A 57671-nucleotide genomic window follows, 5' to 3' on the forward strand; every position below is an offset into this window, starting at 1 on the left:
AATATGATGTTCCGCGAGCTTAGCAAGTATGAGGTTGGTACAAGACGATATGTTTTCAAGCACATGAACTTGTTTCGACCGGCATTAAATCTATTCTTTAGAAAAGATCCGCTGGTAAGGGCAACGTTAACGAATACGATTGCGATAACAAATATCTCCAATCCCGGCCGGGTTATTAATCAGATCCCTCAAAGCATTACGGTTACCTTAGACTGCCGTTTGCTTCCCGGAACTAACGAAGAAAAGTTTATACGATGGGTAAAAAGGCGCCTGGATGATGATGATATAGACATAAAATCATTAACCGTATTACAAAATGCCAAGTTCACCAATACCAATAATGCTTTTTACGAAAAGCTTGAAACAGCCATAACCTCCGTATATCCTAATTCAGTAACTATTCCTATTGTCTTTCCAGCCTCCAATGATAACAACTATTTCAGATTGAAGGGTATCCCGGCTTACGGAATCCTCCCTGCCCATTTAGATACAGAGCTTCTTAGTTCCTTACATAACATCAACGAGCGAATTCCTATAGAGGCTTTAGATAAGGGCATTGAAGTGTATACGGAATTTCTAAAAAGCGCCGTAGCTATGCCAGTAAATTTAACAGCAAGATAAATAACAGCGGGAAACACAAAAGAGGCCTCCTTAGGTCTTAAACACTCCAAGGTCTAAGGCAGCGTCGTTGCCACTCTGTTTATGGATCATTACCTTATCGATGCGTCTTTCATCCATATCCACTATCTCGAACACGAAGCCCTTCCATTCAATTTTCTCACCGGCAATTGGAATATGATTTAGATGTTGAAGGATTAATCCGGCCAGAGTTGAAAACCTGGTTTCATCCTCTTCCAAGGTGATATCCAAAAGGCGAAGCATTTCATAAAAGGAAAACTGGCCATCGGCCAACCACGAGTTTTCATCCCGTATGCTCATTTGATAACCCTCAGCAGAAGTAGTTGGAAGTCCTCCCACTAGTGCTGTGATCACATCGTCCATGGTGATCATGCCTTCTATAGATCCATATTCATCGATAACAATGGCGATATCTAATCCTGCACCGTTCAATTGCTCCAGTAGATTATAAACAGCCATGTGTTCGTGAACATAAAGAGGCTTCTTTATCAGTTTCTCGATAGAAACCATATTATTAATTTGCTCCTGAACAAAAATCTCTTTGATATCAATTACGCCTCGCAGGTTGTCGAGGCTCTTTTCCGCAACCGGATAAACAGAGTGATTGTAATCTCTTATCCTGCTCCTTATCGTGTCGAGGTTATCGTTAACATCGAACCATATAATATCGGTGCGGTGGGTCATCAGTTCTGAAACCTTTCTGTCGCCTAATGCAAATACCCTTTGCACAATTCTCTGCTCAATTTCCTGAATTTCTCCTCTTTGAGTGCTTTCCTCAATGATTGATGTAATTTCCTCTTCCGAGGCCACTTCTACACCATTATCGGCAATTCCAAAAATTCGCAGGAACACGTCGTTAGACTTAGATAGAAGCCAGATAAATGGCTTAGTGACTTTGGATATGATGATCATCGCTCCAGCAACCAGAGAAGATACTTTTTCGGGAAAGCTAAGTCCAATTCTCTTCGGTAACAGTTCACCGAAAAGTATAGAGAAGAAAGTGATAGTAATAACAACTACTAAAAGGGCGATGGTATCAGCGTAGGGTTTTAAGAATGCTACCCTGCTTATTGCCACTTCCGCATAGCTAGTTAAGTTTTCACCACTAAAAATACCGGTTAGAATGCCGATGATGGTGATCCCGATTTGTACAGTGGAGAGAAATGTATTCGGATTGCTCGCCAGATCTAAGGCCCGCCTAGCTCCGGCATCACCTCTTTTGGCCATGCTTTCAAGTTTGAATTTCTTTGCCGAGGCTAACGCAATCTCACTCATCGAGAAAATTCCGTTCAGTAAAATCAATACGATAATTATAAGTATTTCCATAGGTACCGATCCTAATACTCAATAAGGGTTAAGCGCACAGTTTGTTGTGAAAATGAGAGATTATCGCTTTCAATAATGGCCTTTCTCCTGATACAGGAATTTTTTATGCAGCTAAATGAGTTTCGATCATAGGCCTTAAATAACCTGATGTTGTGTAGTCGAATTGTGAACTCCGCGGTGTGTAACAAGGAGAGAGCCTTGTTCATTATATAGAAAACTAACTGCCTATCGTTATTGCTTTACTTCTTATTGTTGGCCCGTGGATATGGAAATCCATTGAAGCTCTGCTTTAGCAATTAATAATACTATAATCCAAACACAACAAGATAGTTTAATAAGGATGACTACCCCAGTTATGGGATTTAATAATCGGCTTGGAACTTTGTTCATAAAATATAGTATTCCAAGGGCGGAATTTCAGCAATAGGCCGGGTATTTTATTTCAAGGCTCTTACTACTTTTTCAAGACTCAACCCCTGGACAATTATTGAGAACAATACAACTATATAAGTTACAGACACTATCATGTCCCGCTGCATTCCCGAATTAAGTGAAAGCGCTAAGGCAATAGAGATTCCACCTCTTAGTCCTCCCCAGGTCATGATCAAAAAGGTTTTCTTAGGAAAGTCATATTTCAAACGAAAGAGAAAAGATGGAGTTACCAGCGATATAAACCGACTAACGATCACAACCAGGATTGCGATTAACCCAATATACAGAAAAGACATTTCGAATGGGATAACTAATAGTTCAAGCCCTATTAATACAAATAGAATGGCATTAAATATTTCGTCTACCATTTCCCAAAATTTATGAACATAGTCGCTCGTTTCTTCCGACATTGCTTCTATTGTGCCTTTGTTTCCTATAAATAAACCCGCTATTACCATAGCTAAAGGTCCCGAAAAATGAAACATTGGTGCAAGCGAGATTCCTCCCATTACCATAGCCAGTGTTATCAATACTTCGGTTTGGTAATGATCTATTTTTTTCAGCATAACAAATCCCAGATATCCCAATAATAATCCTAATGCTATCCCACCTAAAATCTCTTCTGCCAACAGCACAATGATCTCTGAAGTTGATACTTCTGCAAAGCCCTCGCTGGCTATGTTAAATAGTGTCAGAAATACCACAACACCAACTCCATCATTAAAAAGAGACTCGCCCGTTATCTTAGTTTCTATTGATTCTGAAATACCAGCCTTTTTTAAGATAGAGAGCACCGCTATCGGATCGGTAGGAGAAATGAGTGCACCAAACAAAAGGCAATAGATAAAGTCAACCGGTTGGTACAAGAATGGAAGAATGATATAGGTGGGTCCAGCAACTAAGAACGTAGATATCAATATGCCTGCCGTAGCGTAAGTAAGGATGGGCCATTTTGCTTTTCGGAGTCTTTTAATATCCGTATGTAATGCCCCTGCAAAAAGCAGAAACCCTAGCATAAAATCTAAAAGAAAATCTGAAAAGTCGATCTGAACCATCAGATTTTTCACAAAACCTCCAACGGGTGAAGTTGCTCCTGCAAACAATAGCAAAAGCGACAACAGGAGGGATAAAACCATCAATCCTATTGTGGAGGGTAGTTTCAAAAATCGTATATTGATATATGCTAATACTGCCGACAACGTAATTATTAACGATATCAGTTTAAGAGTATCCATAGGTTATGTTTAACAGTGTTTATGAGAAAACGCACAGCTTTTAATTGCCAGGTTACTCAATCCTTTTCAGTAGCTGCAAAAGTTATTAAAATAAATGGGCGGCCACCTTTTTGTCATGCCCATAGATGTCGTCCCTGAAATTCAATTTTCCTGTAACATCAACCCATGATGTAAAATAGCTGATTAGAACGGGCACCGGGTTGTTAAGTCCAACCCATTTTTCAGAACTAGCATGCATGGCGTCCTTGATATTTTTATCTGTCCAGGCCGATTGATCTTCTAACAGGTTCTTAGCCAAATCAAAGGGTTGAGCAACTCGTATACAACCATGGCTGAAAGCTCTTCTTGTTCGTTGAAACAGTCCTTTAGCTGGGGTATCATGTAGATAGATACTATACCTGTTTGGGAATATAAACTTTACTCTTCCAAGGGCGTTCTTCCTTCCAGGTTTCTGCCGGATAAGAGGCAAACCGTTTCTCTCTCCGGAGACTTCCATATTATGGCGGGCAAGGTAACCGGGGTTTCTTTCGACGGCAGGAAGAATTTCATTTCTTATAATGCTTCGCGGTATGTTCCAATAAGGACTAAAAACAACATGTTTTATTTGATCAGAGAAGACTACTGTCCGGTTAGCGGACTTCCCAACCACAACGTCCATACTTAAAACTTCATCGGTTCCCTCGTATACATGCAGTTTGAACTCTGGAATATTGACGACTACTCTTTTACCTTCGCCTTGTACAGGCATCCATCGCATTCGCTCCATATTAATTAACATGCGCTCAATCTTCTTTTCTAGAGGAATATTAAGGGTTCTGATTACGGCGGGACCAATAATCCCGTCATCGTCTAGCCCGTGTCTTCTTTGAAAACTAATCACTGCATCTTCGAAAACAGCATCATAAACATTCGACCTGTCAACAAACTCCAAATCCCCCAAAACAAAAAGACGCTCCTTTAACACAAAAATTACAGCGGCAGAATCGCCCGGCTTAAGCACCTTCTTATTTCCCAGGGAAATCTGTGGCCATTCGCGTTTCGCCAGGTTTTGAAAACGAAGTAACTTTTCCCTCATCAATAAATACTGAGGATTAACTGGCAGAAAACTTTCTGGTTCATTTCCACTATTTTCAACAAACTCATTCAGAGCTTTCAATGCGTTTACTTTTTTCCTGGGTATATGCCATTGCAGGCTCTTCGGGTTAACTTTGCCGGCGTAAGCACGCTCAATAAAATTGAGAAATAACCTGGTCAGCTGTAACTCCGTTAAGCTGAGTTCCTGATTATTCGCATTAAGCGAGCTGTTAAAAGACATCAAATAGTCTATCCGATCATGCAAAGCTGGCTGATAAAGGGAACTGTCGCCAGAATAGCTGACAAAATTTTCGTATAAGTTCCAAAAAGACTGGGTTTGCTCTGAAAGGCCCTCTTCGTTAAGCCAGGCATACTGGTAGTTCCTATTTGTATAAAACTGCCTGATATCAGCGGCTTTACTACTTGCTATTTGTTGTGCGCGAATAAAATCCTCAAGAACCTGATTATTAATGTGAAGCCCTGTTACAGGATCTATTGCTGTTATTGCAGTATCCTGCAACCCTGTTCCCAGGGATGTCTGGCCGTTACTGTTTGTTTTAAAGAATAAGAGGAGTAGAACAAATATTAAAAATGCGTTTCTCATAGCTTCTGAATAATAACTATCAGAATTGAAATGGGTTAATAAGTCTGATAGCCTTTAAATATGACGAATGAACATGGAGACAAATTGTCTGTATATTATACGCTTATTCCAGTTTTTTATTCTTGTTATCCGTCATCCTGGTTAAAATGCCAGCTACGTGCTTGAACGTTTCTACAATTTCAGCTCTCTGTTCAAGCATCGGTTTCTCAGATTTTATTGCTGATATTTTCTGATTTAACATCTCTAATTCTTCTTTCAATTCCGGAAACGATCACAAACTGCCTTATTCAATCCTTTTCACATTAGATAGGGGCGAATCCTTATTAAACAGGCTACCCTCCTTAATAACAGTAAATTGCCCGTTAGATTCCATAACAACGGCCTCTACGTTTTCAATAGATGTCACGCCGTTACTTATTAATATTGACCTAACCTCTGCTTCTGTTACTCTTTCCTTTTTTAAAGCCTCTCTAAGAAAACTTCCTTTATAAAATAGGAGGGTTGGTTCAGAACTGATCAATTTGGAGAACTTAGTTGATTTGACCGACAAGGTTGCCAGAACGTATTGTAGAGAAATTAAAAGAGCGAGGGCCAGTACACCATCGGCCAGTGCAACATCCTTGCTAAGCAAGACGGTGGCCAACGTAGAACCCAAGGCAACTGTCACAATAAAATCGAATTCCTTCATCTGTGATAGGGTCCTCTTTCCAGAGATCCGTAGCATAAATATTAACGCGAAGTATGCCAGTATCCCTACTGCCAAGGTTCTCCAGATACTTGTCCAGTTGTCAAAGAATATATTTTCCATAGTAAGGGCTAGCTGTGGGGTGTGGAAAAAAGACACGGGTGTTGTTAGATTACCCGTGTCCTTTTTGCTTATGCAGGAACCATATCTTTTTCTTCCCGCATCCAGAACCGGTGCTGGGCTATGGCATTCGAAAAAGTTTCCATAAAAGAACGGGTGTCTGTTGCACCACGAACAGAGAGAACTCCTTTGTCTTTCTTTAAAGTATTAGTTGAATCGGGAGCGCAAATTTCAACCCCGCTTATGCTTGATTCTGAGAGCAAGTTTACCCCTTCATCTAAGGCAGCAATAGGTTTGCAGTGTTTAAAGGCTTCATTAATAAAATGTAATGCATCACCTTGTTTTTTCAGCGAATCTACACTTGCTTGTCCTCCGGGAACAAAAACTGCATCGTACATTATGGAACCTGTGGTGATATAACTTTTGTCAACGTCAATTTCCTGCCCCTCCATGCTCTTTAACTTTCCTTTAAACATGGAAACAATAGTAACCTGAGCTCCTTTCTGGGTAAGCACTTCTTTCAAAGCACTCACTTGGCCAAAGTTAAAACCGTTATCTGCCAGCACTGCAACTTTTCTGCTTTTGATGCTATCTGATTTTTTGTTCTTTTCCATACTAACAGCTGCCGATTCCTCCACCGATTTTCCAGGTGTCACAGCATGTTCAACCTTATCCTTCAACAACTCGCCAGCATCCTGAACCTTGCTCACGAGGTCACCAGAAGGAGGTTCAATACCAATTCCCATAGCAGCCTGGCTGGCAAGTTCATGACTAATATTATTGAATATGTCATAGATCACTCTATGCCTTACCTCTTTCGAGTCAACCTTGCCAAGTTCAAAATGTGCCGCCTGGATAATGTGCTTTTTCTCGATCTGGGTCATGCTGTTCCAGAACATACGTGCTTGCGAGAAATGGTCATTGAAGCTTTCGCTTCTTTGCCTGATCTTTACGCCATCCACTTTTTCCTGGTAATGCACGTAGCCTCCCTCTTCTTCAGAAGCCATTTTAGGGTGGCCTCCTCCAAGAGAATTGGGGAAATAGTTAGCTTTACCCTTATTAATGGTTTGTTTCATAAAACCAGCTCCATGGAAGTTATGAACCGGACAAACCGGCCGGTTGATCGGAACTTCAGTAAAGTTCTTACTGCTAAAGCGATTGATCTGGGTGTCGAGGTAGGAGAACAATCTTCCTTGTAGCAGAGGATCATTCGTAAAGTCAATACCCGGCACTACATTACCTGGATGGAAAGCTACCTGTTCAGTCTCTGCAAAGAAGTTATCCGGATTACGGTTCAAAACCATTTTTCCTACTCGTTTCAAAGGCACAAGTTCTTCAGGTATTATTTTAGTTGCATCAAGCAGATCAAAATCGAACTTGTGTTCATCCTCTTCCTCCACGATCTGCACACCCAGTTCAAACTCTGGGTAATGACCCATCTCAATTGACTCCCACAGATCTCTCCGCAACCAGTCGGGATCCTTTCCCGCAAGCTTTTGGGCTTCATCCCATACAAGCGAATGAACTCCCAGTAGCGGACGCCAGTGAAATTTAACAAAACGTCCTTTACCTTGCGCATTAACAAAGCGAAACGTATGTACCCCAAATCCCTCCATCATACGGAAACTGCGCGGAATTGCCCTGTCTGAAAGAACCCAAAGCAACATGTGAGCACTTTCTGGCATCAATGAGGCAAAGTCCCAAAAGGTATCATGAGCGGCAGATGCCTGGGGCATCTCATTGTCTGGCATGGGCTTAATTGCATGTACAAGATCGATAAATTTAATTCCGTCCTGAATAAAAAATACAGGGATATTATTGCCAACCAGGTCATAATTTCCCTCTTCTGTATAAAATTTAGTAGCAAATCCCCTTACATCTCTAACAGTATCTGCTGAGCCGCGTGAACCTACTACTGTTGAAAATCGCACAAATACCGGAGTTCTGATATTGGGATCCTGAAGAAATTTGGCTTTAGTTAGTTCAGCCATTGATTCATACACCTGAAAGTACCCATGCGCTGCAGAACCTCTTGCATGAACAACCCGTTCAGGAATAGACTCGTGATCAAGGTGAGTGATCCTTTCGCGAAAAACAAAATCCTCCATTAAAGTAGGGCCTCTTGATCCGGCGGTAAGAGAATTATCAACGTCGCTCACTTTCACTCCTTGGTCGGTTGTCATGAATTGTCCAGAGGAATCTTCGCGGAAGTGTTCCAGTTGATTGTTTTTTGCCTGCTCATCCACTTTAGATGTCGAAGAGTTCTCCGCATTTTGGTCTTGTTTTTTTATTTCCATAGAATAACTGTTTATCTGTAAAAAGGTGGATTGAAGCCTTATGTTTACTAAAACAAGTATTAATATCAATCATTGGATATCCCGTCCGAATTATATAATAAAACAGAATATTGTTTATCAAGATATTTCAACCCGTTGTCCTGTTCTCATTGCCTGATAAATGGCTTGTAGAATTTTCACATCCTGCCGCCCCATTTCTCCCGGTACAGGAGTAGCGCGATTTTCTTTAACGGCTTTAGCGAAATCATCCATTTGGCGTGCCTGTTGATTCACCTGCTCAAATTCCATCTTACCCTTTGATGTTTCGCCTTTTATTCCCGAGTAGGGATAAGCCGGAGAGAGTTCAAACCAACCCTTTTCAGCATCAGCCCTCAGCAGGTTCATATCTTCTGAATAGCTTGTTTTACACTCGGCAATTATGTTGCCCGGAAATTCCATCTGCCAGCTCAGCGCTTCTTCCACTTCTTTGAATAGTTCAGGCTTAGTCTTCGGCATCTCCTTTGCCCTTACAGCTATTGGTTCCATCCCGGTGGTGTAGCGTACTCCCTGTACGCAATAAATCCCCACCTCCATCAGAGGCCCGCCGCCGGCTAGCTCCTTATCCAGTCGCCAGCCTTCAGTACTACCCGTACCGTTGTCTGCTCTTAGCTTCTTAATAGCGCCAAATACCTTTTCCTGCCCAAGCCGCATCATTTCCTTATTATGAGGCTCGAAGTGTAAGCGGTAACCGATCGACAACATTTTACCCACTTCTTTGCAGGCGGCTATCATCCGGTCGCATTCTTCAACAGTTATGGCCATTGGTTTCTCGCAGATTACATGTTTCCCTGCTTTTGCAGCTCTGATAGTATATTCGGCATGCAAGGCATTAGGCAGCACCACGTAGACAACATCTATATCAGGATTATCCTTTATGGTATCGAAGTTCTGGTAGTTATAGATGTTCTTATCAGGAATATTGTATTTCTTTTTCCATTTGTCCGCTTTATCCGGTGTTCCTGTTACAATTCCGGCAAGGTAACAATGTTGGGTCTCCTGAAGAGCCGGTGCCAGCTCTCCCTCCGAATATTGTCCCAATCCCACCAGTGCAATTCCAAGTTTGTCTTGTGCTTTTTGTTCTCCAGCTTGCTGTGTTCGTTTTTCATTCGTACTCCCAGAGCAGGCGAACAGCGAGCTTATACCCGAAGTGCCGAGGGCGGTAATTCCCAGGCCAAAAGTTAGCTTCCCTAAAAATCTGCGGCGGTTATAAGAATTGTTCATGGACTTTGGATTTTTTAATGGTTTTCAGATATCAGGATACCGACAAGGCTTTCGAAACTTGGTTCGCTTTCGCAGGTAATAAGTATTTCTCCATTTGAAAGATCCTTATAAACGCCTGTTGGTTTTTTATCTGTAGTTTTTAAGGCTTGAAATTTATCATTTACGGCCTTGCCGGAGAATTCATTCGGCGTTATGACCGAAATGCTAAATTTTTTCATATTCAGGCTTCTCTTTGTGCGACGATGTTTCTAACCTTCTAATACTGAAAGGGTTTTTAATTATTTTCATTTGTTAATGCACCAAACCTTTTCCAGTGCTGGCTTTAAAGAATATCCTTCTGCAGGAGACCTAAATATGAATAGCTGAATCTCGAGGAGGTGGAATAGGTATAGATGTATTAATTCCACTTCCAGAAGAAAACATTTTAATGAATTATAGTATTTTGCAAATGTTTTATGCATTCCTCAATCAAACAAGCAAATTTGATATTTGCAAAAGGCGAAATGGCCGACCGGATCAAAGAAAATGATTGGTCAGGAACTGCATTGGGTTCAATTGATCAATGGCCTACACCTTTAATCACTTCCGTTAATATAATGCTGGATTCGCGCTTCCCCATGTTTATTTGGTGGGGCCAGGATAAGATTCAGCTGTACAACGATGCTTATAAAGATATTTTGGGCGGTGCAAATGGCAGCAAGCACCCGGACGCACTAGGCCAAAAAGGAGAGGACTGCTGGCCGGAAGTTTGGTCTGTAATCAGTCCGATGATCGAAGGCGTGTTGGAAACGGGTAATAGTGTGTATCTTGAGGACCAGCTAATCCCCATCTATCGTAACGGAAAATTAGATAATATCTATTGGACGTTCTCTTATAGTCCAATTAGGGGAAATGATGGCAGGCCTGAAGGTATACTTGTTGTATGTACAGAAACCACACGCAATAACCAGCTGATCCAGGAGAACGAGCAACAGTTGCAACGGGTATTCGATCACATGGCCGAAGGGGTAGGGATAACCGATACTACTGGAAAGATAATTTATAGCAATCCGATGGCACATCAGATCCTGAGTACAGATAGTGCACGGTTTCCTGAACGGCGGAGCAATTCTCCAGAATGGTACAATGTGCATTTAGACGGCAGACCCATGGCCGATGATGAACATCCCACCATGGTAGCAATGGCTACAGGAAAGCCCGTGTTCAACTTTGAATTCGCAATTGAACGGCCTGGCTCTAGTCGAATGTATTTAACAATGAATGCTGCACCCATCACCGATGCCGAGGGAAATGTAACCGGTTCTGTAGGGATGTTTACAGACATTACGGAGCGAAAGCAAACGGAAGTAGCTTTACAGGCCACTAAGGATGCTCTAGAAAAGCAGAAACAATTATACGAGGCAATAACTTCTGGTACACCCGATCTGATGTACGTACTTGATCTCGACTATAAATTTATTTATGCCAATAAAGCCTTGTTGAATATGTGGGGTAAAACCTGGGAAACAGCAGTTGGAAAAGGCTTGCGCGAAAATGGCTATGAAGAATGGCATGCCAAGATGCATGAGCGGGAGATCGATCAGGTGAGAATTACCAAAAAACCTATTCGCGGAGAAGTATCGTTCCCACACGCAACATTAGGCAGGCGAATCTACGACTATATCCTTACACCACTATTTGATGAGAGTGGAGAAGTTATAGCAGTGCCAGGAACAACGAGAGACATTACAGATATCAAGAATGCAGAGGCAGCCATTGCAGAAAGCGAGGAACGTTTCCGCACCATGGCCGAAAGCTCAGGAATATTAATCGGTGTAGGCGATGAAACAAGTAATGTAACTTATTTCAACCAGGCATGGTCGAAGTTGACCGGCAAAACAACAGAGGAACTGCTGGCCTACGGCTGGTCAGAACTGATCCATCCCGAGGATAAAGATGCATATCTTAATCTATACCTTGATGCGGTTAAAAATCAGGCTCCTTACACAGGTGAATACAGAATACTGAGTGCAAGCGGCGAATACCGTTGGTTATATGCCTTTGCCACTCCTCGTTTTAAACCAGACGGGTCCTTTGCAGGCTTCATCGGTTCATTTATTGATATTACGGAGCGAAAGGAAGACGAGCAGCGCAAGAACGATTTCATAAGCATGGTTAGTCATGAATTAAAGACTCCGCTAACCTCTTTGAGCAGCTATATACAGATATTGGAAAGAAGGGCGAGGCAAAGGGGAGATGATCTGGCAGTTGGGATGTTAGGAAAAGCAACCAAGCAAGCAGGGAAGATGAAAACGCTCATCAACGGTTTTCTTAACGTATCGCGGTTGGAGTCCAGTAAGATACATATAGAACCACAACTGTTTGACCTGGCAGGATTGCTTAAAGACATCGAAGAAGAGATCATGGCCCAGGTGGATACCCACCACATTGTCTTTGCTCCCGTGGAAGAAACTCTGGTCAATGCAGACAAGGACAAGATCGGCCAGGTGATCACTAACCTGATCAGTAACGCCGTTAAATATTCGCCTTTCGAAAGCGCAATCAAAATTGCCTGTGTAACGAAACAGGGAAAAGCAATAATAAGCGTGCAGGATGAAGGCATGGGTATCAATCAGGAGGATCTGCCAAAGCTATTTGAACGTTACTACCGTGCAAAGAACACGAGTAACGGCAATATAGCCGGTTTCGGTATCGGACTTTACCTTTGCTGTGAGATCGTAAAACGTCACCAGGGAGAAATCTGGGCAGAAAGCGAATTGGGCAAAGGTTCAACCTTTTATTTTGAATTGCCTATACATACAAATAATCAATAAAAGGAGCGGAACCAAGCAGCTCCTCTTAAAAGGTAATACATCCGGGCATGCGAAGAATGAAAGGCTTTCGATACGCCCAACAAGACTAAGCTTTCCATCTTTTTTAGAATAATTGAATGAACCGATGAGCGAATGATAGATTGAATAAAACTAAATTCGGTTTATTACCACTCGCTCTTTGTTTCCTGCTCTGACCTCTTTTGCCATTAGCTTTGATTATTAAAGGATTTAAGGATGGGCTCCCCGTTTCCAGGAAGCCCAATTCCTTAGGCAGTTACTGCTATTCGGCCTCCGTAGTACGTACGTGTTACTTTTTGCCGTTGGCTGAAACGAGGAACAAAAGGTATCTACCTTCTGGTAAGGATACTTCTGGAAGCGTTAAATAAGGTTCTGGCAGTGAATGGTGCAATTGACTATTATCCCTTAGAGTAGCCGTATTGCTTTGCAGGATTTTTACATCTAATTAGACGATCTCGTTAATGTAAGGGCTCCAGGTTTAGGAAAGGGCAGGAAGCAGCTCTGCATTACACCGACTATTAATGGCCTTTTCTACACCGCCTTTGGGCCTTATTCTCTTAGGCTTTATAGTATTGCTTCGCTGTTTTACTGCTTTCTCAATTAATCTAAACCATGACTTTCTCATCCTGTTAAACCGTTACATCTAAAATGAAAAGTTATGGGATACCACGAATGGAAAACATGTATTGATGCTTGCCTTCAGTGCGCAGCCGTTTGTAATCATTGTGCAAGCTCATGCACAAGGGAAGACGATGTTAAAATGATGGCACGATGTATAGAACTGGATATGCAATGTTCAGCTATTTGTTATGCTTCTGCTCAACTGATGAGTATGGGAAGTCCACAGGCGAAAGAACTTTGCGCAATTTGTGCTGCTATTTGCGAAGCTTGTGGGGAGGAGTGTAGCAAGCACCAGATGGAGCATTGCCAGGAATGTGCCAGAATGTGCAAGGCATGTGCTGAGGAATGCAGAAAAATGGCTGCCTAAATTTCTAGTTCACCATCAATCCCCTGTAACAAGGGGAACCCTTTTTCTTGAGATTGCTCGAATATTCATTTTAAATAAAAAGGCTTTACACGACCATCAAAACCTGCACAAAAGCTGGATGAAGATTTGGAACATTTAGGATTACAAGTCTTCCTCAATTGAAAGATGAGTTTATGGAACTGTTCGATAAATTGGAAGTCTAAAGGAAATTTAGTGTGGCCAATTGAAACCTTAAAGTATTGTAGAAGTTATTTCTGAAAAAATCAACCTGAAGATGAAAAGCATTCCAATTTATCGAATTAACGCCATACTGATGATGATCATTTTTATTTCCGTTATCTTGTATTTTGGCAAGGCTTTTCTTATCCCGCTTTTTTTAAGCATATTATTGGTGATGTTATTGGTGCCACTTAGTAACCGCCTTGAAAAGTGGGGGATGAGTCGTATCTGGTCGAGTTTAATTGGGGTATTGGTTATTGTACTTTTTGTAGCACTTATTCTTGGTGTAATCGCAGCGCAGGGGGTAAGCTTATCCCAGGATTTGCCAAAGATGCAGGCCAAAGGCCAGGAAATGCTGCAGCAACTGCAAACCTGGATTGAAAGTAAGTACGGACTATCTCCACAAGAACAGCAATCATATCTGCAAAGGGGGATGAAGAAAGCCTCCTCCTCATCGTCGGGATCTTTCGGAAAGTCCTTTTTTTCCAGTCTCACCAGTATGCTTACAGGTTTTGTGTTGGTTTTACTTTATTCCTTCTTCCTTTTATGGAAACGCGATAAATATCAAGAGTTTTTCCTGAAGCTTGTAAATGAAGAAAGCCGATCGGAAACCAAAAAAGAGTTAGACGAAATCAGGAAGGTTGCTTCGCAGTACTTAATAGGGCGACTGATCTCAATGGCGTTTCTTGCTATATTTTATATGATCGGGTTTACTATTGTTGGTCTCCCCAATGGCCCTCTGGTTGCTCTTGTAGCCGTTATTCCAACAATAATTCCCTATGTAGGTTCTATAATTGGAGGTATTTTTCCCGTAGCTATGGCCTTGGTTGGAGGTTCTTCGGGTATCCTTCTTCCTGTGGTGATCATCCTGGTAGTCGCTCAAATTATTGATAACAATATCATAGAGCCATTGGTAGAGGGAGAGAGCCTTGATATAAGTCCATTTTCTACCATTGTTGCTATTGTGTTAGGGGAGATGGTTTGGGGTATCGCAGGAATGGTGTTGTTTATTCCGATGTTTGCGATCCTTAAAATTGTGTGCGATCATTTACCTGCGCTTCATCCGTTTAGCTTTTTGTTAGACAATGATATTGATGAACCCGGTTGGGTGCTTAAAATTAAGAACTTGTTTAAGAGCAAATGAGCAGGGAACTCTATTCAGCTTCCAGGTAGTTATCCAGCAAAACATGTATAATTACTGGTTTTTGCTAAAATAAAAGCAAGCCGGTAAGCTTAAGGTTTCGACAATATGGATGCGCAAAATTTTACCTGGATACCTGTAGGAACAACAATCCCCGAAGATCTTATTGATGTTCTTCTGTTTGATGAAAAAGATGGTCAGTGGATTGGATATTATTTTAGAGACACGGGCCATTTTATCCGAGCAGTGGATGGAGCAATATTAAAAAATATTAGTCATTGGATGCCTCTACCTGCTAATCCCCGTTGAGGTTTATTCTTGATGATGCTTAAGCAGTGGGAGGATATTGAATAACTGCACTATGGGACAGCCTACAATTTTCTATTAAACTAGTGTTAATAGGTGTTAAAACGTGATCTTTTTGTAACTAAAATCATGGTTAGTCGTATTTGTGAAATAGGTATGACAAGTTTGAAAAAAGTCCTGGTTATTGATGACGACCCATCTAGCCTTAAGCTTATTAAGAAATTGATGGAAAATGAAGGATTCGCAACGTTCCCATTTACCACTTGGAAATCAGATACCATCTCGAATATAATATCGATCTCTCCGGATGTAATTATACTTGATGAATATTTAGTGGGGGTGCGGGGAAGTGATCTTTGTACTATTCTAAAGTCTATAAATGAACTACGAACCACTCCCGTTATTCTAATTTCGGGTATTCAGAATCTGGAAAAGGTTGCTGAAGGTTGTAAAGCAAATGGTTACGTTCAAAAGCCTTTAAGCTTGGGTGACATAGAGGGGATAGTTAATTTAGTATCCAAAGCCGCATAATGAATAAACAATAGCGGGTTATGAATTAAAAGTTTCCGTGCTGTTAATCTGCCTGTTCATTTCTCGCACCGAAGAGTCTAAATCCTCCGCACACTTCTTAATCAAAGAATTAATCTCCCTGCAATCTTCATTGCAGTCTAGCTCCGCGGCAATATTTGCTAAACTAATAATTGAGGCTACAGGCTTCCTTAACTGATGAGAATTTAGCCAGGCAAGGTTTCTTAATGCTTCGTGTTGTTCCTGGATCTTCCGCTCCTTCTCTTTTCTTTCACTCACCACACTTTGAATAGAAATATACTCCACTATTTCACCATTGCTGTTATAAATTGCTGAAATACGCAATTCAACCCAGTAGGCAGAGCCATCTTTTCGGTAGTTTAATATCTCAAAACTTTTGTTGTCATCGGCTGCTAGTGAAGCCATTATCTGCTCCTGCGTATCCTTATTAGTTTCAGGTCCGTGCAACAAGTTCACATTTTTTCCTTTTATCTCATCCAGGTGATACCCTGTTTCTTTGGTAAAAGCATCATTAACCCAAATGATGTTAGCCATCGGATCAGTGATCATAACCATATTTTGAATCTTCCGGATGATCTCCGCTAACTGTTCTTTCTCCTTGAGGGTTACCTCCACTAGCAACATATTCTTCTCAAGCTCAGTGCGTAATTCTTTTTCACTATTGTAAGCGGTCTGTAACTCTTTTTCATAAACTTTATGACTGGTTATATCGTGAACTACTACCAACCGGCAATGCCTTCCCTTAAACAGAATCTCATTTGAAGTAATTGTTACATAAAGCAACTGGCCATCTTTTTTTTGATGAACCCAGGTTTTAGACTTTTTATATTCCCCTTCAAGTGAATTAATCGCGTGGTTAAAACGTTCCAGTTCTGCAGGAGGCCTAATATCTTTTAAAGTCATAGATAAAAAGTCAGCTTTGCTGTAGCCATAGGTTGCAATGGCAGCCTCATTAACGTCTAGAAACGCCAAACTATTTAAGTCATAGATCCACATAGGATCTGGATGCTTAGCAAATAACATTGGATAAAAAGACCTCAAAACGCTTATTCCACTTGTCCAACGTAACATTAACCCTATTGTTACTATCAAAAACCCTATTGCAAGTAAGTCAGAAAGGACAACGCTCGTGAAACTCCCCTGGCCGGTTGGATAAATAAAAAAATGAAAGAGAGAATCTGTAACGGTAACTAGAAGTCCCAGGAGGAAGACCGCAAATATCTTCTTTACTGTAATATTCATGAGCTTTAATAATGTTAGTTTTACGGTTTATAGGAGGTTACGTTTCATTATCTGCAATCTTTCCATGAGATAAAACCCTTTATAACGTGTTGAAGATAGTTAAAAGAACCTTAACGCTAAAAGGCTTTAAACTCTTTGAGCTTTTATTTCGGGCCTGAATTTCAAGCATAGCAAAAGAGTATCATCGAAAAGGGAGGAACCCCGCAGAAGCAGGATAAAAAAAATCTAATAATTGTGATTTTTGCTCAACCTCCTACACTAATTAAGCATGTCTAATAATTCGAGTGAAGCCAAGAAAAGGTTTATCGAAATCATTCGGGAGAATGAGGGTCTTATTTACAAGGTTGCCAAAATGTACTCCAATAGCCTCGAGGATGAGCAGGACCTTCGTCAGGATATCGTTTATCAGTTATGGAAAAGCTTTCCATCTTTTCGAGGTGAGTCGATGATCAGCACCTGGATGTACCGGATTGCTTTAAATACGGCCATTCGGTATTTGGACCAAGGCAAGAAGAAAGCGAATCAGGTTGAAATGGACGAGGCCTTCCTTAACAGACCTGACGTTGTCGATAATTCTAATGAGGACAGACACCAGGCACTCTTTGCGCAAATTAAGAAACTGAGCGATATTGAAAAGGCGATTATTTTCCTCTTTCTGGAAGGAAAAAGTTATGAGGAGATCGCTGCTGTGACAGGATTTACGGTAACAAATGTTGGCACCCGGTTAGGTCGGATCAAGCAAAAATTAATGGTACAAATAGAAAAAGCAGGATATGGATTTTGATGAACTAAAAAAGCAGTGGCTGGAGCTATCTGCAGATATGGATAAACAAGAAAAATTAACAGATTCTAAAATAATAGAGATGACTAAACAGAATTACAAAGATAAATTCAGGAAGATGAAGTTTTCAGAATTTACAGGAGCAGGAGTTTGCCTGGCTGCATTATTATTTATTGTTAACGGAATTGAAAAACTTGAGCCATGGTATCTGATAGTTTGTGGGATAGTTTCTGTATTAGTTCTCATCATACTGCCTGTAATATCTCTTATCGTGATGCTTAAAGTGGATTACATCGATGTCGAGAATAATAATTACAAGCAGGCCTTGTCAAATCACAGCATGAAAAAGATAAGTCTTATAAGACTGCAGAAAATTAGTTTGTGCCTTGGTGCAATGCTTTTTGTGGCTATCATACCCGTACTTGCTAAGTTGATGAACAATCAGGATTTGTTTAAGTCGGGCACACTATGGTATCTGTATGCAATTGCAGCCCCCTTCCTTTACTATTTTACGCGCTGGGTATTTAGTAAGTACAATAAATCCCTGGATAGGGCAGAGGGAATACTTAGAGAGCTGAACATGTAAAATGATCCGGGGGAGTATATACTTAAGCTAATTAACTCGAGGTTTAGAATGTCACATGACTTCCTAAACTAAACAATATTCTTGCATTTCTTCGGGCAAAAAGGTAGGTTCAAAAATGTTTGGCAATGCACCCCAGTTTTGGAAGTTTAGAAGTTGGATTTTTCACATGAAAAAGGAAAGATGTTACAGAATAAGGAATCAGTGATCCGGAATCCTTTTCAAACTCAAGTTTCGTCTGCTGTTTAGGGACAAGGGTATTTTCTCCGTACTTACAATGCTCATATCAAGCCCAAAGCCTTTATCAATAGACACACTAAACCTTCTTAGAAAATTATTGAAACGCATTAAAAGCCTGTTTTTAGCACTGAAGACAGAATAATTAGAAATGTCCTTTTCAAGGATTATAAATTTAAAATCCCCTGCAATCTTATATTTCTTCATGGTAGCATATTGACTTACAATATCTACCTCTTTTGCCATCACCAAATCTTCAACAGCTTTCCTGAATAATAAATTAATAGCAGGTGCCACCCTAAATCCCAAACGAAAGTCGATCCGGATGATCTTTCCCTTTTCAATATGTGTCACTTTATATTCTGAGGTATACGGCTCTCCCGTGACCGTTACATGAAGGAACCAGTAAACATCTGCCCGTTTCGGTTGCTTCTGAAGAATGGAATAAATGATAGATTGCTCTATTTCGTTGCTAAAATGGGAGTTGGTAAGATACACCAGCTGGGAAGCAAACTTTGGAATTGACTCATCATGGCTAAGGTCTTTAAAAATCTCTATATGTTTTTCGAGATCAACAAAGTTCACCTGGCTATTCCGAATTTTCCTGCCCTGATACCAAGTCCAGGAAGTCAGAAAAAGGATAGATCCCAGTAGTACTGTAAACCAGCCTCCGTGTGTTATTCGCGGAAGATTTCCGGCAAGGAACGTAAGTTCCACTATAGAATATACAACAGCGAAAATCGCAATTAAACAATAGGGGACATGCTTCTTTTTAAGGAAAACGCATACTAAAATAGTTGTCATCAGCATAGTAATGGTTATTGATAGCCCATAAGCATGCTCCATATTCTCTGATGTCTTGAACAAGGCTAGAACTATCATACAGCCGATAAACAAAATAAGGTTCATCGATGGAACATAGATTTGCCCCTTCTGAATGGACGGGTAATTGATTTTTACCTTCGGCCATAGGTTCAAGCGCACTGCTTCTGCAATAAGAGTAAAGGAGCCGGAAATAAGTGCCTGACTTGCAATGATAGCGGCAAGGGTAGCCATAGCAATGCCGTAAAATAAAAACCATTCGGGCATAATGCTATAGAACGGCACCTTACCATCCAAATACTGTCCCTTCTGACTTAACAACCACACACCCTGCCCACAATAGTTCAGCATTAAACACGACTTTACATATATCCAGCTAACACGGATGTTTGGCCGGCCGCAATGACCAAGGTCGGAATAAAGAGCCTCTGCCCCGGTTGTACAAAGAAACACACCACCTACTATGGCAAAAGCTTCAGGATGCGTACTTAGGATATGATAAGCATACCATGGATTGATACTCTTAATGATTTCCAGATGCCCCGCAATATGGATTATGCCTAAAACTGCAAGCATGGTGAACCAAACCCACATGACTGGCCCAAAAGCCTTTCCGATAAAATTTGTTCCAAACTGCTGAATAATAAAGATGGCCGTTAGTATAGCAAGAACGATTGGAAGCGTAGAAATATCAGGATACCGTATGGCCAATCCCTCTATTGCTGCAGAAACTGTAAAGGGCGGAGTAATGATACCATCGGCAAGTAATGCTGCTCCTCCAACCGTTGCCGGAATTATCGTCCATTTCGCTTTGTTCTTCACGAGGGAATACAAGGAGAAAATGCCCCCTTCTCCTTTGTTGTCCGCTTTTAAAGTTATAATTACATACTTTATAGTAGTGAGGAGAGTCATCGTCCAGAACACACAGGATAAACCACCTAATACCAAATCCTCAGTAATTAGCCTGGTTCCTATAATTGACTTAAATACATATAGAGGGGAGGTGCCGATATCCCCATAAATAATACCGAGGCTAATTAAAAGACCTACTCCCGAAAGCTTGTGTTCCTGATGCTTATGTTGTTCCATTTCTAAAGGCAATGGGCTTCTTGATGTTTCTGATCTATTTGTTAAATACTAAAAGAAAGTAGGTCTTCTTGCCCTTTTGCACTACCAGGAATTGATCCCTGATTAGCCTTTCACTTCTGATGTCTGCCTCTGAGCTCTCTATTTTTTCTTTGTTTATAGATAAGCCTCCGGCACTAATCAATTTTCGTAATTCAGTTTTGGAAGAAAAAACACCTGAATGATCGGTGAGCAAGGGAACGACTCCCATCCCTGGTTGCAAAACTTCTGTCTTCACATCGAACCGCGGAAGACCTTCGAATATGCTAACAATTTCGTTTGGCTCTAACTCCTTCATAAAGTCAATAGTTCCACTTCCAAAAAGAAAGTCCGAGGCTTTTATAGCCGTAATAAGTGCTTGTTTGCTATGTACCCTTTCGGTGATTTCGGCAGCGAGGGCTTTTTGCAAAATTCGTAGATGTGGAGCTGCCGCATGCTCCGCTTCCAGTTCTTCTATTTCTGTCCTTGATTTTACGGAGAAAACTTTTATCCAGTTTTTAGCATCAGAATCGGCAGTGTTTAGCCAGAACTGATAAAAATTGTAGGGTGAGGTTCTTTTAGGATCCAGCCAAACTGCACCACTTTCAGTCTTTCCAAACTTTGTACCATCCGCTTTTTTAATTAATTGAGTAGTTAAGCCAAAGGCAGTTCCCTGGCCTTTTCTTCTTATAATTTCGGTGCCTGTAACAATATTGCCCCACTGATCAGAGCCGCCCATCTGAATCTTGATATCCTTATTTTTCCAAAGCCAGTAAAAATCGTATCCCTGCAACAGCTGGTATGAGAATTCGGTGAAAGACAAACCAGAGCTTCCATCCAGCCGTTTTTTAACCGAATCTTTAGCCATCATGTAGTTGACGGTAATTAGTTTTCCAATGTCCCGGATAAAATCCAGGAAAGTAAATTCTTTAAACCAATCGTAGTTATTTACCATCTCGGCACTATTCTCACCGCAATCGAAATCAAGGAACTTCTCCAATTGCCCCTTAATTCCGGTCACATTTTTCTGAAGGGTTTCCTCATCCAGCAAATTGCGCTCCTGACTTTTAAAACTTGGGTCTCCAATCATCCCTGTAGCTCCTCCAACAAGGGCAAAAGGCTTATGACCTGCCCGTTGAAAATGAGTCAAAGTCATGATTTGGGTTAGGTGCCCAACGTGAAGGGAATCTGCAGTAGGGTCAAAACCGATATAACCGCTAACAATTTCTTTATTTAGTTCATCCTCAGCTCCAGGCATAATATCCTGAATCATCCCGCGCCAGCGTAATTCTTCTATAAAATTCATTTGAAATTCTGATTATTTATTTTGAGTATTTGGCAAAAAAGCCATTTCCGCATAAGTAAGACACACTTACGTATGGGATTAACAGAAATAAAAGGAGTTTTCTAAAGTAGCAGATAGGGCTGCTGAAAGAGATAGTTATTTCCAACGAGTATGAATAACACCAACAACCCGAATTTCTGGGAGAATCGGGCTCACATATATATAATCGATATGAAGAATGGGAGTTTCCACTATGGCAGCAAAACTAAGAAAATTTAGTTGAATAACCATTGTCAGGACAGACGAATTCCCCCTTTCTCTCTAAATTCTACTGGTGATAATCCTGTATGTTTTTTTATAAATCGTGCAAAATAATTAGGGTATTCAAAACCCAGAATGTAAGCTATTTCTGATACACTGTACGATGTATAGTTGAGGTACTTGCAAGCTTCACTAAGAATATACTCATGGATGAGTTCCCCAGCAGATTTCCCAGCTACCTGATTGCAAACGCGATTAAGATGGACTTTAGATACTCCGACCTCCTCTGCTAGTTGAGCAACATTTAATCTACCCTCTTTCTGCCGTATTAGGGCTTGTACTTTCCTAAAATGCTTCAAATCCAACCGATCTTCAGTGGGCTCCGTTTCCTGATCTTTTACCCATAACCGGTAGATGACCAGAAAGAGTTGCTGTATGTTAATACGCAGCATAAGATCTCTTTCTTTCTGATCACCAAAAAGCTCTTCGTCGATTGTCTCCAACAAGGTGCCAATCCTATCACATGGCCAATTCGAGGTAAAAGAAGTTATACATAGGGGTGAGCCCAGTACGGGTGTCAGTATTTCCCGTTCCCGAAAAAGATCATCTATTAAGGTATTAGAAATACTTAAAATCCGGCCACTGTTAGTTGGGTTGAAAATAAAACCATGAAGCACGGCGGCAGGAATTAGTATTAGGCAAGGAGACTGTACAACCCTTTTACGATCAGCTACCTGATATTCAAATTCCCCGCTTTCAATAAAGAAAATCTGCAATCGGGCGGGATGAATATGTGGACGTATCTCCCAATTAAAACTGTGACTGCGGGTCTCTAATCTTTCAGAATACAAGGGAGACTGAATAATATCTCTACCTGTTTGCCCGTAAAGCCCTTCGAACCGGTCAATTTTCTTTTTCATACAAGTAATAAAAGTACTACAACTTTATTTTAATAACCCAGATGAAATAGAAACAATGTTCGATTTGTATCCTTATTAATTCCGTTATTATCAGTTGACGTAATTCATTATCCCCAACTTTGTAGAATAAAAATTGAAGCAATTGATGATTAAAAGAAATAATAAGTATCGCCTGGAGCTTACACTGCTGCAGTCCGCTAACGAGGAAACTAGTAGCCCTAAACAGCTGAAAATGGATTTTGAGAACCATGATGAAATTTTTGCAATTATTGAACGAATAAAAGCGAAGGACCCGTTTGGGGACCAGGCCCAGGCGGAAGAATTTGCTATCGGATTGAAATTATTTAGTGAAGTAATGATCCGTAATAGGAAGCATCCTTTGTTTGAAGAGTTGGGAAAGACTTTTCCTCTTTTCATGAAGAAGCTTAAAAGTTTATAACATGAATGCGATAACTATGCGGAGAAATAATGATATCCTTATACTGATATTGGGCGCACTTATCGCCATAAGCCCGTTCTCCATTGACATGTATTTGCCTTCATTCCCGGCAATTGCGTCGTCTTTAGATACCAATCTTGCAGCCGTCGGTTATAGCCTGACAAGTTATCATGCGGGCCTTTGCATAGGACAGCTGGCCTACGGGATACTCATAGATCGCTTTGGAAGAAAGAAACCGCTGGTAGCGGGTTTGATCATTTATATTATTGCGGCTTTATTATGCGCCTTATCAACCAGCATAACCAGCCTCGTAGTTGTGCGATTGTTTATGGCGCTTGGAGGGTGTGTAGGCATGGTAGCAGCAAGGGCCATTGTAAGGGACATTTTCCCTTCTGAAGAAACAGCTAAAATCCTTTCGACTTTAGTACTGGTGATGGGAATAGCTCCTATCATTGCACCTACTATTGGAGGAATAGTTAATAACCTACTGGGGTGGCCATGGGTATTTGGAGTTATGGCCACAATCGCTTTAACAATTTTAATTGCTGTGAAATGGCTTTTGCCTGAGACTAAGGCGGAAGACAAATTTATATCGCTCAAGGTATCAAAGATATTTCCGGAGTACTTGACTGTTCTTAAAAATCCTACATTTCTTAGTTACACTTTGGCTGGTGGCATCAGCTATGCCGGGATGTATGCCTATATCGCGGGTTCTCCATTCGTTTTCATGGAAAAATTCGGTTTTACAGATGGTGAATACGGCTGGGCTTTTGCTTTTAATGCATGCGGACTCATTACAGGTAGCCAGCTCAATAGAGTGGCGTTGAAAAGATTTACAAGCGAGAAGATCTGTTATTGGGCGGCCATTCTACTTTTCTTCACCGGACTTCTTTTTTTGATTACTGCAGTTTCCGGACTGGCAAATGCATTTTTAGCATTGGTATTCACCTTTCTTTTTCTATTCTGTGTGGGATTCATTAACCCAAATACGACTGCCCTTGCTTTGAAGGAATTTCAAGCGGCTACCGGAAGAGCATCTGCGGTTTTAGGAAGCTTACAAATGATAGCCGGGGTTATTGCATCTGGCTTAATCAGTCTGCTTCATAACGGAAGCCTGGTAATTATGCCTATGGTAATGTTTGGCTGTACAGTCATGACCTTATTTTTATTGTGGCGTTCAAAATTTTATGTATCATTTAACTGACTATTAAAAATAGGCTCGTAATTCAACTGTTGTGAAAAGAAAGTCGGAGGCATTTTTGAAATATTGGTGGCTGCTTAAATATCCTGAATCGGTGTTAAGCGTCGAATGACAGTAGGTACCAGAGTTCGCCATTGATAAAGTACAACAGTTACAAGAATAATCACCGCCCGATGACGCTAGTACTTGCCCGCGAAAAAAGTGTGGAGAGTATCAAGGAAGCTTTGCTTGCCAGGCTCACCATTGTTTTTTACGATGAAACACTGATCGGCAGAAAAACGGAGCTGGAACCATTCTTCAGGTCGGCAGTAACCGTTACCAGCGAATATAAAAATCGTAATGAGGAGAAGATTGTAGCGGTAACCTTGCAAAACAATACCGATGTGCCATATAAGTTAAAGCTCTCCTCATTAAAATACATGATAGAGGAATACCCGATGGGACGCGTTACCTTGAAGCCTAGGGAAAAAATAAAAGTGATTTTGAAAGCGGTATGGGATACTCCACCAGAACTAGCATTGGAGTTTAGAGTTGAAAATTTATTTACCGATGTTAATGAAGAGCTGAGTTTAGATTAAGGCCCATACCAATCAAATAATTCTTAAGCGCTTTTCTTCAATTTCTCCATGATTCGGAGAGGTTAAAGCAATGACCCATGCCAGTATTTTTGGGTATGAGTTGTTGCTTTAATTTTTTGGGGATAATAATTCTGTCTGTCTCCTAGATAATAAACGTATAGAGGAAATGCTGGCACCATTGGCTGGTTTCTCCATTCACTTAAACCCATTATCCAGAAGCCAATGTATTGTATTAATAATTTGCATAAATATTCGATATTTGAGGAATAGACGTTTATATGCTAAAAGCCACTCGTTGTGGGCTATTCTAAAAGACAACCGACAAGGACCTTAATTACGTCTGCTGTTTTTGTGATAGTAGTTATTACGATAGCGCTTCTTTATTTCTTTTTTATCCCCCAGAACTACTTTGATCCTTCGTTCATAAAGCTTCAAAGTAAATGTAAAAGCTGTGCAAAAGCGAAAGCCCTGGCGATTGAAGACTTTGAAAAAGGTAATTATCACGTAGTGGCATGGGGACTCACATCGTCAGAGTCGCCAACACTCAAAATAGCTGAGATATTAGAAAGAGATTATAAAATTAAAACTGTTTTTGGGGGTTGTGTTCGAGAAGAGGCACTTGAATGCTATGATACCCAAATGCGTCGACTGCTGGTTACAAAGTTGAGTAAGACATTTTATAAGAGAGCCTACGAACAAGTAATAAATAACAGCCATTAACTATGCCCTTCCAAAAATTGCTGGCACTTTTCTGAAAAGCTCCGGTTTTAATACAGTAAAAGGCTATGTTGCCTGGAATTGGATGATGTAAGCTAAATCTTAATTTATATATTATTTATTTCCAGGTATTCGTGTAATATTAATAACCAATTATCCTCTAAGATCAATAGGCACTTAAATTTGTTTTGATGATAACTAGGAAGAAAGTACTGACAGGAATTGGTGCTGCTATTTTTTTGCTTTTAGCTATTTCTTTTCTGCTGGAGGATAGAACTATAAAAAAGACTAAACACTTCTCCTTTATTTACAGTAGCAGCATCGACTCTCAGAAGATTATAGATATCTCTACGGATCTTGAGGAGAGTTATTTAACAATCGCTCAGAACTTAAAAACTAAACCTTCCACCCATATTGAGACTCATATCTATGCCCGTAAATGGGATTATATTAAGGCAACGAAGCATCTCGGTGCCTCAGGGAACATATTGGGGCCATCCGAAATCCACTTTATAGTACGCTCTCTGGAAGAAAGCAAGAAGGTTGCTGTTCACGAATTCACGCACACAGTTGTTCTTCAGCTGCTTATAAACCGCGAACCTCAACCATTTGACTCTAATAAATTTGACCAAAAATTCGCATCCTTCCCGGTTTGGCTATGGGAATCAGTAAGTGTTTACGAAGCCAAAGAATTTATTGACCCAAAACAATTAGAAGATTTAAGAGAGGGAAGGTATCCTAGTATTAAAGAACTGAACACCCGTTCTAAAGGTCAAAAAATCTACACATATGGTTATACTTTGATTGATTTTATCCTGGAGAAGTATAAAAGAGACAAACTGATTGAACTCATTGAGAATTACGGTGATTTGGAAAAGACCTTAGGAATCACCGAGGAACAATTCAGCAAAGAATGGTATATGTTCGTGCGGGAAAAGTACTTGAAATAAAACGCTTTTCTCGGGTAGGATATAGGTACTTAGCAGCTATTACGATTACCGCAGGGAGATATTCTTTTAGGTTCGTATATTATTAGTTAAAGCTTCAGTTTATGACGCTTTACATCTTTCAAAACCTCAATTAGTCACCATCACTGTATGGGTGACGAAGGTCTTATCAGCCTTTACAAATTTAAATTCGTATTTTCCAGTAGAGGAGGCTTTGAACGTGTAATTTTTAGCTATCGATATCAGAGCTTGGTAGCACGCTTCGCCCTGGTATATTACGCTTCCTTTTATTATGCGCGTATTACCGTCAACCTTTTCCTGCAATTGACCGGATGCAGCACAACTATTATTACCTTGTAGGGTTACCTCCAGGTTTATTTCCTGACCCACTGCTACTGATGTTGGGCCTTCTACTTTAGTAATAACTGAGTTCTCCAAACTGAAATCTGATGTTTTATCTTTATCACAACTAATTTGGCAGAATGTACCTGATATTATCAGCATGAAAACAAGAATCTTTCTCATAATCCTATTTCTTACTTTACGTAACACCCTTTGTTAATGCAACAAAAAGCTAAAACAATGCATACTCAACAATGGTCAAGTGGTTTAGGAGTTGAAAAATTTTAGTTTTTTTAAGGAATAAGTTAATATTCCTTAGAGGAGTTGAAGCACACAACAATTCGATGTTGTTAAGCAGCAAGAGTTATTGCGTCAGAAAAGGATGAAAATTAAATGTTAAATTACTCCACATGAAATATATGGGTGAAGAATGATACAATGGGAACCCATACCACTAGCTAACCTTTACGACAAAATCCAAAAGACAGAGACTGATTTGAACGGAGAAGTTTGGAACTTTTGGCAACTAATTAAAACTTCCCCTACTAAGTGGGGAGAGAAAGAATTTGGAGGGTTTTGGGTATACGGGCAAATTGAGGGATATTATTGTAGCCAGGACGAACTCGGTTGATGTGTAACTAGACTATTTGAGTTGGTAAAATTTGGAGGAGAAATAATTGGACAGGCTGGACCGCCACAAAAATTAGAATAACAGCACATAAAAGCTATTCGGCAAAAAAGAAAGTGGAGGGTCAAATAAAACATTCTGTCTTCTATCACGCTTAGTGCTATACGGCATTATAGTCTTTCTGTTCCTTGGTTAAGTGGCTGCCAGGCACCATTTTTATAAAGGGCGATAATCGAATTGAAAAAAAGCAGGCCGTTTGAACAAGGGCCTGCTATCCTACAAACTGTTATTTATTTTTATCTTAGAACTACTTTGATAAATTTTGATACATCAGGTAGAGTTGTAAATGCATTGGGATTGGGAACGAGAGCTATAGGCAGACTTTCTTTTGAGGGTTTACCAGTTAAGTTAAACTGAGAAATACCTGCACCCGGAAACTCATTAACAGCTGTGCCGTCATCGAAAAGCTTGATAGATGAAGATACGTCTCCTTTAAAATTTGCATCAATACCCTTTTCTAAAGTTGCAAAGAACCAATCGTTGGAGAAACCGTACATAGTTGCTATGGCCAAACGATCCCCCGGGCTAACTGTTATGTCCTGTGATACCTTCCCTCCAGACTGATTTTCGATAGCTGGAAGCAGTACTGTGGTAGAAGGTGCCTTAAGCACATAAACGGCCTTAATTCCTGGTTTTCCCTTCAAGTAGGTAGCTAAACTTTCGGCATTTCCTTTCTGCGCCAGGGCTTCCAACCCTTGTCCCCTGTCAGGTTCTCCTAATTTATAAACAGGATTTTCTACACCATTATATATCACGACCAGTACAGGTGACAGCGGGGTAAAAATACCGGTGATGGATGTTAAGTAATCTTTCAATGGTAGAGTGTTACCGGTTTCGGCAAGGCTGGTAAGTCCATTAGCAGTTGACTGGCCCGCTGAATACAATGGTGCAGGATTTAATAATTGCCCGCCCGCAATATAGGAAATAGCCCATACTCCAGGACTTAGTGGTGTTTCATTTGCAGTTCCACCCGAGATGTTCTGAAGCGTCAGGGTGAAAATAGAGTTGCCATTGTACTTAAGTATAGTTTTTACCAAAGAAGACGCGGCCAAGTATGAATTACCCTGTGCATCTATTCCCCTTATCTCAGTGATCACTTTAGTATCCTGTACTCCAGGATGGTTCACATTAGCTCCGGGAACCTGATTAACACGCGTGCCGTTATCCCAAAGCTTCACCTGAGACGATACATCCCCCTCTAAAGGTTTTCCATCTGCATCGTAAACCAGGATGCCCGGATTAGCGGGAGCGAAAAATAAATCGTTAGACCAACCATACATGGTAGCAAAAGAGATAGCTTGTCCTTTTGCGGCTGAAAATTGGATATTTATAGACTGACCCGGAAGAATTACAGGAAGTGTACCACTTCCCTTAAAAGTGCCCGACTCCACTAAGGGTCTCGAATCTAATACATTCTCCACAGTTATAGTGGATTGAGTCTCATACATTACTGCCGAAACCTGATCCTTTTTGCAAGCAGTAAAAATTAATGTGAACAGTGCAAAGACTGCACATTTATACGTTTTAGTTATCATAAAGTTATTAATTGAGTTTGCAATTGCTGGCGGTTAGAAACTAGTTTTTAGGAAATTTAAATTTCGAGCGTAGGAGATTATGTAGCTTAATTAGGCTTTTAAAAACGATCTTGTAAACGTTGAATCGAGCTCCTTGGTACTACTACTAAAACTTAAGTAGAAAATTAAGCTGCCTATTCATACCCTAATCACGGCTTTATAATTCCGCCCTGGCAAAACCTACAGTATTACGGTAAAATTGAGGCGAAACCTGCGTGTTGCTTTTGAAGTACCTGCTGAAGTAGAACTCGTCTGGAAAGCCTAGTTCATTTGCAATGGCTTTTACCGGCTTGGAGGTTAGGTATAGCTCCCTCTTAGCCTCAATGATGACACGTTCAGCTATAAGATCTGTAAGCGTTTTATTGAAGTGCGATTTACTGATCCTGTTCAGAGCTCTTGTAGAAATATTTAGTAAGTCTGCATAATCGCTGGCTCTTCTCCTTGTCCGGTAGTGTTCTTCAATAGCATCTTTAAGCGTTTGCAGAATGAACGGCTCGTTATCAGTCTTGGGCACATCCATAGCTTCGTAAGCCATTTTAAGACGGGAGGCATTAATCAACAGTATCTTCAGATAAGAGACCATTAATTCATATTGCGCCACCCCAGGATGCTGCATCTCTGATTTTAGCTGATTTATTAAAGGAAGTAAAACTGAAAGTTCTTCAGGCCTGAGTTGCATTACGGGAGATTGATAAATATTATTAAACAACACTCCGTTGCAAGCTACTTCCTTTTGATGTTTATGAATGCAAAAAAAGTCTGGATGGAAATTTAGAAGAATTCCTTTAAACTCTCCATCAGCCTTGATCATAAAGGGTTGATATACAGAAAAACACATCAGAGTATTTCTGCTGAAAATATGCTCTGAAAAATCAGCTTTTAAGCTGCCAGTGCCCTCAGAAACGAGAAGAATAGAATAGTAATTATGATTCCGCTTCTCTCTAAAATAAGAATCATCCTCAAATTCAAAGATTTTAAATGCTAATGCATTAGTTTGCGGGTTGATAAGCGTGAACGCTGTTTGAGTCATCAAAATAGGAACTAGTTTTTTACTGAATTAAAGTACGTTCGTGGAAACTGATCTTGAGATCATTAATGCTGGCAAATCGCTTTCTCATGAGTCCGCTCACGTCAAATTCCCATAACTCATTTCCATAGCTCCGGTACCATTGGCCATCATAGTTATGCCATTCATATTCAAACCTCACGGCCATTCTATTTTCCCGAAAGCCCCATAGTTCCTTTTTCAATCTATATTCTAACTCCCTTTCCCATTTTAGTTTTAGAAATGCTTTTACTTCTTCACGTCCGTTTATAAATTCAGTTCGGTTTCGCCATTCTGTGTCAACTGTATAGGCGAGGCATACTTTCTCCGGATCTTTAGTGTTCCAGGCATTCTCTGCGAGTTGAACTTTTTCTAATGCAGTCTCGAGGGTAAAGGGAGGAAGAGGAAATTTTTGTTCCATAGTCAAAGTTAATTAAGAGGATGAGCAATAGTTAAGAGCTCATCCTTAAAACATAAATTAAATTGCTGATACCTCAACCAGTTCCACTTCCGGGAAGTCTACGGTTACCTGGGCTGCATTATTGAAGTAGTTGGTCAGGATATTTAAGCCAACATGAGCAATAATTTCTGCAATTGCTGCATCGTCATAGCCTGCATCCTTAACAGCTTGAACATCAGCATTGCTAACCAAACCCTTTTTGTCGACAAGAACTCTAGAAAAGGTCAATGCTGCTTGTATCTTTTGATCGGCCGACTTTCCTTCACGGGCTTCAGTAATTGATTTTGTGTCGATATGAACAAGCTTCTCGCCGATAAAGCTATGAGCAGCATTGCAGTAGTCGCAGCTATTGGCATTTGCAACGGTTAGAGCAATAAGTTCCCCTACTTTAGCTCCTAATGAAGCCTCTGCAAGGGCTCCGCTTAATGAAAGGTAACCATTTAATACTGCGGGGGAGTTTCCCATAGTACGCATCATGTTCGGAACCATTCCTAATTTGCTTTGGATAGCATCAAAAAGTTCGCCTGATTTTCCTGTTGTTGTTTGTGGATCTAGTGCTTTTAAACGTGGCATTGTATGTTTATTTTATTGTGTCACCATTGACAATACAAAGGTGCACGACTAGGAATTCTGGTAACATGGACTAAGGTGGTAAGTACATGGACGAATTGACTACATGACCGCTGAAATGGATAATAAGGAAATCAGCACCTGGTAAATTCTTAGGAACTCCAGAGAAAATAACAAATTCAAAACTATTCCAGATCAAGGTAGTTGATAATTGTAATCATCTACTTCTTTACTTATGAAAAATACAATGTACTCCAAACTTTTTGTTAGTTGCTCAAGGAAGGTAGTAGTAAACTCATTTACAAAGAGTTAACTGCAAGTTTATTGCCAAAAGGCAAGGGAGCCCTATCTCTTTTGTTACTTCTAATTTACTATTTTATGGAAGTATTTCTGGTTCAACACCTGGAACAACCAAGCGAAGTTTCTGAAGTACTAGGCTCTTTGATTCTCGGTCTCGACTCTGCAGCTCACATCTTATGGCGTCTTTTCAGCGCAAGCTTTATAGCTTTGCTCATTTATATTTACTGGCAACAGTTTAGAGGCTGCGGGAAATGGTTTTGCTCTGAACGTGTTTTTCTCCTTTTATCTGCGGCCTGCCTGTTGCTTTTGAGGTTTCCAATCTATGCTGCCTCAGAAATAAATCCGGACGAAGCTGAATGGATTGCAGGCGCAGCAACACTTCTAAGAGATCCGCGCTTTTGGATTTCGGTTGACGGTACAACTAGCGGTCCCCTGAACATTTATCCGCTTTGCTTAATAGGTCTGCTAAATATTCCCTTGTCTTACGCGAGCGTTAGAATATTTCTTATGCTTGCCCTGGTTATTCCTACATTCTATTTTAATTATCTTTCCCTTAAACTATTTTTTAGTCGGACAGTAGCTCAAACCGTTATTTTACCGTTTTTAATTTTCTTCTCACTTACAAGTCACTATGATTTGAGTTTTTACAGCAGTGAATATGTTTCTGTGCTTCTTATTTCCATAGTAATTTTCTTGTACGCTACTTACAGCAAATCACCTTCTTTTCTTTTACTAAGTGCAGCCGGTTTCATACTTGGATTACTGCCTTATGCAAAGTTTCAGAGCCTGCCCATTGGCTTCATTCTCGGGGTGTTTTTTATAACCAACATTTTGTTTGAAGGAACTTTAGCCCCGCGAAAAAAGGTATTGAAAGTGTTAGCTCTTTGTTTTTTTGCGCTGATACCTTCGGTGATTGTTCTGGCTTACTTGTTCTCCTTTAACGCTTATGTACATTTCTGGGAATCTTATATCGTTAACAATTTAATTTACGGCGGAAAGGTATCAGTTCGTGACACTCTGCTTGGCCTTCCAAAGATTATTCTGCTTTACTCGAAGGATACTCTTGGTTACTATATTACAGCGGCTATAATACCCATCGTTGGGGCCATAGTTCTTTTAAAAAAAAAGCACCTTATCTTGAATCGTCACATCAGATTCTTGCTGTTTTCTCATCTACTGTTTCTGGCAACGTATTATGCGATTGGGAAGGGATGGGGATTTCCGCATTATCAAATCTTTGTTTTCACTCCGATCATTTTAATAAATGCTTTTTATCTTAATATTATTCTGAGTCAATCAAATAATGTTCGCCTTTCTAATACGGTAACCGCCTTTCTCATTATTTTATCAGCCAGCATGATCATTCCCGATAATGCAATCGTCTCTAAAATTCTTGCTGAAAAAGAACCTGGTCCCCATGATATCATAAGTAAAAGGATTAGTAATTATAGCAAACCAGGAGATAAGCTTCTCGTCTACGGCTTTCAGGACATTTTGAATAGCAATGGGACTTATTACCTGCAGACGGGAATGACTCAAGCGACGAAGGAGTCACACAGTCAACGGCCCGAGGGGTTTCTTGGAAGTCCGGAACAGGTTAAGTATTATCAAAAAAGATATCTGGATGATATCCGCGCCAATAAGCCAAGAGCAATTATCGACCTGACGAAAGAGGATACTTCTTCAAATTTTTATCCTTCACTAAGAGCTTATGTTATCACAAACTATTTCCTAGACACCATTGCCTATAGAAACATTGGTGGTAGAAACGCTGCAAGTACCAGGACTATAAAGCTTAAACGTGTTCCTACCAAAATATACATAAGAAAAGAAAGTAGTCAGCTCCTTTCCGGGAAATGAAAACTATCAAAGTATTTTACATATCACCGCCTATGATCCCGCACGAAAACAACGTTACCATCATCACTCCGTGTTTCAATGAAAATCATACAGTAATTGCATTTCTGAAGGAGTTGACGGACATTCTTAAAGATCTTCCATTTTATTTTAATATAGTAGTAGTTGACGATGCCTCTACAGACAACACCCTCGACCTTTTGAGGGCCTTCCATTCGCCCTACGAAAACGTCGGAATTAGAGTGTTGACGCTTAAGTACAATTGTAACCATCAGGGCGCTATTTACCAGGGTTTTTTGTATTCAAGAGGATTGCCGGGAGATAAATTTATCGTAATGGACTCTGATGGAGAAGATGATCCTGCTGCTATAAGGGAACTTGTTTACCTTGACGATTATAAAGTGGTAAATGTTGTAAGAGGAAGGCGCCGGGAAAGCTTGTGGTTTAGGCTTTCATATAGGATATATAAGTATATTTTCAGAGCTATCACCGGACGCAGCATGAATTTTGGTAACTATTGTATGATTGACAGAAGTATATTAGAAAAGGTTTCCAATACGTCTTTCGTACATCTTGCCGCATGTTTATCGAAGCAAAAAGTTGAAAAGAAACAGCTTGTTTACGACAGAAGAAAAAGGATCGATGGAAAATCGAAAATGAACACTACCAGTCTGATTCATCATGCTTTCAGGTCATTTGTAGAGTATGCAGAAGAATTTCTCATGGTCTTTTTGCGGATTTTTATTGTAATTATTTTAGCCATTAGTGGACTTATGGCTACGGTATTTTATAGGAAGTTTATATCCCATAAGGCTATTTTAGGCTGGGCAAGCAATATCTCATTGGGCCTGTTTAACTCGGCCCTAATCTGTATTGGCTTCTTTATCTTAGGGATACTACTTTTAAATATCTCTTCAAGAAGGCGATCGACAAATACAAAAATTTATATTGATACTTCAAAGCAAGAATATGAATTAGTTAATCCAACTATCTAGAAGGGCTGCCTATATTTCGTCCATTCCTTTTTGTCTAATAGGAAACTAATCCTTATTAAGCGAAAGTACCTCCCTCATCCAGTTCGTTAAGGTTGCGTTTAAGCTCAGACAGCCTCCTGAAGTAATTTCTTTTATAATACAGGTGACTAGCTCCCATAGCTATAGCTGTTAATATAACGCTTTGTAACACCTCCTTTAAACTAAATATAAACTCGACCCTATGGAATCCCATCTGAAAAAGCAAGCTACCGGCATAAAACACAGGGGGTAACATCACAAGATAGGTGACATTCATCAGAAGATAAAAGCGTTTAAAGCGCCGTATTGATGTTTCTATCGCATTTTTCATGGTTTGTGAATCGCCAATATCGAATATGTTCAGCTGCTCGTAATAAGTCCACAGCGAGGTTAAGCCAAATACTGCGATAATTCCGAGAAAAGGCAATGCCTTTCCCATCTGAGGGAACTTATCGGGACTGGCAAGGAAAGTGATCACATTAAGGGCTAGGCTAAGTAGCAAAAGAATTGTGGAAACTTTAGCAAAGTTCCACCAAAACGTGTTGGTGCGATGCAGCTTACCAACTGTAGCATTTGTTTTCATAATGATTGAATTAATTTTTTCAGTGTTATATTTATCCGTAAGCGTTTTTGATTCAGAATCTGCTTCAAACAGCTCTTTAAATTCGTGCAGTTCCATATTAGCTGGTTTTAACCTGAGACTTTAGTTTGTGTTTAATCTGATTGAGTTTATAACCGACATTAGACTCAGAGATTCCGACAAGCTCACCAATCTCCCGGTAGCTATAGTTATCCATATACAACATAACAATAGCCTTTTCTACATCAGTCAGGATTTGTATTGCCTGCTGCATTATTTTATCTTTTTCCCCGTCAAAGGGCTCTTCAGGAATATTAAGAGCCTCTTCGTTTAGTTCTCGAGGCTGCTCCTTTTTGCTTTCTTTTCGCAGACGCGTAATCGCCACATTCAAGGCTACCCTGTACATCCAGGTACTAACTTTTGAACCACCCGAAAAGGAGGGGAAAGAGCGCCACAGCTGCAAAACAATGTCCTGGAAAAGGTCTTCCCTATCCTCATTTCGAGAGCAGTACATATGACATACCTTCGAAATGATTCCTTTATGTTCTTCAATTACCGAGATAAACTTCTGTTTCAAGGGTGGCTGTTTTACCTGATTAGTCGCAAGTTCAATGTAATCCTTAGAAGGAAATGAAAAATTTAGACATTTAGTTGCAGGGAGATAAGTTTCAAAAATGGACTGGGTACTGGTGTAGTTTGCAACAGAATTACCAGCGGTGCAATATGATAAAAGACGGTAGGAATAATAATTGCTGTACGGGAGGTTGTACAAATTGTTTTTAATACTATTTTATAAAAACTTAGCATATGCAGAATACCACATTTACAGTCTTTCGGCAACACTTAAAACATTATAAATTAACGGTGCGATAAATCGTCTTAGGGACCAGTGTCTTAACTAAGGAAATTGAGAGAAAGCCGTTGAAGAATCTGAGCTGACACCTGAAGTGCCCAGAGCAGTAAGTCCTAGTCCGAACGTTAGGTCTCCTAAAAATTTCCGGCAATTATATGATTTGCTCATACGTTTTAATTTTTTAATTGCTATCTAACTGAAAGATGTTAACGAGATTTTGAAAACTAAGGTCGTTTCCGGCAGGAATAACTAGTTCTCCATTTACGGAATTCTTAAAGATACTCTCTTTTATGTTTTCTAAAGATTCCAGGGCCTTGAAGCAGGGGGCGAGGCACGAATCAAAAACTATATTTTACATTGTGTTACAAATAAAATGCCTACCTTGGCACTTCGCAGAAATCCAGATTGATTTGCAATGCTTCTTTTCTCTAGCCTTTGCAAAGAATAGAATCCAAATAAAAGCGTTACTACTATAGCTTTGCGTTTATCTTAAGTAAAGAAGTTCTTTAATCCCACAAATTGGAGAGTTGTATTTATAGATACTGTGGCAGCCTATGCTCGCAGTTGAAAAACTCATTTGCTCTTAATAAAGAATTTTGAATACAACAGACAACCAAAAGAAGTACCTCGAAGAAATTCAGGCATTAAAAAACGAAATAAAGCAGCTCAAATCATCCCATAGCCAATCCGTAAAAGATTTCAAGCAGAATGAAAGTGATGTAGAGGAAACCCGGATTGGTAACATAAAATTTCAAACGGTTTTTGATCAATCTGCTGTCGGAAATAAGATCATCGACTCAAAACTTCGCATTTTACAGGTTAATGCTGCCCTTATAGCTCTTCTTGGTTATAGCCGTGAGGAACTCTTAGGTTCTTTGATCATAGACTTCTCCCACCCGGATTGTAAGGCTGACTGGATGTTGCTCCAAGAAAAGCTCTGGCATGGGAAGCTGCCCAGTTTTAATATGGACGCCTGCCTTTTAAAAAAGAATGGAACACCTATCTGGTGTAACATAACGTCGATTGTATTCGAAGATAACGGAACCACACTGGGGTTTACTATTGTACAAGATATAACAGAGCGTAAGGCTTTCGATAAAGTGCGCCAGCAAGCTGACGCGCGGAAAGATGAATTTATTAGTGTGATGAGCCATGAAATTAAAACACCGCTAGCCAATATCAAGTCTTACGTGCAACTTTTGGAAAGAGAAATCAGTAGAGATGTCAAGGTTTATCCCTTTATTGAAAGAACCAGTAAGCATATTAGGCGATTGGAAAGGCTGATCAGTGATTTGCTGGATATCACTAAAATGAAGTCTGGAAAATCAGAGTTGCTTTTAAACTGGTTTTCCTTTGAAGAGGTACTGGCCGATACGATCACTACTGTTCAGGAAGTATCTCCTACTCACAAGATTATCCTTGAAAGTGAAGTTAGTATACCTTACCGTGGTGACCAGTACCGCATTGAACAGGTAATTATTAATTTTTTGAATAATGCCATCAAATATTCGCCAGGAGCAGATAAAGTAATTGTGCGTGCCAAAACCGAACTGGATAATGTTATTGTAAGTGTACAGGATTTTGGGATTGGGATAGCGAAAATTGATATGCACCAGATCTTTGACAGATTCTTTCGGGTTGAAAAAACAGCTATGCAGTATCAGGGTATGGGTTTAGGCCTGTTTATTTCTTCGCAAATTCTATTACAACACAACGGAAGTTTTTGGGTGGAGAGCGAAATGGGTAAAGGTAGTACCTTCTTTTTCAGGCTCCCGATTCAAAAGGCGAAACAGAAAAATGTAACAGAAACTAAAGTTAGCTATAAAGATGAAAGTGTTTCCATTCGATATCTGAAGGATCAGTATAGGGTTCAGGTTGAGTGGACAGGATTTCAAAATTATGATTCGATCAGAAATGGCTGTATGAAGATTTTGAAGATCGTAAGAGATAATAGGTGCCATAAAATGCTTATTGATAATACCTACGTTCTTGGTTCATGGGCAGATGCAGCCGAATGGGTGGGAATGGAATGGTTTCCAATGATCGAAGAAGCAGGCTTGGAATATTTAGCCTGGATTCATTCTTCCAGCACGTTTGATCAATTGTCTTTGAAGGAAACTGTTAATGCTAAAGTTGGAAATGTAGAGACGCAGTTATTTCGAAATATAGAAGAAGCAACTCTTTGGCTTACGGAAATAGATTGACATGAAGCTAAATATCCGTTGAGACAATAAAAGGATCTTATAAATTTTAATTCAAGTATTTTTCATCAAGAAGGTAAAATGCTGTACTAAAGAACAGGCCTAATTGCTACTTTCATGCTTAGAATTGCATTTCTGGCAGATGCCATACACCATCATGTTGACTACTTCTGAAGTAAAACCTTTGGGCATAGCCAGGGAAGGGATGTGTAAAGTATCCATACAGTAAACATTCAGACATGATGTACAATTGAAGTGGACATGCTCATCTTTGTGTTGCTTGTCCGTGCAGAACGAGTCACACACTGCATATTTTGCTGTGCCATTCATGTCCAGAACTTTATGAATGATTCCCTTCTCCTCAAAAGCCGTTAAAACTCTGTATAGGGTTACGCGGTCGATTTCTTTGCCAATAATTTCTTCCAGTTCTGGTTGGGACGCCGCGGTATCCCTTGATTTCAGGACTGACAGTACCCTAACGCGGGGCCCTGTCTTTTTAAGACCGTGTTTCTCCAGCAGATCATTCAGTTCGTCGTTCATACTCTAATACAAATTTAAGAATTCTGCCTGTCAATTAAGACGAACTATTGATCTGTCAATCATTCCTTTCAAAAGAATGGTAGCTTTATTCAAACTGTGAACAAGTCTATTAACATTAAAATTTACTCTCGACTTGGAATATAATAGAATTAAATGCAACTTTGTTGCGTATTATCCATGCAGAAGAAAAAACATATAACATATTTGCACAGGCTTGTTTCGGCCTTCCTATTGCTATTGTTCCTCTGCGTGCATCTGGTCGAGGTGTTTCATGCACCACATAATTCTACTGATTGCAGCACTGGCGATAATACAGAACAGCGTTATACTGTGGCAGACCAGAACTGCAAGATATGTGATTATCTTGCTCATACACGTCAAGGGCCCTTTTCCGTCTCTACTTCGATTGTATTGTCTATACCTCTTCCCAAAGCTATAGAGGTTTCTGGCCGTGTAGTTGCCAGGATTTACAAATTTACGCTACAAGGGTTTTCTAATAAAGGTCCCCCACGTTTTACCTAAGCAATAGTAATTTTTACTATACCTGTTCCTTCACGCCGTGTTGGACTGCTTCATCCTTTTTATTCATTTTCAAAACTAATTGCTCGAAGCATATCGCGTAATCTATGTTTTGCCTTTTCCTGGCTAAGTGGAGTCTTATTCAATTTTCGGGAGGGGTAGAGGAATACTGTGTGTCAATTCTATTACGGCAAATTCAACGAGCAATAATTTTTCATCTATATAAATACACATCCATGGACATCAAAAACAACTTAAGAAAACTAAGTGTAATGCTAATGATTGCGGCGGCCTTTTCCGCATGTAAGAAAGACAACAATGAGCCAGAGCCTGAGCCTAGTCAGGACTCATCTAAAGAGTACCAGTATGTTCGCGTGTTGGTTAGCGACGAGCTCAGCAACCAGCTTAATCTGATCGATCCTTCTGCAGCTACGGTAACAGCTTTTAATGCCAAGTATCCTCTTGCCAATCTCTATGGCACTGCCTCAGGTAGGTACGCTGCTGTGTTCTATCAAAGCCAGAACCTGGTGGAGGTATTCGACAGCGGTCTTGCCTCGCATGGGGACCACATTGATGTAATCGGTAATCCGAAGTGGACTTCTATTACTGCAGACGGAATAAAACCTGCGCATTTTAAGAGTAAAGGAACCGAGGCGCTGATCTTTAATGATGGGGACGGTACACTGAGTGTTGCTAGAGAAGAGAACTTTAATAAAGCGGGGGCTAAATTTGAGATAATAAATGCGGGTTTACAACCCCATCATGGTGCAATGGCTCAGTTTAGCAACGGTACTTATGCTGTCACTACCGCTAGCTCTGCGGGCGGATCTCCCAATCGTATTCAGATTATTAACAGGAGTGGGGCAGTGGTACATCCCTCTACTATGGAAATCGGATCTATCCATGGTAATGCAACTGATGGTACCGTAGCGGTCTTCGGTGGTTTTACTTCAGCTGCTGCAACGGCGGGGGGAGTATTAGTGGTGAACCAATCGGGTGAGCAGTCTTTAATTCCCAATCCTGAAGGCTTTGGTGCTTTCCGCCTGGGCAGCGTTTATTATGCTGCTTCAGCTAAAAAATTCATTGGCTTTGCGGCAACAAAGGGAGCTTACCTAATTGATGTGAATGGAAAGAGGATCACACCGATCTATGCTGGCAACGATGCCTTCCAATGCAAAGTGGATTATGCGGGGAAAAGCTTATTAGTGTTGACACTGGATGGCAAGTTACGGGTTTATGACCTTGCTAGTGGAACTTTGAAAAAGGAAGGATCAGTGATTTCTCCAGTAAGTACCACTGATACTTACAAACCTGTGCTTGAGGCAACCTCTAAATTTGCTTATGTTGCTGTTCCTGCATCCGGAGAGGTGCATCAGATTAGCCTTGAAGACTTGAGTAAAATAAATAAACATAAAGTTTCTCCGAGACCAGTAAGGCTTACCTTGCTCGGTTTTGAGAGCAACGACAGCCACTAAGAACTAAAGAACGAATCCCCGGTAACCTTACTCAAGGATGCCGGGGATTTATAGGCTTGTACATCTTTTAATCTTTTGGTATGGTTTTACTGCTGAACTTACTTTAAAAATAATCAGTCTCCTTTAAACTCCCTTTTATCCAGTTCTGCCGACTTCAAATCCCGCTCAAGGAAGAAATTCAAAGCTGTTCTGATGGTTGCAACGGCAGCAAGTTTACCAATGTCATCCCAGGTTGGCGCTACGGCTGTGGCTATTACACCTGCCCCAAGCAATAATTCAAGCGCAACAGCTACTGAGCTTCCAAATTGAAGCCTGATATCTCTTTGCTCATAGTGTGATCGTTTAAAAATCACAATTGACATATAGTTTTTTATGGCAATAATTACAGCTATGCCGATTATAAATGCAGCGATAATTTCCACACCTGTACTTGTGGTATGGGCAATCAGTTCTGCGTACTGCTGAATTATAGAACTTTTGTTATCCTGACTCTCCATACTTTAGCTTCTAGAAAGAATAAACAAAAGAAAGCAGAGTCTGGTGAACCTAAAATTCAAGAACCATTCAATTCAAAGAATACTTAAGGGAAACGGATCAATTCTTACAAGCGAAAAGAATTTTACTTACTGTTAATGTATCAGATTTAACAAGTTTTATATCTTTGTCGCATCAATGAAAGGTAGATATCTTTGTTTTCTAGTCTTCCTGACGGCTCTGAGTTTGCTACTGGCTCCGCTGACATCGCAGGAGCAGGTTGAGAAGGTCCGTGCCGACGATTATACTACCTATATTCATCCAGGTCCCAATACAACCCATGTTGCATCCAGCCTCGCTCAATGTATTGGCGAATTACCTGTGGCTATTTTTCATTACATTTTTATTTCTGATAACCTGGGAAGGCAAGAGATGGGGGAGGTGAATGATCATTGTTTTGCTTTAGCAAGCGTTCCTATATTTCTTTCTTATCGACAGATCCTCATTTGATCATTCTGAAGCACCGCTATCCTTGGCGTCGACTATTGACCCACAATCTGGCTTGGTAATTATTTCCTTATTTGATTTGTTACATTATGGAGTTTTTAAAAGACAGCTTCAACGCCTTTCTGATCTCAATTTTTTTACTATTAGTAGTAATTGGTGGTTTTGTAGCTATCGTTAAGTTATTTGTTATAGTGTTTCACCTCTTTTGGGCGGGCCGTCAGAAAAAGAGGTAACAAATTTGTAATTCAATTATTTTTATCTTCAAAGAAGGTTTGCATGAAAAACATTAATCTGAATTCGTTTAGAGATTTCTTCTCCTCCAAATCAGCAGGAGGAGTTATTTTAATAATCTGCGTAGTAATAAGTCTGTTAATTGCCAATTCTCCCTTTGGAGATTCTTTTGCAGCTATTTTAAATTCTTATGTAGGTGGTTCTTTCGGAAATGTCCATCTTGACTATCCTTTACTGATTTGGATAAATGATGGCCTTATGGCTATATTCTTTCTGCTTGTGGGGCTCGAAATTAAGCGGGAGCTGGTAGAAGGTGAACTTTCATCGCCAAAACAAGCGGCTTTACCTGTTTTCGCTGCTATTGGCGGAATGGTAGTTCCCGCACTGGTCTTTGGCCTTTTCAACAATAATACCCTGACAGCTAATGGTTGGGGTATCCCGATGGCAACTGATATCGCTTTCGCTATAGCCATTCTATCTATTCTGGGAGATAAGGTTCCTTTGTCCCTAAAGATCTTCCTGACTGCACTTGCTATTGTGGATGATCTTGGAGCAATCCTGGTCATCGCTATTTTTTACTCCGAACAGATCCACTATAATTACCTGTTGTATGCAGGAGGAATAGTAGCATTGCTTATCCTGTTCAACAGGTTAAATATTAAAAATATCTTTTTCTATATCATTCCCGGTCTGGTGATGTGGTACTTTATCCATCATTCCGGAATTCATGCAACAATTGCAGGTGTTCTCACCGCTTTGACAATTCCTACTACCCCCGACAGCAAAACTTCGCCGTTAGAGCATCTTGAACACGCGCTGACTAAACCGGTGAACTTTCTGATTATGCCCATATTTGCTTTGGCCAATACTAATATCGCCCTCAGCGGAGGCATGATTGAAGGGATTTTTACGAATATGGGATTAGGTATTTTATTGGGTTTATTTCTGGGCAAACCTATTGGGATCTTTATCATGTCGTGGGTGGCTGTAAAAACAGGGATTGGAAGTATGCCTGAAGGAAGTCGCTGGAGTCAGATCTGGGGACTGGGAATTCTGGCAGGGATCGGTTTCACCATGTCGATATTCATTGCCATGCTATCCTACAAAGATCCTGCCTTTCAAACGGAAGCTAAGTTTGTGATCCTGATTACTTCTGTGCTGGCCGGTGCGGTGGGATTTTTTGTGCTGAAGTGGATCTATAAGTTGAAGCAATAAAGGCGGCATATTTATGTGAACATAGCCCATTTGGTACCCGATCAAGCGTTGAATGAATTTCTGATTAATTTCTGAGAATTATAATTTCTGCAGGAACGAATTAAGCAGAATGATGTTAAGAGTTGGAAGAAGATTTTCTTCCAATTTTCTAACATCGTTTAAAAATGACTGAGAAAAAGTACACAGATTTGATCGAAATTATCAGCGCTACCGACATTGCAGAGAGTTATTACAAAGCTCAAAATCGCCTCCTTTTATTGGATTATGATGGAACGCTAACTCCTTTAATGCCTTTACCCGAGCTGGCCGCCCCTGGTGAAGACCTTCTGGTTTTGCTTTATCGCTTAACACAGGACCCGAAAAATTCTGTCTATATTATAAGTGGCCGGGAGTACATGACTTTGGGAAAATGGCTGGGACACATTCCACTGAACCTTGTCGCCGAACATGGAGCATGGATAAAATCACCTGACGAAGACTGGAACCCTTCGGCAGATTTGAGTGCTGAATGGATTGCTCCTGTAAAAGAATTATTGGACGATTACTCGTCTAAATGCGAGGGTTCCTTTGTGGAACTAAAAAGTTATTCAATAGCCTGGCATTACAGGAATGCCGATCCCGGATCTGTCAATGCCTTGTTCGACTTGCTCATTGCCGACCTGGAAAATCTTGCCAAACAACTTCCGATCAATATTATTAAGGGGAATAAAGTGGTGGAGATAAAAAATAAAGGGGTTAACAAGGGTACTGCCGTTGAAAGGATATTGAGGGAACAAGGTTTCGATTTTATATTGGCGTGTGGCGATGATACTACCGACGAGGATATGTTCCTTCAGCTGGTAAAGACAGAAAATGCCTTTACGGTAAAAGTTGGGGAGGGAGAAACGTATGCCAGATACAAAGCGGCCAACCCCGCGCATATTGCGCAGTTTTTACAACAGTTTTTAGATTGAATTGGTAGTGAATGGAAAGATTTGATAAGGAAAAGATAACGAAGATCAGGTCGGGCATAGACCAGTTCATGCTTTGGACTAGCCTGGCATGTTCCCTTCTGGTATTATATCTGGTGGGCTATAATACCGACCTGGCGTTTGAAAAAATAATGATGGCTGTTCTAACCTTCTTTTTTGACAGCTTCATTTTATTGCTTCTGCTGAAGGTACTCCTGATCATTTCTTTAAGAAAAAACTATAGAGTTTCCTTCCTCAGCGAGATCATCTTGTTCCTGTATCTAAGTCTGATATTCATTGCAAGGTACGATTTGCTCGATGTTGGGGGGCTTGAAGGCGCCTCCTGGATGTTCGTGGGGATATTTGCTGTGTTTATTGTGGAGTTATCGAAAACCAGCCTTTTCTTCGAGCACTTTTATCTCAACCCCACGGTGTTGTTTATCATTAGTTTCCTGGTACTTATTTTATTTGGGACATTTTTACTCCTGCTGCCAAAATCCAGCGTTAATAATGATCTAAGCTTTTTAGACGCGCTATTCATGGCGACCAGTGCCGTATGTGTTACCGGATTATCCGTAACTGACATCAGTCGAAATTTTACCATGTTTGGTCAAAATGTGTTGCTGGCATTGATCCAGTTTGGTGGATTAGGTATTATGACCTTCACGGGCTTCTTTGGATTCTTTTTCACCGGAGCTTTATCTTACAAAAACCAGCTGATGTTTACGGAATTCGTAAATGAACGTAAAATTAGCTCCGTCGTAAGAGCCCTTACCACTATTATCAGCATCACTTTCTTTTTCGAGGCCATTGGGGCTCTCCTCATATTCTTTAGTGTTGAACACGCGAAATTTAATTCCCTAAGCGAGCGAATCCACTTCTCTTTATTTCATTCCATTTCCGCTTTTTGTAATGCTGGCTTTTCAACCCTTTCGAATGGTTTATATGATATCAACTTCAGGTTCAATTATTCTTTTCAGCTTATTATTGCCATCCTGTTGATCATTGGAGGAATGGGATTCGCCCTTGTACATAATATCTATCGTTTCTTGTTGCGCTGGTACGGCAACTTCCGGAACCGCCTTCTGTACAGGCAGGCTTTCACTTTTAAGCCCTGGGTTTTAAGCTTCAATTCAAGGCTTATTTCCTGGGTTACGGCCATTTTGATTGTTCTTGGCACAATTGCCTGTTTTTTATTGGAGTATAAGTATACGCTTACAGAGCATACAAACTGGCAGGGTAAACTAGTGACCGCTTTTTTTACCGGGGTTACGCCAAGAACAGCCGGATTCAATACGGTTGATATGGCCCACCTGTCTTTCCCTACTATTTTAGTTGTTATGTTTTTAATGTGGATTGGAGGATCTCCGGGATCGACAGGGGGAGGAATAAAAACGACAACTTTTGGCATTGCTGCATTAAATATTTACAGCCTTGGCAGGGGATACAAGCACATTCAGATTTTTAAGCGGGAAATTTCTGAAGAATCTGTTCGAAGAGCATTTGCTATTATAACACTGTCGATCGTTTCCTTAGCCCTTGCTACTTTTTTATTGGCAATTACAGATGGTGACAAAGGTTTACTTGCATTGGCTTTTGAAAGTATCTCTGCCTATAGCACCGTGGGACTTACATTAGGCATTACCCCTCAAATTAGCGATGCTGGAAAGCTGATCTTGATTGCAACAATGTTCATGGGGAGGGTGGGAACGCTGACACTTGTGCTCACCTTAATTAAAAATATTCAGAATAAGGGATATCAATATCCCAAAGAGGAGGTTACTTTTTAATAACTTATATGAAGTTTATTGTATTAGGACTAGGAAATTTTGGAGCATCGCTGGCTTCGCGCTTAACAGAGATGGGGCACGAAGTTATAGGAGTTGATAATAGTATGAGAAAGGTGGAGCGATTGAAAGAAAAGATCACACATACTGTTTGTATGAATTCGACTGATGCTGACGCGGTATCGTCCTTGCCCTTATCAGACTCTGATGCAGTGATTGTTTCCATCGGCGAAGATGAGGCTGCTTCGCTTCTTACAACCGCCTTACTGAAGCAGTTGAAGGTAAAAAGGATTATAGGCCGGGTGGTTTCTCCTCTCCAAAAAACCGTATTGGATGCGATGGCCATAGAGGAATATATCCTTCCGGAAGAGGAATCTGCAGAACGCCTGGCAATGCGCCTGGACACCGTGGGAGTAATCGATTCGTTTAAGATATCAGAGAAATACAGTATTGTTGAAGCTACCGTGCCTGAAAGGTTTGTTGGTAAGACCATAGAACAGGCAGATTTTAATAACCGGTACAAAGTTTTGGTGCTTACTACCATTAAACCTGCAAGATCTGGTGACACTCCCGGGAGGAACTTGAAGGAGGCTACTGGCGTAGTTAAGTCAAATACTGTTCTGGAAGCAAAGGATATATTGGTGATGTTTGGTGAACTAATGGATATTCAACGGCTTATTAAAGCCTAGGATCCTTTTTCAGTTTTGCACACTTATTGTACCCTGTTTACCCAAACTATAAATAGTGCCATGAAAGAATCCTTTAAAAACATCATCATACCTGTTAATTTTTCAGAATCTTCAGATAATGCAATTAGAACAGGGATTGCCATGTGCAAAAGACACAGTGCTGTTCTGCATCTGGTGTATCTTAAAGAAGATATGAATTTGATTTTTCCGCCTGGTAAGAGCCCCCAGATACTGGAAATGGTGGTAGAAGCAGATGTTGCTGTTGTTGCCAAGTTAGAATCGCAGGCAAACAAGATCATGGAGGAAAATGAGATCGTTTGTTTCTACCATACTGCCGAAGGTCCTTATTACAAAACGATATCGTCAAAGGCGAAGGATTTGAAGGGCGATTTAATTATCCTGGAGAAGAACCGCTCGGGCAGTGGCTTTAGTCTCCTGAAAAAAAACAGTATTTACAGAGTTTTAAGATACTCGGGTTGCGCTATACTCACTGTACCTAATGAACGGCTATTTCTAAATTTCAAGAATATATTATTTCCGGTCAGACCATTGCGTTCAGCCCTTGAAAAGCTATACACAACACTGCCAATAATCCGAAAGAATGACTCTAAGGTCCTTTTGTTCAGTCCCTTGAAACCAGAATTAAAAGAAGAAGAGCGACAAACTGTTGATGAACTAATGCAAAGGGCAGATCAACTAATGTCGGAGGATAAAGTTCCGGTAGAAAGGGAGTTTAAAGTAGCTCACGACCTGGCAAGGGAAGTGGTTAAAAAGGCAATAGAGAAAAAGTCTGACCTGATCGTTATTACAGCTACTATAACTAAGGGAATAAAAGCGGCATTTACACGTGACTATACACAAAAGGTGATTGAAGACTCGCCGATACCTGTACTAAGTGTGAAAACTGTATAAGTTATTTTCCTGCGCATCCCAATTATTACAAACCATTCTTTGATGGACAGGTTAAACCTTGAAATCCATTTAAAAAGTTTATGAGTTATCAGCCCATCGAAAATTACGCGATAATCGGAGATTTAAATACAGTTGCACTAGTTGGACTTGACGGTTCGATTGATTTTATGTGCTTTCCCAATTTTGACTCACCTACAGTTTTCGCAGCGATTTTGGATGAAAATAAAGGAGGGAGTTTTAAAATATTTCCAGATACTAAAGATCTCAAACTTAAACAGCTTTACCTGCCTGATACCAATATCCTTATTACCAGGTTTCTGTCGAAAGATGGCGTTGCCGAGCTTACTGATTTTATGCCCGTGGAGGAACTTTATGGCGGTAAGGAGTTAATTAGAAGGGTAACATGTATAAAAGGAGATTTTACCTTTCATCTAAGATGCGCACCCCGCTTTGACTATGCTCGTGCTGGATGTACAATCGAACAGATAAGCGATTACGAAGTGCTTTTTAAAAGTAACGGAACGGATAATACATGTATCCGCTTAAAAGCTACCGTACCTTTAGTGATTGAAGATCGTGATGTTGTTGCTGTTTTCAAGCTAGAAAAGGGACAAAAGGCTGATTTCTTGTTTGAACAACATGAATTCGGCCCTGCCCGTGATATAAATATGGAGAGCTTTATAACGCAAAGCTTGTTCGATACGATAAAGTTTTGGAAAGACTGGGTTACAAAGTCGAATTACAGAGGGCGATGGATGGAGATCGTAAATCGTTCTGCACTTTGCCTGAAACTCATGACTTCTTATCATTATGGGTCTATGGTGGCCGCTCCAACATTCGGCTTGCCCGAAGAAATTGGAGGTGTTCGCAACTGGGACTATCGTTATACCTGGATTAGAGATGCCTCTTTTACCATTTATACCTTGCTGAAATTGGGCTACCGCCGGGAAGCGAGGGATTTTATAAATTGGATTGAAAAGCAATGTAAAGAAATAGCCGAGCACAATGAATACTTAAGTTTGATGTATGCTCTAGACGGGGAGAAAGAGCTTACTGAGATAAATCTTGACCACCTCGAAGGATATAAGAAGTCTTCACCCGTTAGAATTGGTAATGCTGCCTACACTCAAATACAATTGGATATTTATGGCGAACTGCTTGATTCAGTTTACCTTTACGACAAAAATGTTGAGCCAATCGCCTATCGGTTTTGGAAGGATCTGACCCGGCATGTAGATTGGGTATGCAATAACTGGCAGCGGAGTGACGAAGGGATCTGGGAAGTACGTGGAGGGAAAAAGGAATTCTTGTACTCACGTATGATGTGCTGGGTGGCAATTGACAGAGGTATTAAGATAGCGCAAAAGCACTCCTATCCACTACCATCCAATTGGGTACCGGAGCGTGATAATATTTTCAACTCCATTCATAAAGATTTTTGGAACGAAGAATTACAGGCCTTTGTCCAGTATAAAGGAGCAAAGACTGTTGATGCAGCAACTCTGCTGATGCCAATAATACGTTTTATCAGCCCCAAAGATCCTCAATGGTTATCGACTTTGAAATTGATAGAAGAGGAACTTGTGTCCGACTTCCTTGTTTACCGCTACCGGCCTAATGAGGCTTTTGACGGTCTTACAGGAGGAGAGGGCACCTTCTCTATGTGTACTTTCTGGTATGTAGAATGTCTGGCAATGGCTGGCGAACTTACGAAAGCACGCCTTTATTTCGAAAAAATGCTTGGTTATGCTAACCACGTAGGTCTATATGCCGAAATGCTTGGACTTCAGGGCGAACATTTGGGTAATTTTCCACAAGCCTTCACTCATCTGGGCCTGATCAGTGCTGCACTCCATCTTGACAAACAGCTAGATGATCAGCGTAACAGAGAGATTTATAATAACAGTAAAAGTGGCCTGGATTCGATTTAATCTATATCAATTTGCTGATTAAGCCTCGCTTGTATCATAGATGTCATCCTAAAATTCCGTCCGAGCAAACTGATTTAATATCTTGTTGGCGGTATAAAGGTAGCTTCACGCGGGTATTCAGGAATTCGAGCATCTAAAGATATTGTTCGTGGCTTTCATCCAGTTCTATCCGGTTCGCCCTTAATTCCGCGGATGCGGAAAATACTTTCAGGCTGCAGGCTATTTGCAGTTCTAATTTGGCTAAATACTTGCTCTAATTGAAGCAGAGCATCCGTCAGATGCTCGTGCTGCTTTTTACTGATACCTTTCATAGATAGCTCCTAAAATTAGTGGATATTAAGGTCAAAATATAAACCATTTTTGATGCCTGTATAAACAGTCTCAACAAGACGGTCGGAAAGTTTCATCCGTTTAATCTTCCCGTCATCAAGGCTGTTCATCCAATACAGAATACCGGATTTAGGGTCCAGATCCATATCTAATATAAAAACCGGGTTACTTTGTCCTCCAGCTAAATAAGGTTCCTCCTGAAATAACTTTACTGGTGTGCCGGTACCATCCAAATTAGCCTTCAGGATATAATTACTATCCCCGGTCCGGCCACTTTGGCTATCTGCACCTTCAAAGGAATTAATATAGAGGGTTTTATTTTTTGCATCAATGGAGATATGTGTGGCAAACTTTAGACCGTCGGCCTGGTCGAAAAGCACCTGCGGTGTTTGCTGCCCGTTAATACTGCCTTGCATAATCTGTGCTGACCCATTGTTTTTACTGTCGGCTAACACCGCCTGCGACCAGTATATTTTCCCGTTCCCTTTATCCAGCTTTATATCCGTGATCGAAGCCGGCGTGTTTAAGCTATAAAGATTTACTGAGCTTTCAGGATGTTCCGGGTCAATTCCGATGATTTCTGTTTTAAGTAGATTATTGGGACCGTCGGCTGGATTGAAAGGAGTGTCTTTACTAACCGAATTGCTCAGGTAAAGACGGTTGCTTTCTACATCCAGAATGAGATCCATGAAGAAATTAGTTTTGCCGTTCCGGTGTAGTATAACTTCCGGGGAACCGGTTCCATCAAGTGGGGCTCGTACCACGTCCATATCATCCGTCGTCGAATTGATACTATTTACCCAATATATGTAGTTACGCAGGGTATCAACGGCAATGCCGAAAGGGATACGAACGCCATCAGCAGAATCGTATAGTTTTACAACCTTTGTGGTGCCATCGGTTGCAGTGCTTCCTTTCATAATAGCTCCACCATCTGTTCCTTCATTTATTGTCCAGTAAATGGAGTGCTCTGCGTTTATTAGTGGATTTTCAATCGGATCTTCCTTTTTGCAGGCGTAAAAAAAGCACAGAATGAATAAAAGTGAAATGTTAATAGAAAATGGTTTTATCATATTGAAATAAGTAGTTACTGAGATTACATGTTGGTCTAGAAAACTAGCCGGAAGGCTATTCCGGCTAGTATTTTACGCTACTGTTCCTGGATATCCACGCTTAAATTAGCCTTATTGCTAAACTGTTCCAGTAGTTTAGCTGCGCGAATGCCTTCAAGATCCCCCTCATAAAGATAAGGCGAGCCATAATAGACCCCGGTTTCATCAGGGTCTGCACTTATCCAGTAAAGCTTCTGCTCGCGCTCGCCAAGGTACATCCCATTACGGGCAATATTTTTTGCAGTTTCTGTGAAGATTCTTTTCATATTCCTGCCTTCGGGGCTCATTTCATAGATACCCTTATCGGTACCAACATAGAGCTTGTTCTTATACACCTCCAGGTCGCTAATCTGAGTGAAGGTGGTATCGCTGCTCAAGTCGGCAAGGAGTTGCAATGTACCCGTGCCATCTGCGTTGCCCCTATATATTTTCTTTTCACCTGACATTGCGAAATAAACATAGGGTTCTTCGGCAGGTCTTGAAATACCAACCATCCCCACAAATATAAAGTCCTCAAAAAGGTGTTTCCTGTCGCTTCCATCCAGCTTGCTTGAAACGAGAGCACCCATTCCAAGCCCATCGTCTTCATAACGATAAAACCGGCGGTCATGACTGATCATGCCTCCCGCAACTGCATTCTGATTCGAAGGGCCGGTGATCCTGCCAGCATTTCCAACAAGCTCAGGCTGACTGAAATCGTAGTTACAGCGGTAAATATTCTCAGTTCCATCGAAGTAGTAGAGCTTCTTTTGCATCCTATCCAAGGTAAGACCATACATCGATGGGCCTATGACAGTAGATTCAAACGCTTCAGGTACCGTGTAGTCGGTGATACGGTCTGCATAACAGGAGGTATTGTTGTCCCCGACATAGGTAAAAGCCCACTTAACGGGTTCCGTAGAGGGCGGGTTCTCTTTCTGACAAGCAGTCACAAGAACAGTAAGGGCTCCCAGAAAAATTCTCATTAGGTTGTTGTATTTTTTTGATCTCATCATCGTCTTTTAAATGGCGCGGCTTGGCACCGCGCCTTTGGGTTAAAAAAATGAATAACTATAGAGGCCAGACAGGAATGGATGATCGCTCCGCGTATTAAAAACCACCTGCTTGTCAGAGCCGTCTAAAGCAGAGCTATAGATTACCTGACCATCAACGAAGACAAGCCTGTTACTACGAAGGTCAATTGCGAGGTTTGAGGCATACTGCAAGTCCGAAACTATGGTTTCAATAGGGCCAGTACCATCTATTCTTGCAGTTACAATTGAGTTGCGATAGTTCAAATAAATCTGGTTGTTATGAACACGGATATCTGCTATTCCCATAGCCGACGCGAGATCCTGATAAATCGGCCTTTCCTCCCCTGTTTCCAGGTTCACCCTGAAAATTTCATTCATGCCTGTGTTGTAATCTGTTCGAACCCCATATGCGAAGCCAGTTCCCAGATCAAGGTCGTAATGCAACACATTATTGTCAGGCAGCTGTGCAATCTGCTCGCCCTCGGTGGAAATTACCCGCTTATCGCTTGTAAGGTAGTAAACCTTATTGCGATAATTGTAGAATTTCGATGCTGATCCCGCGGCAACTGTTGTCAAATCACTTCCGTCAAAGTTAATGCTACTGACTACATTGTCCAGATTGAAGTAGATCTTACGACTTTGCGGGTCGGCATGAATAGCCTCAAAAATGAAACCAGAGCTGCTAAACAACTTGAAGAATCTGGATGCACCATTTTCCATTGCCGCCAGGTACACGTTATTGTTATCATAAAAGGCCATACCATGGTTGATCTGCACGGGTGTGATAGTCAACTGAGGTGAATTTGAGGCTTTAATCCCATCAATTTCCAGTTCAAGCGGCCCTGAAGCAGCCCCTAATGGGACATAGACGGTCGTTTTACTATCCGTATTTTCATCCGGTCCATTGCTAAGTATACCCTCAATTTGTCCTCCGTTCTCCGCCCGGAAGAGAACTTTCCGCGAGTATGGGAAGGGCGTAAAGTCATTCGGCTTTGCGGGGCCGAAATTGGCACCATTGATGCTGATCTTGTCTCCCGGCATAACATTGAGGTCAGAAATGTCTGATATTGCAGGGGCTGGGAGGGCTACGTGGTACTCTGGTCCCTGAATAATAAAGTTGGCAGCACTCAGGCTGATAGGACCCGGTATAGCACCTTGTGGTATTACCACACGGACCTCTTCATTAGTTGGTGGCACTACAGGTATAGCCTCTAGTTGCTGATGGTTTAAACCTGCAAAAAGTACCTTCTTTGTATTCTTCAAGGCCGTACCCCGAATCGTGATTTCTGTTCCGACCACTGCACGTGCAGGACTAATCTCTGAAACGCCTATCTCCAGAACCTGAATATGCACGGTATTACTTCGTCTGTTACCCTGCCTGTCGAGTACGGTTAGATAAACATTATACATCCCCGGCTGAAGTTCGGGCATGGGTAATCGGATCTCATTATTCTTTACATAACTTAACAAAGAGACTCCGTCCAGTTCGTAGAGCTGAGGTCCCTCCATAGTAAGCTTTACAGATGTGGTAGCATTTGAAAAAACGAAATTCTCACCTCTGATCAGTAAAGTGGCACCCTTAGCAACGGCATTCGGCGAAATATGCGAGATGTGTGGAGTAAATTCGAGGTCCTTGCTTTTGAGGCAGGCGGCGGTCGTTATGGCCATCAACAATAAAAGGAGATAAAATCCCGTCTGCTTACGGCAGGAGGCAAGTAGTAATTTATTGCTTTTCATAATTTTGTACTAAAAAGTAAAGTTTAGCCCGACATTGTAATAGCTGCCTGGTTTGAACTCGTATTCTACGTAATCCATACTTTCCACATCAGGGATACGGTAAAGATCGTTGCCCATCAGTGTTGGTCCCAGGATTTCTCCCCGTTGAATAGCGAGATCCAGCTTATTGTATTTAGTAGGGTTGTATTTGCGGTTCCGGTCTACGTCGCGAAAAAACCTGTACGACTGGTTAAGCAGATCCTGAACACCCATCTTTACTGAAAGGTTACGACTAAGCCGCTGCGTGTAAACCAGGTCAATTACATTTCTTGGGGCTTCATAAATTTCACCAATAGAACTGACACTACCACCAAAGATGAGCCGGTTTCCCGCCACATTATAAAGGGCAGAGATTTGGGTGCCACTGGAAGGGTTGTCGTAGTAAAGGCCAGCATTAATAATATACGGAGAAGAACCTACTAATGGCCTGGTCTCCCTGGGTGCAAACCCTTGGTAAAGGTTAGGATCACCTAGCGTGTTCTCTGCTATCCGGGTCCGGGTTTTTAAGTAGGAGAAGTTACCGATCATGGAGAAGCGTTTCAGGAAACGGCTGCCAAGAAATTCAAGGTTTTTCCGGATCTCCAGCTCGGCTCCCAGTACCTTGGCATCAATGGAATTGACAGGTACTACCAGGCCGCCAAGCGTATAGCGCTCAATTGGATCAATGATATACTTGTAAAAACCACCGATGCTGATGAGTTCCCGGTCTGAAAGGTACCATTCCCAGCGAAGATCAGCATTGGCAGCTGTGGATTGATATAAACCGGTATTACCTTTAAAGAAATTATTGCTTACCAGGTCAGCAAAATTGAAAGGAGCAACTTCGCGGAAAACTGGTCGGTTTACTGTAAGACCATATCCCGCGCGGAGCTGCATTTTCCTGGTCATTTTATAGGTAAGGTTTACTGAAGGCAAAAAGTCAAGGCCCACAGAATCACGTTTTGATTCCTGATACACTGGGTTATTGTCGGCATCCACATAACCAGTTTGGGCAGTGAGACGCTGGTTATTATATTCGGCCCTCAGGCCTCCATAGATCAATAGTTTTTCTTTAAACAGGGGAATATTTAGAGCTCCGTACCAGGCGGCCTGCCTGTTTTCTGCTTTATATCCTGCAGTTCCAACCGTTAAAATAGTACGGTCATCGTATTGGAAGTCATACCTGGCTGGTTCGGCTCCTGGCTGGGTAGATCCGTAGCTTCCCGGTGTGAAGAAGTCATCTAAGCGGTTAAAAATATCTCCTGAGAACCAGCCTTCCACAAGGGCGCCATTTCCGAAGTTCCTCGGCAGGAAGCTCCTCTTTTTTAGCTCTCCAAAAAAGCCTGTACGAAGCGTTATTTTCTTGTATAAAGGGATCTCATAATCAGCTGCAGCAGTATAGGTATGCTCATTCAAATTTTGCCAATAGTTAAAAGCCCCACTTGTTTCGCCAAAGCCATTACGGCCAAAAAACATAACAGAATCAGTGCCTAATTGTCGTCCCAGGCCCAGCCCGCGATAGTTGGGAAGTTGTTCGGCTGTATAGCCATAGCCCGCCCGCCATTGCAATAGTTGCTTGCCTAGTTAATGCTTGCCATTAAGCTGGCCAGTATACAGCGTGCGACTGCGGTAGCGGAACTGTACGGCTTTGGCATACTCTGAGTTCGCAAATTCCCCATCACCCCCACCATGGCGCACTAGGGTATTATCATCAGACATCTGATTAAGGAAATTGTTAAAACTTATTGAGTTATTCTTATTGATCACCCAGGTAAGGTTTTCCATCAATGAAATACGAACTGCCTCGGTGCTCGTGGTGTCTATCCGGTAGCTGTCAACGAAGGGACCAGGAATGTAAGCTCCCTTCAGATACTGGTTCTGCCTGGTGGTAGTATAGGCAACGGAACTCAGGTTGTTCAGCACCTGCTCGCCCCGCAATTTCCAGGAATCATAATAGCTGAGATTGAAGCGTTTGTCTATATTTGCCTTTTCTCGCTGCAGGTTCCAGGAAGCTTTATTTGTTGCCTCAAATAATCCTCGGGAGCCGTAATAAGGGGCCTGGTTGCGTTGGGCCGGCAGCTCGAAAAATCCCGGCACATCTTTGGGGAAGGCCCGGTAAGACCTATCGAAGCCCAGCCAGTCGGTTTTGCTGCCCTTGTAGGTATAAAAGTCCTGAAAGCTGCTGCCTGGTCTGAACTGCGTGGAAGTTTGAAATTGTATCTGACGGGAATTAGCAGTGTTTTTTGTTGTCACTTTCACTACCCCTCCTACATAGTCGGCGGGCAACTCAGGAACCGGAGATTTGTATATTGAGATATGATCTATCGTGTTTGTCTGAAGCATGTCGAACGAAAAATCCCGGCTATCCGTTTCAGAACTTGGCGCAATAAAGTCGTTGATCATGGTAAGTGTGTAGCGGGGATCGAGGCCCCGTAGTAACACAAAGCGGTCGTTGATGATAGTTGCAGAGGAAACCCTACGTACTACATCAGATGCGTCACGATCAAGGCTTTTGTTGATCTGTTCGGTAGAAATACCGGATATGACACCGCGAGACTCGAAAATTTCCTTAATAATGCCCCGCTCTGTCGTGTTCTCCAGCTTAATATCGGCACGGACAACAACTTCGCTTAATTGCCCCTCATTTGGAACCAACTTAAAATCTACACGAGTGATGGTGCCAGGCTGTACTTCTACATTAGTTACGGTTGCAGTTTTGAAGCCCAGATAGGAGAAGACGAGTGTATAAATTCCACCTGGTAGATTAGGGATCTTGAAATTTCCGTTTACATCTGTTGAAGTCCCTGCGTTTAATCCCTGTACCTTTACGGAAGCACCTACAAGCGTTTCATTTGATTTCGCATCACGTAATGTGCCCTGAATACTTCCCTTCGGATCTTTTCGAGGAGTAATTGGTACAGGTTTTTTGAAGAGGACAACACTATTGCCTTCTTCCTTGAAACCTACAGGAGATCGGTCAAAGAAAGCTAAAAGAATGTTAACTAAAGGTTCGTTCCTGTAGTTTCGTGGAGCGATCTTTATCTGTGCTAGGCTCTCAGCGTCGTAAAAAAAACTAATTCCGGTAGATCCGGCAATTTTTTCAATGGCCTTGTCGGCAGTTGTATTACCAATACTCACCGAGATCTTGCTACCTAATACTTGTCCTCCGGCATTGCTTGCAAGTATAGAGTTCGTTAGTAATGTGATAAAAAATAAAGATAGAATGGATAGTTTCATGAATATTATGCAGACATGAACTGTTTTATTTGTCATATTTGAATGTTTTTGTTTTGTAACCAAAGACGCAATTACAAACTAGCGGTATTGCCGTACCGTTAGTTGTGCTGCCGGCCTTTCAAGGCTGGCAGTTTTTCTTAAAGTACTTTTATCGAATAATGATCTCCTTTCCCTTTATAGTGTAACTTTTTCCATATACTGAGCTGAACTTGCTCATAAAGGCGCTGACAGGCTGGGTTATATATAAATCGGCAGTAAAACGACCATTAATTATCGCCTCGGCTTTAGTGTGTAAGTTGTACCCATAATAATTACGAATACGCAGTTTTAATTCGTCAAAAGATGCGTTTTTAAACCAAATATGCCCCCGGGCAAAGTCGCTTATAGCTATGTTGCTACTAATACCAGCCACAAAGTCACCTGTTTGCTTCTCATAATTCAATGTCTCGTTAAGTTTCAGTTGGCGTAGTACCTTAAATTTGTCGCTCACCTGTACTTTTCCCTCTTCAACCTGCACATCAATATGGGGGAGGGATTTGTAGGATATTACTTTGAACCTTGTACCAAGAACACGGGTATGAAGGGCACCTGCATGAACTATAAATGGTTTGTCTGTATGCCTTGTTACACTGAAAAAAGCCTCGCCTTCCAGGTAAACGTCGCGACTTAACTCTTCAAACCTCTCAGG

The 57671-nt window shown here is 41.0% G+C and carries 55 protein-coding genes (2 of these 55 only partly in view); 26 read left to right on the forward strand and 29 right to left on the reverse strand.

The window, feature by feature from the left end:
- Positions 1–621: the end of a M20/M25/M40 family metallo-hydrolase gene (locus tag J4N25_RS17265; RefSeq protein WP_207423036.1), read on the forward strand. 792 nt of this gene lie to the left of the window's left edge; 621 of the gene's 1413 nt are visible here — the last part of the coding sequence; the start codon falls outside the window, past its left edge; its stop codon occupies positions 619–621.
- 30 nt (positions 622–651) lie between these two features.
- Here the strand turns inward: J4N25_RS17265 and J4N25_RS17270 are convergent, their stop codons facing one another.
- The 8 genes from J4N25_RS17270 to J4N25_RS17305 form a co-directional block, all read right to left on the reverse strand.
- The gene (locus J4N25_RS17270) at positions 652–1965 is read right to left on the reverse strand and encodes a hemolysin family protein (protein WP_207423037.1); all 1314 of its coding nucleotides are present in this window, start codon (positions 1963–1965) and stop codon (positions 652–654) included.
- A gap of 437 nt (positions 1966–2402) precedes the next feature.
- Entirely contained in the window at positions 2403–3632 is a 1230-nt protein-coding gene (locus J4N25_RS17275) for a cation:proton antiporter (RefSeq protein WP_207423038.1), read from the reverse strand.
- Positions 3633–3717: 85 nt separating this feature from the next.
- The gene (locus tag J4N25_RS17280; protein WP_207423039.1) at positions 3718–5310 is read right to left on the reverse strand and encodes a L,D-transpeptidase family protein; all 1593 of its coding nucleotides are present in this window, start codon (positions 5308–5310) and stop codon (positions 3718–3720) included.
- A 103-nt stretch (positions 5311–5413) separates the two neighbouring features.
- Positions 5414–5551: a hypothetical protein gene (locus J4N25_RS17285; RefSeq protein WP_207423040.1), complete on the reverse strand. Its 138-nt coding sequence runs from the start codon at positions 5549–5551 to the stop codon at positions 5414–5416.
- Between the two features lie 42 nt (positions 5552–5593).
- A complete protein-coding gene (locus J4N25_RS17290) occupies positions 5594–6118 on the reverse strand; it encodes a DUF421 domain-containing protein (RefSeq protein ID WP_207423041.1) in 525 nt (174 codons plus the stop codon).
- Between the two features lie 68 nt (positions 6119–6186).
- On the reverse strand, positions 6187–8412 hold the full coding sequence (locus J4N25_RS17295) for a catalase (protein ID WP_242695913.1): 2226 nt from the start codon (positions 8410–8412) through the stop codon (positions 6187–6189).
- 117 nt (positions 8413–8529) lie between these two features.
- Entirely contained in the window at positions 8530–9672 is a 1143-nt protein-coding gene (locus J4N25_RS17300; RefSeq protein WP_207423042.1) for a Gfo/Idh/MocA family protein, read from the reverse strand.
- A gap of 14 nt (positions 9673–9686) precedes the next feature.
- On the reverse strand, positions 9687–9890 hold the full coding sequence (locus tag J4N25_RS17305) for a hypothetical protein (RefSeq protein WP_207423043.1): 204 nt from the start codon (positions 9888–9890) through the stop codon (positions 9687–9689).
- Between the two features lie 264 nt (positions 9891–10154).
- Between J4N25_RS17305 and J4N25_RS17310 the strand changes: the two genes are divergently transcribed.
- The 5 genes from J4N25_RS17310 (at position 10155) to J4N25_RS17330 (ending at position 15688) form a co-directional block, all read left to right on the forward strand.
- Entirely contained in the window at positions 10155–12485 is a 2331-nt protein-coding gene (locus J4N25_RS17310; protein ID WP_207423044.1) for a PAS domain S-box protein, read from the forward strand.
- Between the two features lie 676 nt (positions 12486–13161).
- The gene (locus J4N25_RS17315; protein ID WP_207423045.1) at positions 13162–13491 is read left to right on the forward strand and encodes a four-helix bundle copper-binding protein; all 330 of its coding nucleotides are present in this window, start codon (positions 13162–13164) and stop codon (positions 13489–13491) included.
- A gap of 274 nt (positions 13492–13765) precedes the next feature.
- The gene (locus tag J4N25_RS17320; RefSeq protein ID WP_207423046.1) at positions 13766–14854 is read left to right on the forward strand and encodes an AI-2E family transporter; all 1089 of its coding nucleotides are present in this window, start codon (positions 13766–13768) and stop codon (positions 14852–14854) included.
- Positions 14855–14959: 105 nt separating this feature from the next.
- On the forward strand, positions 14960–15160 hold the full coding sequence (locus tag J4N25_RS17325) for a DUF551 domain-containing protein (protein WP_207423047.1): 201 nt from the start codon (positions 14960–14962) through the stop codon (positions 15158–15160).
- Positions 15161–15286: 126 nt separating this feature from the next.
- Complete coding sequence (locus J4N25_RS17330; RefSeq protein WP_207423048.1) at positions 15287–15688, forward strand: response regulator; 402 nt, start codon at positions 15287–15289, stop codon at positions 15686–15688.
- An 18-nt stretch (positions 15689–15706) separates the two neighbouring features.
- Here the strand turns inward: J4N25_RS17330 and J4N25_RS17335 are convergent, their stop codons facing one another.
- On the reverse strand, positions 15707–16948 hold the full coding sequence (locus J4N25_RS17335) for a PAS domain-containing protein (protein ID WP_207423049.1): 1242 nt from the start codon (positions 16946–16948) through the stop codon (positions 15707–15709).
- Between the two features lie 268 nt (positions 16949–17216).
- Here J4N25_RS17335 and J4N25_RS17340 point away from each other — a divergent pair, with 268 nt between their 5' ends.
- Together J4N25_RS17340 and J4N25_RS17345 are read left to right on the forward strand one after the other, a co-directional pair.
- Positions 17217–17732 (forward strand): RNA polymerase sigma factor, encoded by a 516-nt coding sequence (locus J4N25_RS17340; RefSeq protein WP_207423050.1) that lies wholly within the window; start codon positions 17217–17219, stop codon positions 17730–17732.
- On the forward strand, positions 17722–18315 hold the full coding sequence (locus J4N25_RS17345; RefSeq protein WP_207423051.1) for a hypothetical protein: 594 nt from the start codon (positions 17722–17724) through the stop codon (positions 18313–18315). Before J4N25_RS17340 ends, J4N25_RS17345 begins: the two co-directional genes overlap by 11 nt.
- 198 nt (positions 18316–18513) lie before the next feature.
- Here J4N25_RS17345 and J4N25_RS17350 read toward each other — a convergent pair whose 3' ends face one another.
- The 3 genes from J4N25_RS17350 to J4N25_RS17360 all read right to left on the reverse strand — a co-directional run bounded on the left by J4N25_RS17350 (position 18514) and on the right by J4N25_RS17360 (position 22941).
- Positions 18514–20460 carry a KUP/HAK/KT family potassium transporter gene (locus J4N25_RS17350; protein WP_207423052.1) on the reverse strand — a complete coding sequence of 649 codons (1947 nt, stop codon included), beginning with the start codon at positions 20458–20460 and terminating at the stop codon, positions 18514–18516.
- Positions 20461–20494: 34 nt separating this feature from the next.
- A complete protein-coding gene (tyrS, locus tag J4N25_RS17355; RefSeq protein ID WP_207423053.1) occupies positions 20495–21781 on the reverse strand; it encodes a tyrosine--tRNA ligase in 1287 nt (428 codons plus the stop codon).
- A gap of 272 nt (positions 21782–22053) precedes the next feature.
- Positions 22054–22941: a helix-turn-helix domain-containing protein gene (locus J4N25_RS17360; protein ID WP_207423054.1), complete on the reverse strand. Its 888-nt coding sequence runs from the start codon at positions 22939–22941 to the stop codon at positions 22054–22056.
- 145 nt (positions 22942–23086) lie between these two features.
- On the opposite strand from J4N25_RS17360, the gene J4N25_RS17365 reads away from it, so the two are divergent.
- The 5 genes from J4N25_RS17365 (at position 23087) to J4N25_RS17385 (ending at position 26826) form a co-directional block, all read left to right on the forward strand.
- Complete coding sequence (locus J4N25_RS17365; protein WP_207423055.1) at positions 23087–23380, forward strand: DUF3861 domain-containing protein; 294 nt, start codon at positions 23087–23089, stop codon at positions 23378–23380.
- Between the two features lies 1 nt (position 23381).
- Positions 23382–24584, forward strand: a complete 1203-nt coding sequence (locus tag J4N25_RS17370; protein ID WP_207423056.1) for a multidrug effflux MFS transporter — start codon at positions 23382–23384, stop codon at positions 24582–24584.
- A gap of 170 nt (positions 24585–24754) precedes the next feature.
- Positions 24755–25159 carry an Sb-PDE family phosphodiesterase gene (locus tag J4N25_RS17375; protein WP_207423057.1) on the forward strand — a complete coding sequence of 135 codons (405 nt, stop codon included), beginning with the start codon at positions 24755–24757 and terminating at the stop codon, positions 25157–25159.
- 297 nt (positions 25160–25456) lie between these two features.
- Positions 25457–25879 carry a hypothetical protein gene (locus J4N25_RS17380; protein WP_207423058.1) on the forward strand — a complete coding sequence of 141 codons (423 nt, stop codon included), beginning with the start codon at positions 25457–25459 and terminating at the stop codon, positions 25877–25879.
- Positions 25880–26067: 188 nt separating this feature from the next.
- On the forward strand, positions 26068–26826 hold the full coding sequence (locus J4N25_RS17385) for a hypothetical protein (RefSeq protein WP_207423059.1): 759 nt from the start codon (positions 26068–26070) through the stop codon (positions 26824–26826).
- A gap of 126 nt (positions 26827–26952) precedes the next feature.
- On the opposite strand, the gene J4N25_RS17390 is transcribed toward J4N25_RS17385, so the two are convergent.
- Positions 26953–27348, reverse strand: a complete 396-nt coding sequence (locus J4N25_RS17390) for a hypothetical protein (protein WP_207423060.1) — start codon at positions 27346–27348, stop codon at positions 26953–26955.
- A gap of 247 nt (positions 27349–27595) precedes the next feature.
- Here J4N25_RS17390 and J4N25_RS17395 point away from each other — a divergent pair, with 247 nt between their 5' ends.
- A complete protein-coding gene (locus tag J4N25_RS17395; RefSeq protein WP_207423164.1) occupies positions 27596–27796 on the forward strand; it encodes a hypothetical protein in 201 nt (66 codons plus the stop codon).
- 293 nt (positions 27797–28089) lie between these two features.
- On the opposite strand, the gene J4N25_RS17400 is transcribed toward J4N25_RS17395, so the two are convergent.
- The 4 genes from J4N25_RS17400 to J4N25_RS17415 all read right to left on the reverse strand — a co-directional run bounded on the left by J4N25_RS17400 (position 28090) and on the right by J4N25_RS17415 (position 31505).
- Positions 28090–29388, reverse strand: a complete 1299-nt coding sequence (locus J4N25_RS17400) for a spondin domain-containing protein (RefSeq protein ID WP_207423061.1) — start codon at positions 29386–29388, stop codon at positions 28090–28092.
- Between the two features lie 196 nt (positions 29389–29584).
- The gene (locus J4N25_RS17405; protein ID WP_242695929.1) at positions 29585–30457 is read right to left on the reverse strand and encodes a helix-turn-helix domain-containing protein; all 873 of its coding nucleotides are present in this window, start codon (positions 30455–30457) and stop codon (positions 29585–29587) included.
- A 19-nt stretch (positions 30458–30476) separates the two neighbouring features.
- Positions 30477–30893 carry a nuclear transport factor 2 family protein gene (locus tag J4N25_RS17410; RefSeq protein ID WP_207423063.1) on the reverse strand — a complete coding sequence of 139 codons (417 nt, stop codon included), beginning with the start codon at positions 30891–30893 and terminating at the stop codon, positions 30477–30479.
- A gap of 57 nt (positions 30894–30950) precedes the next feature.
- On the reverse strand, positions 30951–31505 hold the full coding sequence (locus J4N25_RS17415; protein ID WP_207423064.1) for a carboxymuconolactone decarboxylase family protein: 555 nt from the start codon (positions 31503–31505) through the stop codon (positions 30951–30953).
- A gap of 375 nt (positions 31506–31880) precedes the next feature.
- Here J4N25_RS17415 and J4N25_RS17420 point away from each other — a divergent pair, with 375 nt between their 5' ends.
- The gene (locus J4N25_RS17420; protein WP_207423065.1) at positions 31881–33662 is read left to right on the forward strand and encodes a hypothetical protein; all 1782 of its coding nucleotides are present in this window, start codon (positions 31881–31883) and stop codon (positions 33660–33662) included.
- Positions 33659–34654, forward strand: coding sequence for a glycosyltransferase (locus J4N25_RS17425; RefSeq protein ID WP_207423066.1), 996 nt, complete (start codon positions 33659–33661; stop codon positions 34652–34654). Before J4N25_RS17420 ends, J4N25_RS17425 begins: the two co-directional genes overlap by 4 nt.
- Positions 34655–34709: 55 nt before the next feature.
- Here the strand turns inward: J4N25_RS17425 and J4N25_RS17430 are convergent, their stop codons facing one another.
- The 3 genes from J4N25_RS17430 to J4N25_RS26965 form a co-directional block, all read right to left on the reverse strand.
- Positions 34710–35351, reverse strand: a complete 642-nt coding sequence (locus J4N25_RS17430; RefSeq protein WP_207423067.1) for a hypothetical protein — start codon at positions 35349–35351, stop codon at positions 34710–34712.
- A gap of 1 nt (position 35352) precedes the next feature.
- Positions 35353–36024, reverse strand: a complete 672-nt coding sequence (locus tag J4N25_RS26820) for an RNA polymerase sigma factor (protein ID WP_242695914.1) — start codon at positions 36022–36024, stop codon at positions 35353–35355.
- Between the two features lie 126 nt (positions 36025–36150).
- Positions 36151–36273, reverse strand: a complete 123-nt coding sequence (locus J4N25_RS26965) for a hypothetical protein (RefSeq protein WP_255537119.1) — start codon at positions 36271–36273, stop codon at positions 36151–36153.
- 428 nt (positions 36274–36701) lie between these two features.
- Here J4N25_RS26965 and J4N25_RS17440 point away from each other — a divergent pair, with 428 nt between their 5' ends.
- Positions 36702–38309: a PAS domain-containing sensor histidine kinase gene (locus J4N25_RS17440; protein ID WP_207423068.1), complete on the forward strand. Its 1608-nt coding sequence runs from the start codon at positions 36702–36704 to the stop codon at positions 38307–38309.
- 99 nt (positions 38310–38408) lie between these two features.
- On the opposite strand, the gene J4N25_RS17445 is transcribed toward J4N25_RS17440, so the two are convergent.
- On the reverse strand, positions 38409–38846 hold the full coding sequence (locus tag J4N25_RS17445; protein ID WP_207423069.1) for a Fur family transcriptional regulator: 438 nt from the start codon (positions 38844–38846) through the stop codon (positions 38409–38411).
- Between the two features lie 177 nt (positions 38847–39023).
- On the opposite strand from J4N25_RS17445, the gene J4N25_RS17450 reads away from it, so the two are divergent.
- Entirely contained in the window at positions 39024–39368 is a 345-nt protein-coding gene (locus J4N25_RS17450; RefSeq protein WP_207423070.1) for a hypothetical protein, read from the forward strand.
- A 233-nt stretch (positions 39369–39601) separates the two neighbouring features.
- Complete coding sequence (locus tag J4N25_RS17455; RefSeq protein WP_207423071.1) at positions 39602–40840, forward strand: hypothetical protein; 1239 nt, start codon at positions 39602–39604, stop codon at positions 40838–40840.
- Positions 40841–40953: 113 nt separating this feature from the next.
- Here the strand turns inward: J4N25_RS17455 and J4N25_RS17460 are convergent, their stop codons facing one another.
- On the reverse strand, positions 40954–41337 hold the full coding sequence (locus J4N25_RS17460) for a DUF1622 domain-containing protein (protein WP_207423072.1): 384 nt from the start codon (positions 41335–41337) through the stop codon (positions 40954–40956).
- Between the two features lie 175 nt (positions 41338–41512).
- On the opposite strand from J4N25_RS17460, the gene J4N25_RS17465 reads away from it, so the two are divergent.
- The 7 genes from J4N25_RS17465 to J4N25_RS17495 all read left to right on the forward strand — a co-directional run bounded on the left by J4N25_RS17465 (position 41513) and on the right by J4N25_RS17495 (position 49536).
- A complete protein-coding gene (locus J4N25_RS17465; RefSeq protein WP_207423073.1) occupies positions 41513–41824 on the forward strand; it encodes a hypothetical protein in 312 nt (103 codons plus the stop codon).
- Positions 41825–42097: 273 nt separating this feature from the next.
- Positions 42098–43267, forward strand: coding sequence for a Na+/H+ antiporter NhaA (gene nhaA, locus J4N25_RS17470; protein ID WP_207423074.1), 1170 nt, complete (start codon positions 42098–42100; stop codon positions 43265–43267).
- A 164-nt stretch (positions 43268–43431) separates the two neighbouring features.
- Positions 43432–44220, forward strand: coding sequence for a trehalose-phosphatase (gene otsB / locus J4N25_RS17475; RefSeq protein ID WP_207423075.1), 789 nt, complete (start codon positions 43432–43434; stop codon positions 44218–44220).
- An 11-nt stretch (positions 44221–44231) separates the two neighbouring features.
- Positions 44232–46007, forward strand: coding sequence for a TrkH family potassium uptake protein (locus tag J4N25_RS17480; protein ID WP_207423076.1), 1776 nt, complete (start codon positions 44232–44234; stop codon positions 46005–46007).
- An 8-nt stretch (positions 46008–46015) separates the two neighbouring features.
- The gene (locus J4N25_RS17485) at positions 46016–46693 is read left to right on the forward strand and encodes a potassium channel family protein (protein ID WP_207423077.1); all 678 of its coding nucleotides are present in this window, start codon (positions 46016–46018) and stop codon (positions 46691–46693) included.
- Between the two features lie 60 nt (positions 46694–46753).
- Positions 46754–47605: a universal stress protein gene (locus J4N25_RS17490; protein ID WP_207423078.1), complete on the forward strand. Its 852-nt coding sequence runs from the start codon at positions 46754–46756 to the stop codon at positions 47603–47605.
- 80 nt (positions 47606–47685) lie between these two features.
- Complete coding sequence (locus tag J4N25_RS17495; protein WP_207423079.1) at positions 47686–49536, forward strand: glycoside hydrolase family 15 protein; 1851 nt, start codon at positions 47686–47688, stop codon at positions 49534–49536.
- Between the two features lie 155 nt (positions 49537–49691).
- Here J4N25_RS17495 and J4N25_RS17500 read toward each other — a convergent pair whose 3' ends face one another.
- The 7 genes from J4N25_RS17500 to J4N25_RS17530 form a co-directional block, all read right to left on the reverse strand.
- Positions 49692–49847: a hypothetical protein gene (locus tag J4N25_RS17500; protein ID WP_207423080.1), complete on the reverse strand. Its 156-nt coding sequence runs from the start codon at positions 49845–49847 to the stop codon at positions 49692–49694.
- A gap of 15 nt (positions 49848–49862) precedes the next feature.
- Positions 49863–50939 (reverse strand): hypothetical protein, encoded by a 1077-nt coding sequence (locus J4N25_RS17505; protein WP_207423081.1) that lies wholly within the window; start codon positions 50937–50939, stop codon positions 49863–49865.
- Positions 50940–51016: 77 nt separating this feature from the next.
- On the reverse strand, positions 51017–51973 hold the full coding sequence (locus tag J4N25_RS17510; protein WP_207423082.1) for a hypothetical protein: 957 nt from the start codon (positions 51971–51973) through the stop codon (positions 51017–51019).
- Positions 51974–52012: 39 nt separating this feature from the next.
- Positions 52013–53728 (reverse strand): IPT/TIG domain-containing protein, encoded by a 1716-nt coding sequence (locus J4N25_RS17515; protein WP_207423083.1) that lies wholly within the window; start codon positions 53726–53728, stop codon positions 52013–52015.
- Positions 53729–53737: 9 nt separating this feature from the next.
- Positions 53738–55315, reverse strand: coding sequence for an outer membrane beta-barrel protein (locus J4N25_RS17520; RefSeq protein WP_207423084.1), 1578 nt, complete (start codon positions 55313–55315; stop codon positions 53738–53740).
- Positions 55316–55330: 15 nt separating this feature from the next.
- Positions 55331–57019: a TonB-dependent receptor gene (locus tag J4N25_RS17525; RefSeq protein ID WP_207423085.1), complete on the reverse strand. Its 1689-nt coding sequence runs from the start codon at positions 57017–57019 to the stop codon at positions 55331–55333.
- Between the two features lie 112 nt (positions 57020–57131).
- A protein-coding gene (locus tag J4N25_RS17530) for a FecR family protein (protein WP_207423086.1) crosses the window boundary here: on the reverse strand, positions 57132–57671 show its 3' portion. The gene runs 426 nt beyond the window's last position; only the last 540 of its 966 coding nucleotides appear in the window; its start codon lies off the right edge, out of view — the gene reads right to left on this strand; the stop codon is at positions 57132–57134.

Source organism: Desertivirga brevis (genome assembly GCF_017355835.1).

Bases quoted from the DNA above. Each gene is read 5' to 3' on its own strand.
- J4N25_RS17270 (WP_207423037.1), bottom strand. From the start codon at position 1,965: ATGGAAATACTTATAATTATCGTATTGATTTTACTGAACGGAATTTTC.
- J4N25_RS17275 (WP_207423038.1), bottom strand. From the start codon at position 3,632: ATGGATACTCTTAAACTGATATCGTTAATAATTACGTTGTCGGCAGTA.
- J4N25_RS17280 (WP_207423039.1), bottom strand. From the start codon at position 5,310: ATGAGAAACGCATTTTTAATATTTGTTCTACTCCTCTTATTCTTTAAA.
- J4N25_RS17285 (WP_207423040.1), bottom strand. From the start codon at position 5,551: ATGTTAAATCAGAAAATATCAGCAATAAAATCTGAGAAACCGATGCTT.
- J4N25_RS17290 (WP_207423041.1), bottom strand. From the start codon at position 6,118: ATGGAAAATATATTCTTTGACAACTGGACAAGTATCTGGAGAACCTTG.
- J4N25_RS17295 (WP_242695913.1), bottom strand. From the start codon at position 8,412: ATGGAAATAAAAAAACAAGACCAAAATGCGGAGAACTCTTCGACATCT.
- J4N25_RS17300 (WP_207423042.1), bottom strand. From the start codon at position 9,672: ATGAACAATTCTTATAACCGCCGCAGATTTTTAGGGAAGCTAACTTTT.
- J4N25_RS17305 (WP_207423043.1), bottom strand. From the start codon at position 9,890: ATGAAAAAATTTAGCATTTCGGTCATAACGCCGAATGAATTCTCCGGC.
- J4N25_RS17315 (WP_207423045.1), top strand. From the start codon at position 13,162: ATGGGATACCACGAATGGAAAACATGTATTGATGCTTGCCTTCAGTGC.
- J4N25_RS17320 (WP_207423046.1), top strand. From the start codon at position 13,766: ATGAAAAGCATTCCAATTTATCGAATTAACGCCATACTGATGATGATC.
- J4N25_RS17325 (WP_207423047.1), top strand. From the start codon at position 14,960: ATGGATGCGCAAAATTTTACCTGGATACCTGTAGGAACAACAATCCCC.
- J4N25_RS17330 (WP_207423048.1), top strand. From the start codon at position 15,287: ATGGTTAGTCGTATTTGTGAAATAGGTATGACAAGTTTGAAAAAAGTC.
- J4N25_RS17335 (WP_207423049.1), bottom strand. From the start codon at position 16,948: ATGAATATTACAGTAAAGAAGATATTTGCGGTCTTCCTCCTGGGACTT.
- J4N25_RS17340 (WP_207423050.1), top strand. From the start codon at position 17,217: ATGTCTAATAATTCGAGTGAAGCCAAGAAAAGGTTTATCGAAATCATT.
- J4N25_RS17345 (WP_207423051.1), top strand. From the start codon at position 17,722: ATGGATTTTGATGAACTAAAAAAGCAGTGGCTGGAGCTATCTGCAGAT.
- J4N25_RS17350 (WP_207423052.1), bottom strand. From the start codon at position 20,460: ATGGAACAACATAAGCATCAGGAACACAAGCTTTCGGGAGTAGGTCTT.
- tyrS (WP_207423053.1), bottom strand. From the start codon at position 21,781: ATGAATTTTATAGAAGAATTACGCTGGCGCGGGATGATTCAGGATATT.
- J4N25_RS17360 (WP_207423054.1), bottom strand. From the start codon at position 22,941: ATGAAAAAGAAAATTGACCGGTTCGAAGGGCTTTACGGGCAAACAGGT.
- J4N25_RS17365 (WP_207423055.1), top strand. From the start codon at position 23,087: ATGATTAAAAGAAATAATAAGTATCGCCTGGAGCTTACACTGCTGCAG.
- J4N25_RS17370 (WP_207423056.1), top strand. From the start codon at position 23,382: ATGAATGCGATAACTATGCGGAGAAATAATGATATCCTTATACTGATA.
- J4N25_RS17375 (WP_207423057.1), top strand. From the start codon at position 24,755: ATGACGCTAGTACTTGCCCGCGAAAAAAGTGTGGAGAGTATCAAGGAA.
- J4N25_RS17385 (WP_207423059.1), top strand. From the start codon at position 26,068: ATGATAACTAGGAAGAAAGTACTGACAGGAATTGGTGCTGCTATTTTT.
- J4N25_RS17390 (WP_207423060.1), bottom strand. From the start codon at position 27,348: ATGAGAAAGATTCTTGTTTTCATGCTGATAATATCAGGTACATTCTGC.
- J4N25_RS17395 (WP_207423164.1), top strand. From the start codon at position 27,596: ATGATACAATGGGAACCCATACCACTAGCTAACCTTTACGACAAAATC.
- J4N25_RS17400 (WP_207423061.1), bottom strand. From the start codon at position 29,388: ATGATAACTAAAACGTATAAATGTGCAGTCTTTGCACTGTTCACATTA.
- J4N25_RS17405 (WP_242695929.1), bottom strand. From the start codon at position 30,457: ATGACTCAAACAGCGTTCACGCTTATCAACCCGCAAACTAATGCATTA.
- J4N25_RS17410 (WP_207423063.1), bottom strand. From the start codon at position 30,893: ATGGAACAAAAATTTCCTCTTCCTCCCTTTACCCTCGAGACTGCATTA.
- J4N25_RS17415 (WP_207423064.1), bottom strand. From the start codon at position 31,505: ATGCCACGTTTAAAAGCACTAGATCCACAAACAACAACAGGAAAATCA.
- J4N25_RS17420 (WP_207423065.1), top strand. From the start codon at position 31,881: ATGGAAGTATTTCTGGTTCAACACCTGGAACAACCAAGCGAAGTTTCT.
- J4N25_RS17425 (WP_207423066.1), top strand. From the start codon at position 33,659: ATGAAAACTATCAAAGTATTTTACATATCACCGCCTATGATCCCGCAC.
- J4N25_RS17430 (WP_207423067.1), bottom strand. From the start codon at position 35,351: ATGGAACTGCACGAATTTAAAGAGCTGTTTGAAGCAGATTCTGAATCA.
- J4N25_RS26965 (WP_255537119.1), bottom strand. From the start codon at position 36,273: ATGAGCAAATCATATAATTGCCGGAAATTTTTAGGAGACCTAACGTTC.
- J4N25_RS17445 (WP_207423069.1), bottom strand. From the start codon at position 38,846: ATGAACGACGAACTGAATGATCTGCTGGAGAAACACGGTCTTAAAAAG.
- J4N25_RS17450 (WP_207423070.1), top strand. From the start codon at position 39,024: ATGCAGAAGAAAAAACATATAACATATTTGCACAGGCTTGTTTCGGCC.
- J4N25_RS17455 (WP_207423071.1), top strand. From the start codon at position 39,602: ATGGACATCAAAAACAACTTAAGAAAACTAAGTGTAATGCTAATGATT.
- J4N25_RS17460 (WP_207423072.1), bottom strand. From the start codon at position 41,337: ATGGAGAGTCAGGATAACAAAAGTTCTATAATTCAGCAGTACGCAGAA.
- J4N25_RS17465 (WP_207423073.1), top strand. From the start codon at position 41,513: ATGAAAGGTAGATATCTTTGTTTTCTAGTCTTCCTGACGGCTCTGAGT.
- nhaA (WP_207423074.1), top strand. From the start codon at position 42,098: ATGAAAAACATTAATCTGAATTCGTTTAGAGATTTCTTCTCCTCCAAA.
- otsB (WP_207423075.1), top strand. From the start codon at position 43,432: ATGACTGAGAAAAAGTACACAGATTTGATCGAAATTATCAGCGCTACC.
- J4N25_RS17480 (WP_207423076.1), top strand. From the start codon at position 44,232: ATGGAAAGATTTGATAAGGAAAAGATAACGAAGATCAGGTCGGGCATA.
- J4N25_RS17485 (WP_207423077.1), top strand. From the start codon at position 46,016: ATGAAGTTTATTGTATTAGGACTAGGAAATTTTGGAGCATCGCTGGCT.
- J4N25_RS17490 (WP_207423078.1), top strand. From the start codon at position 46,754: ATGAAAGAATCCTTTAAAAACATCATCATACCTGTTAATTTTTCAGAA.
- J4N25_RS17495 (WP_207423079.1), top strand. From the start codon at position 47,686: ATGAGTTATCAGCCCATCGAAAATTACGCGATAATCGGAGATTTAAAT.
- J4N25_RS17500 (WP_207423080.1), bottom strand. From the start codon at position 49,847: ATGAAAGGTATCAGTAAAAAGCAGCACGAGCATCTGACGGATGCTCTG.
- J4N25_RS17505 (WP_207423081.1), bottom strand. From the start codon at position 50,939: ATGATAAAACCATTTTCTATTAACATTTCACTTTTATTCATTCTGTGC.
- J4N25_RS17510 (WP_207423082.1), bottom strand. From the start codon at position 51,973: ATGATGAGATCAAAAAAATACAACAACCTAATGAGAATTTTTCTGGGA.
- J4N25_RS17515 (WP_207423083.1), bottom strand. From the start codon at position 53,728: ATGAAAAGCAATAAATTACTACTTGCCTCCTGCCGTAAGCAGACGGGA.
- J4N25_RS17525 (WP_207423085.1), bottom strand. From the start codon at position 57,019: ATGACAAATAAAACAGTTCATGTCTGCATAATATTCATGAAACTATCC.